Here is a 49518-nt window from a genome sequence, read left to right on the forward strand (position 1 = left end):
CTTACCTAAGTTGCAGACTAGAGCACCGGAACGGAGACGTCCAGCGTGAACCACCCCAGGCCCAAGGCCCGGCTCTCCCGCGCCCTCGGCATCCCGCTGACCCGCAAGTGCGTGCGGTACTTCGAGCGGCGGCCCTTCCCGCCGGGCGTGCACGGCCGGCAGCGCCGCAAGACCTCGGACTACCAGGTGCGGCTGCTGGAGAAGCAGCGCCTGCGCCACCAGTACAACGTCAGCGAGTCGCAGCTGCGCCGCACCTTCGACGAGGCGGCCCGCGGCGCCGGCAAGACCGGCGAGACCCTGGTCGCGCTGCTGGAGCGGCGGCTCGACGCGGTGGTGCACCGGGCCGGGCTGGCCCGCAGCATCTACCAGGCCCGGCAGCTCGTCGCGCACGGGCACTTCACGGTCGACGGCCGCAAGGTCGACCGGCCCTCCTACCGGCTGCGCCCCGGCCAGGTGGTGGCCGTCCGCAAGCGCAGCCGCGCCGCGCTGCCGTTCCAGCTCGCCGCCAGCGGCGCCAACGCCGGCGACGGGCCGGGCCGGCCGTACCTGTCGGTCGCGCTGACCGAGCTGCGCGCCACCCTGCTGCGCGAGCCCGCCCGGCACGAGGTGCCGGTGATCTGCGACGAGCAGCTGGTGGTGGAGTTCTACTCGCGGTGACCCGCGCGCCGGGCCCGGCGCGCAGGCGCCGGCCCGGGCCCGGCCGGGCTCAGCGGGTCTGCTCCAGCCAGGAGGCGTAGAGCAGGCCGTAGACCGACTCCGGGTCGCGGGCCAGCTCCTCGTGCGGGCCGCGCTGCACGATCCGCCCCCGGTCCACCACGATCACCTCGTCGGCGGCCTGAGCGGTGGAGAGCCGGTGCGCGATGGCGAGGGTGGTCCGGCCCCGGGTCACCGCGTCCAGGGTGCGTTGCAGCCGCACCTCGGTGGCCGGGTCGACCGCGCTGGTCGCCTCGTCGAGCACCAGCAGGTCCGGGTCCGCCACGTACGCCCGGGCCAGCGCGACCAGCTGCCGCTCCCCCACGCTCAGCGCCTCGCCGCGCTCGCCCACCGGGGTGTGCAGCCCGGACGGCAGGCCGTCCAGCCAGTCAGCCAGCCCCAGCTCGGTGAAGGCCGCGGCGAGCTCGGCGTCGGTCAGCTCCGGCCGGGCGAACCGGACGTTGTCGGCCACCGTGGCGTCGAACAGGAAGCCGTCCTGCGGGACCATCACCACCCGCGACCGCAGCGAGGCGAACCGGACCTGGTCCAGCGGCACGCCGGAGAGAAGCACCGCGCCGGCGGTCGGGTCCATCAGCCGGGTGAGCAGCTTGGCGAAGGTGGTCTTGCCGCTGCCGGTCTCGCCGACCACCGCCACCCGGCTCTTCGCCGGGATCTCCACGTCGATGTCGTGCAGCACCGGCGGGCCGCCCGGGTAGGCGAAACCCACCCCGGCGAACCGGATGTCCAGCGGGCCCGGCGGCAGCTCCCGGCCCTGCTCCCCCGGGTCGGCCACGTCCGGCGCGACGTCCAGCACGTCGAGCACCCGGCGCCAGCCGGCGATCGCGTTCTGCGCCTCGTTGAGCACCTCGGTGGCGATCTGCACGGGCTGGATGAAGAGGGTCACCAGGAACAGGAACGCGGTCACCTCGCCGATGCTCAGCGTGCGGTCCGCGCCCAGGGTCACCCCGAGCACCACCACGCCGGCCAGCGCCACCCCGGCGGCCAGTTCGCCGACCGAGCTGCCCAGGATGCTGATCCGGATCGCTCGCTGCTGCGCCCGGCGCTGGCTGTCGATCGCCTCGTCCAGCCGGCGCGCGGTCCGCCCGGCGATCCCGTACGCCCGGATCACCGGCGCGCCCACCACGCTCTCCCCGATCGCGCCGAGCAGCGCGCCGGTGCGCTGCCGGACCACCCCGTAGGCGGTGCCGAGGCGGCGTTGCAGCACCCGGATCACGAACACCGCGGGCAGGAAGGCGGCGAAGACCACCAGAGTCAGCTGCCAGGAGTACGCGAGCATCACCAGCGTGGTGACCACCAGCTGACCCAGGTTGATCACCAGGATCACGCCGCCCCACTGGACGAACTGGGTGATCTGGTCGACGTCGCTGGTCACCCGGGAGACCAGCGAGCCCCGGCGCTCGGACTGCTGGTGCAGCATCGACAGGTCGTGCACGTGCCGGAACGCCCGGATCCGCACGTTGGCCAGCGCCGTCTCGCTGACCGTGAACAGCCGGCGCATCATCAGGTAGCCGCAGAGCGTGGTCACCACCAGCACCCCGGCGGTGATCAGAACCACGGTCCAGACCACCCCGAAATCGAGGCCGCCGACGATGCCCCGGTCGATGCCCTGCTGTACGGCCACCGGCACGGCCGCCCGCCCCACCATGTAGACCAGCGCCAGGGCCAGGGTGCCGGCCAGGCCGACCCGCAGCTCCGGGGAGAGCGCCAGCCCGCGGCGCAGGGTCCGCCACGTCGTCTCGGTCGGCTCGGGCTGCTCGGCCCTCTCCGCCCGCTGCTCGGACGCCGTAACACTCACCGGTCCACCTCGATCTCCAGGCCCGAGGTCAGCGGCGGCGTGACCTCGTCGTCGTACGGCCGTTCCTGCGCGCGGTCGACCTCGGCCTGCTCGTAGGCGGTGACCAGGTCGGCGTAGCCGGGCACGGTGGCGAGCAGCTCGGTGTGCGTGCCCCGGGCCACCACCCGCCCCTGCTCCAGGTAGATCACCTCGTCGGCCAGCGCGATGGTGGCCCGGCGGTAGGCGACCACCAGGATCGACGCGGCCGGCGTCGACCCGTCGGCCGCCGAGGAGCGCAGCCCGGCCAGGATGGCCGCCTCCACCCGGGGGTCGACCGCGCTGGTCGCGTCGTCGAGCACCAGCAGGCGGGGCCGGCCGGCCAGCGCCCGGGCCAGGGTGAGCCGCTGCCGCTGCCCACCGGAGAGCGAGGTGCCCCGCTCGCCGACCCGGGTGTCCAGCCCGTCGGGCAGCGCCGCGACGAACCCGTCCGCCTCGGCCAGCCGCAGCGCGGCCCAGACGTCCTCGTCGCCGATGCCCGGCCGGTCCAGCGCGATGTTGGCCCGGACGGTGTCGTCGAAGATGAACGGCACCTGGGCCACCAGCGCGGCGGTGCCGGCCAGCGAGGCGGCGGTGAGCCGGCGGACGTCCACCCCGTCCAGCGCGACCGTGCCGGCGCGCGGGTCGACCAGCCGGACGGCCAGCGAGGCGATCGTCGACTTGCCCGCCCCGGTCGGCCCGACCAGGGCGACGGTCTTCCCGGCCGGCACGGTGAAGGTGACCTCGCCGAGCACCTCGGCGCCGGGCAGGTGCGCCTCGGCCGGCTCGTAGCCGAAACAGACGTCGGTGAAGGCGAGCGTGGCCGGCCGCGGGTCGGCCGGGTCGAGCACGATGTCGCCGTACGGCATCTCGCCGGCGGCATCCAGCACCCGGCGCACCCGGTCCCAGCCGGCGACGCTGCGCGGCAGCTCGGCCAGCACCCAGCCGATGGCCCGCACCGGGAACGCCAGCACGGTGAACAGGAAGGCCACGCTGACCAGCTCGGCGACGCTGATCGCGCCCTGGCGCAGCCGGAACGTGCCGACCACCAGCACGGCGAGCGTGCCGAGGCTGGGCAGCGTCTCCAGCATCGGGTCGAAGACCCCGCGCAGCCGGCCCACCGCGACCAGCGCGTCGCGCAGTTCCCCGGCCCGGTCGGCGAACCGGCGGGTCTCCTGCGCCTCCCGGCCCATCGTCTTGACCACCAGGGCGCCGTCGAAGCTCTCGTGGGCGATGCCGCTCACCTCGGCCCGCAGCCGCTGGGCCCGGGCCTGGCGCGGGGCCATCCGGCGGGAGTAGACCACGTTCAGCGCGAACAGCGCCGGGAAGACGGCCAGCCCGACCAGGGCCAACGCCCAGTCGGTGAAGAAGAGCGAGGCCACGGCGCCGACCAGCATCACCAGGGTGCCGACCGCGAAGGGCAGCGGCGCGATCGGGTACCAGGCGGCCTCCACGTCGGAGTTCGCGTTGGACAGCAGGGTGCCGGTGGCGTTGCGGTGGTGCCAGGACAGCGGCAGCTCCAGGTAGCGGCGGGTGACCCGGCGGCGGTACGCGGCCTGGAGGCGGTACTGCATGTAGCCGGCGCCGAGCCGGCGGCCGAAGATGCCGGCAACCCGCAGCACGCTGATCCCGAACAGCGCGGCGGCGGCGAGCGCGAGCGTGCCCACCCCCACCGAGCCGCGGGCGATCGCCGGCACCACCACGTCGCCGACCACCGCGCCGACCACGTACGCGCTGGCGATCACCATGCCGCCGAAGAGCACGCTGCCGGCCACCGCGACCGAAAAGATGCGCGGCTGCTCCCGGATCGCCCGACCGAGGACGGCCAGCCCCCGACCGAGCACGTCCCGACTTGTCCTGCTCGCCACGCTCTCCCCCGCCGTAAGCCGCAATTATCTCCCTCATCCTTACCGGTCGGGGCGAGCTCCGCCGACCCGGACCGGTATGGCCACCGTCACGCGCGCGCCCGCCGAGCGGGCGCCCCGCCGGCGCCGGAGCGGCGCGGCCGGACGGGGTTCGGCCTAGGATCGATCCATGTCGCGGTACGCCCGATCGGAGCGCGAGGCGCTCGCCGACCTGATGTTGACGCTGGGACCGGACGCACCGACGGTCAACGAGGGGTGGACCACCCGCGACCTGGCCGCGCACCTGGTGGTGCGGGAGCGGCGGCCGGACGCCGCGGGCGGGATCGTGCTCGCGCCGCTGCGCGGGTACGCCGAACGGGTCCGCCGGCGGATCGCCGCCCGCCCCTGGGCGCAGTTGGTCGGGCAGGTGCGCCGCCCGCCGGTGTGGAGCCCGGTGAGCAATCCGGTGACCGACGAGCTCGCCAACATCCTGGAGTTCTTCATCCACCACGAGGACGTGCGCCGGGCCGGGGAGCGGTGGCAGCCGCGCGACCTGCCGGCCGGCCTCTCCACGGCGCTGTGGCGGCGCTGCTCCCCGCTGGCCCGGCTGGCGCTGCGCCGGTTCCCGGCCGACCTGTTCGTCCAGGCCCCAGGGCACGGCGAGGTATCGGTGGGGCGCGGCGGCGAGCCGGTGCGGATGGTGGGGGCGCCGGGCGAACTGGCGCTGTTCCTGTCCGGCCGGCAGCGGGTCGCCCGGGTGCAGATCGACGGCCCGCCGCAGCTGGCCGTCCGGCTCCGCGGTGCCCACCTGAACATGTGACCCACTGTGCACAATCGGTCACACACAGACGCGAAAGTCGTCCACCCGATGGATCTGTACCGATCCCTGCTCCCGTAGGCTGTCCGGCGTCGTCCCGTGGGGGGCGGCGCGACAGGGGGCACCATGCGGACCTTCGCGGTCTCGGCGCTGCGGGAACCCCCCTTTCCCGCCGGGCGCCATGACAGCACGGACCAGGTGGCTCGGCAGAGCATCGAGTGGGCACGCAGTCTCGGGCTGATCGATAGCGGGCAGCGACTGCGCCGGGCCGATGTGGCCGGGCTGGCCGGACGGGCCTGCCCACACGGGCCGGTCGAGCGGCTGCGGCTCCTCTCCGACCTGGTCGCCTGGCTGTTCGTGGTCGACGACGCCTGCGACGAGGACGGCCTGGGCGACGCGCCGACCCGGCTCGCCCCGACCGTCGCCGCCCTGCTCGACGTGCTGGACCGGCACGGCGACCCGGAAGCGCCGTTGCCGACCACCGCCGGCCCGCTCGGCGACGCGCTGGACGACCTCTGCCGGCGGATCCGGGCGGCCGGGCCGCCGGCGGCGCTGCTGCGCTTCACCGGCCAGGTGCGCGACTACCTGCTGGCACTGCTCTGGGAGGCGGCGAACCGGGAACAGGACCGGGTCCCGCACCTGGCGGAGTACGTGCAGATGCGCCGGCACACCGGCGCGGTCGGCCCCAGCCTCACGCTGACCGAACTGGCCCTCGGCGGGCACCCGCGGGCGGCGCAGCGGGCCGATCCGGCGCTGGTCGCGCTGGACCTGCTCGCCGTCGACCTGATCTGCTGGTGCAACGACGTCTTCTCCTACGGCAAGGAGCGGCGCTCCGCGCCGGACGGGCACAACCTGGTCACCGTGATCGCCCGGGAGACCGGCGGCGACGAGGCGGCTGCGCTGCGGGCCGCCGCCGACCGGTTCAACGACACCCTGGCGGCCTACCTGGCGGCGGAGGCGGCCCTGCTGCCCGACGCGGACGCCGGGCTGCGCCCGGCGCTGGTCGCCCGGCGTAACTGGATCCGGGCCACCTACGACTGGTCGCTGGTGGCCGCCCGGTACGCCTGAATCCGCGCCCACCTCGCGGGACGGCGCCGGCCGGTGATCGCCGGGACTAGCCGACGCCCGGCGGCAGGCAATACTCTTCGGTAACGAACACCGACGTGACGACCGTCACGCCTCCACCCCCGAAGGCGGCTACAGCGATGGCTCTCGATGTACCGTACCGTTCCATCCCCGAAATGTTCCTCAAGCGCGTCGCGGCGACCCCCGACCGTGACGCCTTTGCCCATCCGGCCCCGGACGACTCCGGCCCGGTCTGGTTGTCCTGGGCCCAGGTGGCCACGCGCGCCAAGGCCGTCGCCGCCGGCCTGCACGACCTCGGCGTCGGCCAGGAGGACCCGGTGGCCATCCTGGCCAACACCCGGCTCGACTGGGTGATCGCCGACCTGGGCATCATGTGCGCCGGCGGCGCGACCACCACCGTCTACCCGACCACCGAGCCCGAGGACGCGACCTACATCATCGCCGACTCCGGCTCCCGGGTGCTGTTCGCCGAGAACCCGGCCCAGGCGGCGAAGGTCTCCGGGGCCCACTTGCCGGCGCTGACCCACGTGGTGCTCTTCGACGGGACCCCCGACCCGGCCGCCGCGGTACCCCAGCTCACCCTGGCCCAGCTGGAGGAGCGGGGCGCGGCCCGGCTCGCCGCCGAGCCGGAGCTGATCGAGAACATCGTCGCCGGCCTCGGCCCGGACCACCTGGCCACGCTCATCTACACCTCCGGCACCACCGGCCGCCCGAAGGGCGTCGAGCTGCTGCACGGCGGCTGGTGCTGGGAGGGCGTCGCGCAGGCCGAGCTCGGCCTGCTCCGCGACGACGACCTGCAGTACCTCTGGCTGCCGCTGTCCCACTCGTTCGGCAAGACCCTGCTCTGCGGCGCGATCCACGTGGGCCTGCCGACGTACGTTGACGGGCGGGTGGACAAGCTGGTCGACCTGCTGTCCGTGGTGCGGCCGACGCTGATGTGCGGCGCGCCGCGGGTCTTCGAGAAGGTCTACAACAAGGCCGTCACCACGGCGCAGGACGCCGGCGGCGCGAAGGCGAAGATCTTCGCCTGGGGCGTCCGGGTGGGCAAGGAGAAGGTCGCCCTCGAGCAGGCGGGCCGGCCGGTCCCGGCCGGGCTGAAGCTGAAGTACGCGGTCGCGGAGAAGCTGGTGTTCAGCAAGCTCCAGGCCCGCCTCGGCGGGCGGATCCGGGTGCTCGTCTCCGGCGCCGCCCCGCTCAGCCCGGACATCGCCACCTTCTTCGCTGCGGCCAACCTGCCGATCTCCGAGGGCTACGGCCTTACCGAGACCAGCGCCGGCAACTTCGTCAACCCGCCGGAGGGGCTGCGCATCGGCACCGTCGGCAAGGCGATGGGCGACCTCGAATGCAAGATCGACACCGACGGCGAGATCCTGGTCCGCGGCCGGCCGGTGATGCGCGGCTACCACAACCTGCCGGAGGAGACCGCGGCCGCGTTCACCGAGGACGGCTTCTTCCGCACCGGTGACATCGGCACGCTGGACGCCGACGGCTACCTGAAGATCACCGACCGGAAGAAGGACCTGGTCAAGACCTCCGGCGGCAAGTACATCGCGCCGTCGCACATCGAGGGCATGTTCAAGGCCACCTGCCCGTACACCTCGCAGGCGGTGGTCATCGGCCAGGCGCGCAACTACTGCACCATGCTGGTCACCCTCGACCCGGACGCGATCAAGGGCTGGGCCGCCGGCACCGCGCTGGAGGGCCGCAGCTACGCCGAGATCGTCGCCTCGCCCGAGGCGAAGGCCATGGTCGAGGAGTACGTCGCCCAGCTCAACAGCAAGCTCAACCGCTGGGAGACGATCAAGAAGGTGACCATCCTGCCGCGCGACCTGACCATCGAGGACGGCGAGATCACCCCGTCGTTGAAGATCAAGCGCCGGGGCGTGGAGAGCAACTTCGCCACCGAGATCGAGAAGATGTACGCCGGCACGCTCGCCGAGATCTGAGCGGTCCGCGGTCCGCGCCCGGCTCCCCGGCCGGGCGCGGACCGCTTCCGTCACAGGTGGTGGCCCCGCCATCTGGTCTGCTCCGCCTCGGCGGCGAGCTGCTCCTCCAGCGCCACCTGGCGGACCTGCCGCCGCCGCGGCGCGTCGACGGCGGTCTGCACCCCCACGATCGCCACCGCGGCCGCGGCGAGCACGGCCAGCGCGACCAGCTCGGGCAGCCGCCCGACCACCGGCACCAGCGCGACAGCAGGAGCGCGCCGCGGTCCCGGCACGGGCTCCGGTCGGCGCGGGGTCGGGCCGGCGCCTTCGGCACGACACCCCGGCCGGTGCCGGCGGGTCAGGCGATGACGGCCGGCTCCCGCCACCGGGGCCGGCCGCCGCGGTCCAGGTCGTAGCGGACCGCCGCGATCCGACCGACCGCCTCCACCAGGTCGGCGGCGGGCAGCGTGAACGGCAGCCGCAGGAAGCGTTCCAGCGTCCCGTCCAGCCCGAACCGGGGTCCGGGGGCCAGCCGTACGCCGACCTCCTCGGCGGCCCGGGCGAGCGCGCTGGAGATCGGCCCGTCCAGTTCGGCCCAGAGGGTGACGCCGCCGCGCGGCACGGTGACCCGCCAGTCCGGCAGCCGCTGCGCCAGCGCGCCGAGCAGGGCGTCCCGCTGGGCGGCGAGCTGGGCCCGCCGGGCCGCGACGATGGCCGGCGCGTCGGCCAGCAGGTGCACCGCGACCAGCTGGTCCAGCACCGGGCTGGCCATGTCCACCCCGACCCGGGTCGCGGCCAGCCGCTGCACCTGCGGCGCGGACGCGCGGACCCAGCCGATCCGCAGGCCGCCCCAGAACGGCTTGCTCATCCCGCCGATGGTGACCACCCGGGAGTGCCGGTCGAACACGGCGGTCGGCGGCGGCACGGTCGTGCCGTCCAGCGGCAGGTCCACGAAGGACTCGTCGACGACCAGGTCGGTGCCGACCGCGTGCGCCGTGGCGACCAGCCGCTCGCGCAGGTCGGCGGGCATCAGGTGGCCGGTGGGGTTCTGGAAGTCCGGGATCAGGTAGGCCAGCTTCGGTCGGGTCTGCCGCAGACTGCCGAGCAGCAGGTCGGCGTCCCAGCCGGCCTCGGCGCCCAGCCCGTGGGTGGTGATCCGGGCCCGCCGCGCCGCGAGCGCGGCCAGCGCGTTCGGGTAGCTCGGCGACTCGACCAGCACGCCGGCGCCGGGCGCGAGCGCCAGCCGGAGCACCAGGTCCAGGGCGTGCTGGGTGCCGTTGGTGACCATGATCTGGTCAGCCGAGGTGGGCAACCCCCGCTCGGCGTACGCCTGCGCCACCGCCTCGCGCAACTCGACGATCCCGGTCGGGTGGTAGCCGGCGCCGCCCAGGTAGCGGGGCAGGTCCTCGGCGGCGGCCCGGGCGGCCGGCACCAGCTCGGCCGGGGCGGCCAGCGCGGCCACGCCCAGGTCGATCATGTCGTGGTCGTCCTGCGGGGTCCACAGGCCGGTGCTGGCCACCCGGTGGGTGCGGGGCAGCATGGTCCAGCTGCCGGCGCCGCGCCGGCTGGCCAGGTGGCCGCTCTCGCGCAGCTCCCGGTAGGCGGCGCTGACCGTGGTACGGCTGATCCGCAGCGCCTGGGCCAGCTCCCGTTCGGCCGGCAGGCGGACGCCCAGCGGCAGCCGGCCGTCGGCGAGCAGGCCGCGCACCGCGCCGGCCAGGGCGGCGTAGTCGGGGCTGCGCCGGCGGCCCGGAAGGGCATGCCACTGGCCGAGCAGCCGGGCCAATTGGACTCCCCGCACCTGGCTAGTCATGCCACTCCTCCGATATTGGCTCTTCAGCGCTCCGGATTGGCCCCTAGGGTGGCATGCATGGCAACGGTTGGCAATCTGCGGTACCGCCCCCTCCGGCGGCTGACCCAGCTCTACGCGGGCCTCGCCCTCTACGGGATCAGCATGGCCCTCATGATCCGGTCGGGGCTGGGCCTGAACCCGTGGGACGTCTTCCACCAGGGGCTCGCCCGCGGCACCGGGTTGTCCTTCGGCACCGTGACCATCGCGGTCGGCGCGCTCGTCCTGCTGCTCTGGATCCCGTTGCGGCAGCGCCCCGGCATCGGCACGGTGAGCAACGTGGTGGTCATCGGCCTGGTGGTGGACGCCACGCTGGCGGTGCTGCCGGCCGGCGGGCCGCTCGCCGTCCGGATCTGCCTGCTGGTCACCGGCATCGTGGCCAACGGCGCGGCCACCGGCCTCTACATCGGCGCCCGGCTGGGCCCCGGCCCCCGCGACGGGCTGATGACCGGCCTGGTCGCCCGCCGGCCCGGCTGGTCGATCCGGGTGGTCCGCACCGCCATCGAGGTGGCCGTGCTGGCGGTGGGCTGGCTGCTCGGCGGCACCGTCGGCGTCGGCACGGTGGCGTACGCGCTCGCCATCGGGCCGTTGACCCAGCTGTTCCTGCCCCGGTTCACCGTCGCCGAGCCGCCGCTGCCCACCTCGGGCCGGGCCGCGCCGGTGCCGGCCGGCTGAGCGGCGTACACACGTCGTCGCCCAGGGTGCGGGGGGCGGGCCGGGTGTTCCCTTTTGGCCGCGGTGCCCGGCAGAATCTGCGCATGGGGGAGAGCGGATGGCGCTGGAGCGACGCCTGGATCTTCGTCTCGTTGGTGATCGCCAGCGGTGCCGGACGGCACCGCCGGTCCCCGTCCAGCCGGCGGCCCGAGGGGGTGCGGCTGGCCGACGTGCTCTCCACCGCCGACCACCTGAACCAGGCGATCCCGGAGCGGCACGAGGTGGAGGAGGCGGTCCGCCGGCTGGTCGGCGCCGGCCTGGTCGACGTCGCCGACGGCTGGTTCCGGATCACCCCCGACGGTGAGCGGCTGTGGCGCACCCGTCCCAACGCCGGGCTGGCCACCACGGTCGACACCGTGCAGGGCGTGCTGAGCCGCCGGCAGCCGCCGGTCCACGCGGAGTGGCGGCTCGACGAGGCCGACCACGCCGCCGCGGTGCAGGAATATCTGGTGCGCTCGATCCCGGCGCCCCGCCGCTCCCCGGAGAACCGGGCGCACCGGGACTGACGCCCGGCCGCCGCCGCCGGCTCAGCGGACGGGGTGGCCCGCCCCGCGCAGCACGTCCTTGACCTCGGCCACGGTGAGCTCACCGAAATGGAAGACGCTCGCGGCGAGCACCGCGTCCGCGCCGGCGCCGACCGCCGGCGGAAAGTGCGCCACCTCGCCGGCGCCGCCACTGGCCACCACCGGGACGTCCACCACCCGGCGCACCGCCCCGATCAGCTCCAGGTCGAACCCGGCCTTGGTGCCGTCGGCGTCCATCGAGTTGAGCAGGATCTCGCCGGCGCCCAGCTCGGCGCCCCGGCGGGCCCACTCGACCGCGTCCAGCCCGGTGCCCCGCCGGCCGCCGTGGGTGGTGACCTCGAAGCCGCTGGGCGTGGTGCCGGCCGGCGCGCGCCGCACGTCCAGCGAGAGCACCAGCACCTGCCGGCCGAACCGGTCGGCGATCTCGGCGATCAGCTCCGGCCGGGCGATCGCCGCGGTGTTCACCCCGACCTTGTCGGCGCCGGCCCGCAGCAGCGTGTCGACGTCGGCGACCTGCCGGATGCCGCCGCCGACGGTCAGCGGGATGAAGACCGACTCGGCGGTGCGCCGGACCACGTCGAGCATGGTGCCCCGGTCGCTGGAGGAGGCGGTGACGTCGAGGAAGGTCAGCTCGTCCGCGCCGGCCCGGTCGTACGCCGCGGCCAGCTCGACCGGGTCACCGGCGTCGCGCAGGTCCAGGAAGTTGACCCCCTTGACCACCCGTCCGGCGTCCACGTCCAGACAGGGGATCACCCGTACCGCCACCGTCATGCGGCGAGCCTATCCCGTCGGCGGGCCGCGGCGGCCGACCCGGACGGGCTGGCCGCCGCCGACGAGGCCCGGGTCACACCCGGACGAGCATCTTGCCGAAGTTCTCGCCGCGCAGCAGGCCGAGGAACGCCTCGGGGGCGTTCTCGATCCCGTCGACGACCGTCTCGTCGTAGCGAACGCTGCCGTCGCGCAGCCAGCCGGACATCTCCCGGACGAACTGCCCGCGCAGCGCGCCGTGGTCGCCGACCAGGAAGCCGCGCAGGGTCAGCCGCTTGCCGATGACCAGCGCCAGGTTGCGCGGCGCGGCCGGCGGCTCGGTGTCGTTGTACTGCGCGATCATGCCGCAGATCGCGGCCCGGCCGTGCGGGCGCATGGCGGAGATGGCCGCCTCCAGGTGGTCGCCGCCGACGTTGTCGAAGTAGACGTCGATGCCCTCGGGCGCGGCCGCCTTCAGCGACCGGCGGACCGGCCCGTCGTGGTAGTCGAACGCCACATCGAAGCCGAGCGCGGTCAGCCGCTCCACCTTGGCCGCCGAGCCGGCGCTGCCGACCACCCGGGACGCCCCCTTGAGCTTGGCGATCTGCCCGACCAGGCTGCCCACCGCGCCGGCCGCGGCGGAGACGAAGACCGTCTCGCCCGGCCGCATCCCGGCCACCTCGAGCAGCCCGGCGTACGCGGTCAGCCCGGTCATCCCGAGCACGTGCAGGTACGTGGTCACCGGCGCCAGGTCGGGGTCGACGGTACGCGCGGAGCCGGCGTCGACCAGCGCGTACTCCCGCCAGCCGAGGCCGTGCAGCACCCAGTCGCCGGGCGCGAAGCCCTCCGCCTCGGCGGCCACCACCTCGCCGACCGCGCCACCGTCGAGCGGCGCGTCGAGCCGGAACGGCGGCAGGTAGGACTTCACGTCGTTCATCCGCCCGCGCATGTACGGGTCGACCGACAGGTACCGGTTGCGTACCAGGAGCTGGCCCGGCCCGGGCCTCGGCACCTCCGTCTCGACCAGCCGGAAGTTCTCCGCGGTCGGCCAGCCCTCGGGGCGGGACGCCAGGTGGATCTCCCGGTTCACCGGCCCGCTCACGCCGCCGCCCGGACGGTGAGCGCGACGTCGATGTTGCCCCGGGTGGCGTTGGAGTACGGGCAGACCTGATGCGCCTGCGCCACCAGCTGCTCGGCGGCGGCCCGCTCGACGGCGGGCAGGTCGACCAGGAGCGTGACGGTCAGCCCGAAGCCGCCGGCGCCGTTCGGGCCGATGCCCACCTCCGCCTCGACGACCGAGCCGGTCACGTCCGCCTTGGCCCGGCGGCCGACCAGCCGCAGCGCGGAGTGGAAGCAGGCCGCGTAGCCGGCGGCGAAGAGCTGCTCGGGGTTGGCGGCCCCGCCGGCCCCACCCATCTCCTCCGGCACCGCGAGGTCGAGCGCGAGCGTGCCGTCGGAGGTCTGGACGTGGCCGTCGCGGCCGTCACCGGTGGCCCGGGCGGACGCGGTGTAGAGCACCTGCATGAGGGGTCACTGCTCCTTCTGTCGGTGGATGGTCTCGGTGACCCGGGTGAGGGTGTCCCGGATGGCGACCAGCTCCGCCGCGGTGAGCCCGGTGGCCCGGGCCACCCGCAGCGGGACGTCCGCCATCCGCTCGCGCAGCGCCCGACCCTCGGGGGTCAGGCCCACCTCGACCCGCCGCTCGTCGCGCGCCGAGCGCCGCCGGACCACCAGGCCCGCCCCCTCCAGCCGCTTGAGCAGCGGAGAGAGCGTGCCGGAATCCAACCGCAGACGCGCGCCGAGCTCGGAGACCGTGGGCGCGGAGTCGTCGTGCTCCCAGAGCACCAGCAGCACCAGGTACTGCGGGTAGGTCAGCCCGAACCGGTCGAGGATCGGGCGGTAGACGTCGGTCAGCGCGCGCGACGCCGCGTAGAGCGCGAAGCACACCTGCCGGCCCAGCACCAGATCATCGGTCACCCGAAAACCGTAGCGCACAATTGAGTTGTGCACAATCTGTCGGCCGGTCACCCGACGCAGAGCGGCACGTCCGGCGGGACGGTCTCGGACCGCTTCACCACCACGCTCTCGTCGCCGAGTTCGCCCCGCTGCCTGATCGGCTTGGTCTTGAACACCCTGAGGAAGAAATTGACCACGTCGGCCACCACCTTCGGGATCGAGTAGCTGATCCCGTAGCGCATGGTGACGCTGAGCCCGGCGCCCCGGCAGACGATCAGGCCCGCCCCCGAGCCGAGGCTCGCCCCGACCGTGGCGCGCAGGCCGGCATACACCCCGGCGGTGAACCCGAGCGCCCCGATTCCCACGGTGAACTTCACGTCGTACGCGACGAGCAGCCCGCTGGCTCCGATCGAGACGCCGGTGATCGAGTTCGTCAGGCTGTTGCGGACGGCGAAGCCGCTCGGCATGACCGGGCCCCAGTACGGCCGGTGGTACCCGTAGCCGAGAGCGCCGGTCAGCGCGTACTCGCCGGCGGCGTCCAGCCGGCCGTCCTTGGCGCTGAACGCCGTCTTCACCTCCAGCAACTGGTCCACGGTGGCCGAGAAGGGCACCCCGAGCAGCGTCCCGATCGGGACGCTGAACTGCGTCGGCACCACCACCGACCTGGCCAGGTTACGGACGTTGCCGACCGTGGTCGCCGCCTTGACCGCCACCCGGAGGCCGGCGCCGCCGGTGATGCTGAACTCCGCCCGGGTGACCGTGCCGCCGGAGATGGCGAGATCGAACGTGGCCGTCGGCCGGTTCATCAGCAGGGTCACCGAACCGGTCATCCGGATCTCGCCGTCGTCGTGCTCGAACCGCGCGGTGACCCCGTCGGAGCAGCACTCCGTCGTCAGCCGGAGAGGACCCGCCTGTGCCGACTGCTGGTTGGCGACCCGGGCCGGTGGCGCCGCCGGGCGCGGCGCCGGCGCACGGACCGGGCGCGACCGGCCGAGCGGCGCCCCGCCGCCCGCTGCGACCCGGACCTGCCCGCCGCCGACCTCGCCCGGCCCGCCGCCACCGGCGCCGCCGGTGCCCTCACCCGGCTCGCCGCCGCCCGGCACGCCGGTGTCCGCGCCTGGCACGCCACCGCCGGTGCCGCCGCCCGGCGGGGCGTCGGGCGGCAGGTCCGCGGCGACCCAGGCCGGCGTGCCGGCGGAGTAGGCGATCGGCCGGTCCAGCGGCACCGGGGCGTCGGTGCGGAAGGTGCCGTCCCGGATCACCTCGGTCAGCTCGACCGGACCGATGGTCACCGCCAGGTCGCCGCCGTCGCGGCGGGCGTCCACCACCCGGCCGACCGCCCGGGAGGTCAGGAACATGACCTTGCCCGGGGCCAGTTCGTCCGCCCGGTCGGCGTCCGGGTCGATCCGCCAGGTCAGCCCGTCGTCGGTCACCGACCGCACCGCGGCGCCGCCGCCGCCGACCAGGACCACGTCCGGCTGGTACGTGACGTCGGGGTGCGGCCGCGGCGCGAGCCCGTACCGGATCGCGTCCGCGTGGTACGGGTCCATCCGCTCGCCGCCCGGCGGCCGGTCGCCCTGGCAGGCCCCGGTCACCACCAGTACGGCCAGCGCCGTCAGCACGGCGAGCCAGCGGGCGGAGCGGTTCGTCCTCATCGCCGCCGCGCCCCGCTCAGAGTCGTCCGGCCACGGTACGCGCCACCTTCTCCAGCGGCGCGCGGTTCTCCGCCGGGTCGTTGAGCCGGACCAGGCGCACCGACACCCAGACCCCCGAGCCGTTCACGAAGACCGCCTCGTGGCTGGCGTACGCCTCGTCACCGACCCCGGCCAGCGGCCGCAGCTCGTGGCCGAGGTCGCGCTCGATGTCCAGGAACTTCTTCGCCCCGCCGCCGACGAAGACCTCGACCTGGGCGGTCGGCCCGCTGACCGGCCCGTTGTAGGTGCAGGTCTCCCGCACCGGCCGGGCGTCCTCCAGTGGCGTGCCGGCGAGCTGTTCGGCCTCCCGCCTGGACAGCAGCGCGCACGGGTCCGGCGCCGACGCCGCCGGCGTCGGGGACGGCTCGGCGGCCGCGGTCGCGGTGGCCACCACCTCCGGCGGCGGCGCGCCGCCGGCCGCGGGCGGGGTGTCCTCCGTGCCGCCGCAGCCGGCCAGCGGCCCGGCCAGTCCGAGCAGCCCGGCCAGCAGCAGCACGGACGGCCGGTGACGACGAATCTGCTTCACCTCGACGTCCCTCCTTCGTGGATCGATGGCCGGAGCTCCCCGGCGGAACGGTCATGACGGGTCTGCTCCGGCCCGGGGCGCCGCGCCCTCCGGCGCGACGATCCACTCGGCCGGCCCGATCCGGTCCACCCGCCAACCGGCGGCGGCGGCCACCGCCGCCACCGTCTCCGCGTCGGGCCCCTCGACCAGTGCCAGCACCACGTCGTCGGCGGGGATCCGCAGAGCGCCCCGCAACCGGGTGGTGCCGGTGGTCAACCCGTCGACGGGCTCGCCGGTGCCCTCTCCCGGGCCCCGGTCGTAGCGTTCGAGCACGAACAGTCGAGCGGCCATGCGTCGACGCTAGGTCGGCGCGGCGCCGGGGTAATCGGGTGTTTCCCTATCCTTCGACGTCGGCGCGGGCCATCACCGCGCCCAGCTCCGCCCGGCTGGCGACGCCCAGCTTCCGGTAGACCCGGGCGAGGTTCGCCTCGACGGTCTTCGGGCTGATGAACAGTGTGTCGGCGATGACCCGGTTGGTGCGGCCGGCGGCGGCCAGCCGGGCCACCTCCAGCTCGGTGCCGGTCAGCTGGCGGGGCGCCGGCGGCCGGCCGCCGGTACGCTCCGCCTCGGCGCGGGCCCGGCCGCCAGGGCTTCCGCGCCGAGCGCGTCGAACTCGGCGGCGGCGGCGGTCAACGCGTCCCGCGCCTCGCGCCGACGCCGCAGGCGCCGGTACGCGATTCCGGCCACCATCAGGCAGCGGGCCCGGTCCAGGGGCAGTACGTCGACCGGCACCGCGGCCCGGGCGGCGGCCAGTTCAGCCAGCGCGTCCGACGGGTCCCGGCCCAGCGCGCCGACGAGCAGCACCCGGCTGCGGGCCAACCCCAGCGTGGTCCACGGTCGCGGCAGCCGCCGGTGCCGGACGGCCAGCCGGTCCAGCACCGCCTCGGCGGTGGTCAGGTCACCGGCGCCGACGCAGGCCTCCAGCCAGTCCGGTTCGAACCGCTGGGCGATCGGCTCGACCAGGCCCAGCTCGTCGACGGTCACCGCCAGCTCGCCGTAGTGCCCGGCGGCCACCGGCATCCGCCCCGCGCTCAGCGCGACGAAGCCGGCGAGCTGGGCGTAGATCCGCCGCCGCCAGCGGTCGTCCAGCTCGGCGGCCCGGCGCAGCCCCTCCGCGGCGATCCGGTCCGCCTCGGGCAGTCGCCCCCGGTGGGCCAGCAGCAGCCCGTCCAGCCAGTGCTCGCCGGCCGAGTCGGTGCCGTACTGCTCACCCAGCTCGCGGGCGGCGGCGATGTGCGTGGCGGCGTCCGCCCACCGGCCGGCGAGCAGTTCGGTCTCGCCCAGTTGGCAGAGCAGGTCGTGCTGGGACGGCTCGTCGCCACGGGCGACCGCCCGGTCCAGCATCCGGTGGAACCGGTCGCGGGCCCGCCCGTGCTCGTCCACCGACCGCCACCAGATCGCCGGCACCGTGCCGGCCAGCCAGGACGGCTCCTCCCCCTCCAGCTCCAGGCCCCGCGCCAGCAGTTCGGCCCGCGCCGGCAGGCCGGCCCGCACCTCGTTGAAGAAGAGCAGCAACAGGGCGGCGGCGTGCACGGCCCGGTGGCGCGGGCTGTCGGCCAGCAGGGCGACCGCCGCCTCCGCGTGCCGCCGGGCCGTCTCCGGGGCGTCCCGGAAGAGGCTGAGGTGGGCGTGGATCCGGCCGGCCAGCGTCGATCCGGCCGGCGCGGACGCCAGGGCCGTTTCGGCCGCGGTCCAGGCCGCTTCCGCCGGCTCGTCGGAACTCCAGGCGACGACCGCCCGCAACAGCAGTGCCTCCGCGCGCGCCGGACCGGTCAGCTCCTCGGCCGCGCGGTCGGCGGCCGCTCGGGCGGCGGAGTAGTCGCCGCAGTCGTTGCGGCACTCCACGGCGGCCAGCCGCCACCTCGCGTGCTCGACGCCGGGCGACGCGAGCCGGGCCGCGCTGTCGTACAGGCCGGCGGCCGTCTCCGGCGCGCCCCGGCTGCGCTGCCGGGCGGCGGCCGCGGCGATCTCGGCCGCCGCCGCCGGATCCGGCCCGGTGACGCAGCGGGCCAGCTGCCGGGCCCGCTCGTCGGGGTCGAGCGCGGTGTCGGCGAGCAGCCGGTGCAGCCGGCCGCGCACTCCGGGCGGCACGTCGCCGCGGACCGCCGCGGCGTACACCGGGTGGGCGAACCCGACGACCTCGCCGCGCACCACCACCAGGCCGGCCTCCTCGGCCGCGTCGAAGGCGGCCGGCGGCACCCCGGCGCGGGCCATCCCGGCCAGCGTGGGAACTCCGGAGAGGGCGGCGAGGCGCACCGCGTGCCGGGTGTCCGGCGGCAGCGCGGCCACCCGGTCGGCGACCAGCTGCCGCAGCGACGGTGCGGCCGGCAGGTCGGCGCCCGGGGCCGGCAGCTGCGGCAGGCGGAGCACCGCCCGGGCCAGCTCGATGGCGAGCAGCGGGTTGCCGCCGGCCTCGGCGGCGATCCGCACCAGCAACGGCCGGGGCAGCGCCGTCCCGGTCTCGGTACGCAGCACGTGGTGCAGCGCCCCCACACCGAGCGGGCCGAGCGCGATCCGGTCCGGCCGGGCGCCGGTGGCGCCGTGGTCGAGCCCGAGCGGGGCCGGGTCCGTGCCGGCCCGTTCACTGCGCGCGGTGACCAGCACGGCGATCCGCGGCACCAGCCGGCGCACCGCGAACCGGAGCGCGCGCTCGCTCGGCGGATCGAGCCAGGGGGCGTCGTCGACGGCCACCAGCAGCCGCGGCACCGCCGAGTCGGCGGCGGCGAGGCCCAGCAACGACCGGATGGCCACGCCCACCGTCCGCTCGTCGACCGGCTGCCCCGGCTCGTCCCCGGTGAGCAGCACCCCGGCCAGCGCGGCGCGCTGCGGCACCGGCAGCTCGGGCACCCGGGCGGCCAGCGGGGCCAGCAGGTCGGCCAGCGCCGCGAACGGCAGCGCGGCCTCCGTCTCGGTCGGCGCGCAGGCCAGCACCAGCCAGCCGGCCCGCTCCGCTGCGGCCAGCAGCGCCCGGTGCACGACCGTCTTGCCGATCCCGGCCGGCCCCTCCACCAACACCGGGCGGCCCTCGTCCAGCGACCGCCGGGCGCGGCCGACCACCACGTCCCGACCGACGGCCGCCCCGCTCACCGGGTCAGTCTTCCACCGACCGGCGGCCCCGGTCGAGCACCGGACGGCGGGACGCGCCGCGCCGTCCGGGCCGGCTCAGCGGTCGCCGAGGTACGCCTCGAGCTCCACCTCGACCAGGTGCTCCGGGTCCAGCAGGCCGGCCACCACCACCATGGTGGCGGCCGGGCGGACCGCGCCGAAGACGGCGTTGTGCGCCCGGCCGACCTCGTCGGCGTACGCCCGGTCGGTGACGTACATCCGGGTCCGCACCACGTCGGCCGGCTGCGCCCCCACCTCGGCGAGCGCGTCCAGCGCGATCCGCAGCGCCTGCGCGGTCTGCGCGGCGGCGTCCCCGACGTGGGTCACCACGCCGTCCACCGTGGACGTGCAGCCGGCCGTCCAGGCGAGGTCGCCGGCGCGGACCACCCGGGAGTAGCCGTAGGTGGCCTCCCACGGCCCGCCGGAGCCGAGCCGGGTGACCGTCACGCCGCTGTCGCCGATCGTGCGCCCGGTCACGCCGCCGCCAGCGTTTCCAGCGCCTCGGCGACCGTGAAGGCCCCCGCGTAGAGCGCCTTGCCGGCGATGACGCCCTCCACGCCCAACGGCTCCAGGGTGGCCAGCGCCCGCAGGTCGTCCAGGGTGGAGACGCCGCCGGAGGCGATCACCGGGGCGTCCGTGCGGGCGCAGACCTCGCGCAGCAGGTCCAGGTTCGGCCCGCGCATGGTGCCGTCCTTGGTGATGTCGGTGACCACGTACCGGGCCGCGCCGGCCTTGTCCAGCCGCTCCAGCACCTCGTACAGGTCACCGCCGTCGCGCGTCCAGCCCCGGGCGGAGAGGGTACGGCCGCGCACGTCCAGCCCGATCGCCACCCGGTCGCCGAACTCGCCGACCACCCGGTCGCACCAGGTCGGGTCCTCCAGCGCGGCGGTGCCGATGTTCACCCGGGCGGCGCCGGTGCCCAGCGCGGCGGCGAGCGACTCGTCGTCCCGGATGCCGCCGGAGAGCTCCACGTGCACGTCCAACTGCCGCACCACCTCGGCGAGCAGGTGGGCGTTGGAGCCACGGCCGAACGCGGCGTCCAGGTCGACCAGGTGGATCCACTCGGCGCCGTCCCGCTGCCAGGCCAGCGCGGCCTCCAGCGGGTCGCCGTAGCTGGTCTCGCTGCCGGCGGCGCCCTGCACGAGCCGGACGGCCCGGCCGTCGGCGACGTCCACGGCGGGCAACAGGGTCAGGCTCAAGGTTCTTCTCCTCGACTCAGGTACGACGGTCCAGGGCGATCACGACGATCGCCGGCAGTACGAGCAGCAGCAGCACGACCAGCGCGAGACGCAGCGCCAGGTCGTCCACCAGCGACCAGATCAGCATGATCGACGCCAGGGTGAGCAGCACGATCGCGGCGCGCTCGCCGCGGCTGTGCCGCGGCAGCCGGCCGGTACGCCCGCGCCGCCAGGCGGGCGTCATCCGCCGCAGCAGCGCCCGCCGCCGGGCCCGCCGGGCCGACCGCCGCTGCCGGACGGCCCGCTCGCGGGCCTGCTCGGCCTCCCGCTCCGCCCGCCGGCGGGCCCGCTCCTTGCTCACCGGGCACCCCGCCGGCGCACCCCGCCGGCCCGCCGCGCGGGACCTCGCCGGCGGGATCGGTGGCGGACCCGCTCAGCCACGGGTGCCCAGCGCGCCGAGCCAGTTGCGCAGCAGCGTGGCGCCGGTGTCGGCGGACTTCTCCGGGTGGAACTGGGCGGCCGACAGCGCGCCCCGCTCCACCGCCGCGACGAAGTCCACCCCGTGGTGCGCAGTGGTCACCGCGGCGCCCGCCGCGGCCAGCCCGCCCGGATCGCCGGCCGCGTACGAGTGGACGAAGTAGAACCGGCTGTCGGCGGGCAGCCCGGCGAAGAGCACCGAGCCGGCCGGCGCCCGGACCGTGTTCCAGCCCATGTGCGGCAGCCGGGGGGCGGGCAGTTTCGTCACCCCGCCGGGGAGCAGGCCGAGCCCCTTGGTGACCACGCCGTGCTCGTCGCCGTGCTCGAAGAGCACCTGCATGCCGACGCAGATGCCCAGCACCGGACGGCCGGCGGCGACCCGCTCGGCGATCACCGGCCCGGCGCCGAGCGCCTCGATCCCGGCCATGCACGCGGCGAACGCGCCCACCCCCGGCACCACCAGACCGTCCGCCTCGGCGGCGGCGGTCAGGTCGTCGGTCACCGTCACCTCGGCGCCGGCCGCGGCCAGCGCCCGCTCCGCCGAGCGCAGGTTGCCCGACCCGTAGTCGAGCACCACCACGTTGCTCATGCCGGCACTCCGCTTCGCTCCGTACCGCCCTGAGGCACCACAGCGCTGCACCGATGATTCGCTCGCTGACGCTCGCTCATGCCGGCACTCCGCTTCGCTCCGTACCGCCCTGAGGCACCACAGCGCTGCACCGATGATTCGCTCGCTGACGCTCGCTCATGCCGGCACTCCGCTTCGCTCCGTACCGCCCTGAGGCACCACAGCGCTGCACCGATGATTCGCTCGCTGACGCTCGCTCATGAACCCTCCCCCGGCAGCAGCCAGAGCACTCCACCCACGGTGGCCAGCACGGCGAGCAGCGCGGTGATCAGCAACGCGGCCCGCGGCGCGCCCTGCCGGTACAGCGAGAAGACCCCACCCACCAGCACGCCGGCCAGGACCAGCAGCAGGATCGGCAGCGCCGCGCCCATCAGAGCGCCCCCTTCGTGCTGGGGATCGCGCCGGCCGCCCGCGGGTCGATCGCGGTGGCCTCGCGCAGCGCCCGGGAGACCGCCTTGAACTGGGCCTCGACCACGTGGTGCGCGTCCGGGTGGCCACCCGGCCGGGCCGCCCGCAGCACGTCCACGTGCAGGGTGATCCGGGCCGCCTGGCCGAAGGACTCCCAGATGTGCCGGGTCATGCTGGTCGGGTAGACCGGCCCGATGTAGGGCGCCAGCGCCGGCTCGTCGTGCACCACGTACGGCCGGCCGGACAGGTCCACCGCCGCCCGGACCAGCACCTCGTCCATCGGGACGGTGGCCGAGCCGTACCGCCGGATGCCGGCCTTGTCGCCCAGCGCCTGGTCGAACGCGGCGCCCAGGGCGAGCGCGGTGTCCTCCATGGTGTGGTGCGCGTCGATCTCCAGGTCGCCGACCGTGCGGACGGTCAGGTCGAAGCCGCCGTGCCGGGCGATCTGGTGCAGCATGTGGTCGTAGAAGCCGACGCCGGTGCTGATCTCGGCCCGGCCCGCGCCGTCGAGGTCGATCTCGACGAGGACCTTCGTCTCCTTGGTGATCCGCTCCACCCGGGCGGTCCGGCTCATTGCTCGCCTCTCGATCGCGGGGCTTGCGCGCCCATCTACAGCTTCTCCACGGCGGTGAGGAAGGCGTCCGTCTCGGCGGGAGTGCCGGCGGTGACGCGCAGCCAGCCGGGCAGCCCGACGTCGCGGACCAGCACGCCCTGCTCCAGCAGGGCCCGCCAGGCCGTGCTCTGGTCGCCGCCGACGGAGAAGAGCACGAAGTTGGCATCGCTGTCGGCGACCCGCAGGCCCCGGCCGCGCAGCTCGGCGACGATCCGGTCGCGCTGCGCCTTGATCGCGGCGACCGTGCCGAGCAGGGCGTCCCGGTGGGCCAGCGCCGCGCGGGCGGCGGCCTGGGTGAGCGCCGAGAGGTGGTACGGCAGCCGGACCAGCTGCACCGCCGCCACCACCGCCGGGTCGGCGGCGAGGTAGCCCAGCCGGCCGCCGGCGAACCCGAAGGCCTTGCTCATCGTCCGGGTCACCACCAGGCGCGGGTGGCCGGGCAGCACGGCGAGCGCGCTCACCGTGCCGGGCCGGGCGAACTCGGCGTACGCCTCGTCGACCACCACCATGCCGGGGGCCGCGTCGAGCACAGCGGTGACCACCGCCGGGTCGAGGGCGGTGCCGGTGGGGTTGTTCGGCGAGCAGAGGAAGACCACGTCCGGGGCGTGCTCGCGGACCTGGGCCACCGCCTCGTCGGCGGTCAGGCCGAAGTCGACCCCGCGGCGGGCCGGCACCCACCGGGTGCCGGTGCCCAGCGCCAGCAGCGGGTGCATCGAGTACGCCGGGGTGAAGCCGAGCGCGCTGCGCCCCGGGCCACCGAACGCCTGGAGCAGCTGCTGCTGGATCTCATTGGAGCCGTTGGCCGCCCAGACCTGCTCGACGGTGAGCCCGTGGCCGAGGTAGCCGGCCAGGTCGGCGCGGAGCGCCACCGCGTCCCGGTCCGGATAGCGGTTGAGGTCGCGCAGCTCGGCCGCGAGCGCCTTGCCGATCGCCTCGACCACCGGCTCGGGCACCGGGTAGGAGTTCTCGTTGGTGTTCAGCCGCACCGGCACGTCCAGCTGCGGCGCCCCGTACGGGCTCAGCCCGCGCAGGTCGTCCCGGATCGGCAGGTCGTCCAGCGTGGTCACGACCCGGCCCCCGGGAACCGGGCGCGCACCGCCTGGCCGTGCGCGGGCAGGTCCTCCACGTTGGCCAGGGTGACCACGTGCGGGGCCACCTCGCGCAGCGCCTGCTCGGAGTATTCGACCAGGTGGATGCCGCGCAGGAAGGACTGCACGGACAGCCCCGAGGAGTGCCGCGCGCAGCCGCCGGTGGGCAGCACGTGGTTGGAGCCGGCGCAGTAGTCGCCGAGCGACACCGGCGACCAGGCGCCGACGAAGATCGCCCCGGCGTTGCGCACCCGCAGCGCCCACTCGCGGGCGTCCCGGGTCTGGATCTCCAGGTGCTCGGCCGCGTACGCGTCGACCACCCGCAGCCCGGCGTCGAGGTCGTCGACCAGCACCACGCCGCTCTGCTCGCCGGTGAGCGCGGTGCCGACCCGCTCGGCGTGCTTGGTCGCCGGCACCTGCCGGGCCAGCTCCCGCTCGACCGCCTCGACCAGCTCGACCGACGGGGTGACCAGCACGCTCGCCGCGAGCGGGTCGTGCTCGGCCTGGCTGATCAGGTCGGCCGCGACGTGCGCCGGGTCGGCGGTGTCGTCGGCCAGGATCGCGATCTCGGTCGGGCCGGCCTCGGCGTCGATGCCGACCACCCCGCGCAGCAGCCGCTTGGCGGCGGTCACCCAGATGTTGCCCGGCCCGGTGATCATGTCGACCGGTTCGCAGTGCGTGCTGCCCTCGGCGTCCACGGCGGCGCCGTAGGCCAGCATCGCCACCGCCTGGGCGCCGCCGACCGCGTAGACCTCGTCGACGCCGAGCAGCGCGCAGGCGGCGAGCACCCGCGGGTCGGGCAGGCCGTCGTTGTCCTTCTGCGGCGGGCTGACCACCACCAGCGAGCGGACCCCGGCCGCCTGCGCCGGCACCACGTTCATCACCACGGTCGACGGGTACATCGCCAGGCCGCCGGGGACGTAGAGGCCGACCCGGTCGACCGGCACCCAGCGCTCGGTCACCGTGCCGCCCGGCACGACCTGGGTCGTGTGGTCGGCGCGGCGCTGGTCGGCGTGCACCTTCCGGGCCCGCGTGATCGACTCCAGCAGCGCGGCGCGGACCTCCGGGTCGAGGGTGCCCTCCGCCGCGGCGATCGCCTCGGGGGGCACCCGCAGCCGGTCGGGGGCGACCCCGTCGAACCGCTCGCTCGCCGCCCGGATCGCCGGGTACCCATGCTCCCGGACCGCCTCCACGACGGGGCGGATCCGCTCGACGGCCACCGACACGTCGAGCTGGGCACGGGGCAGCAGGCGGCGGGGGTCGCGCACGCCGCCGCGCAGGTCGATCCGATTCAACACCCTTGCGAGTCTAGGCGGCCGGCCGCCGGGGCGACCGGCACCGCCCGTACGCCGGGACGGTGAGCCGGGACACGCCGCCGGGGCGGGGCCCGGCTAGGCTCGACGGCGTGACTGCGCGGCTGCCGGTGTTTCCGCTCGGGACGGTGCTCTTTCCCGGTCTGGTGCTGCCGTTGCACATCTTCGAGGAGCGCTACCGGGCGCTGGTGCGGCACCTGGTCGGGCTGCCCGACGGGGCCCCGCGCGAGTTCGGCGTGGTGGCCATCCGGAAGGGTTGGGAGGTCGCCCCGACCGGGCCGGACGGCCGGCCCACCCCGGGCGGCGGCGAGGTCACGCTGCACGAGGTCGGCTGCACCGCCGAGCTGCGCCAGGTCACCGAGCTGGCCGACGGGGGCTTCGACATCGTCACCGTCGGTCGGCGCCGGTTTCGCATCGCCGACGTCGACGCCCGTTCCGCGCCCTACCTGACCGCCGAGGTGGAGTGGCTGCCCGAGCCGGGTGGGCCGGACGAGACCGCCGAGCTGCTCGCCGCCCGGGTGATCTCGGTCTTCCGGCAGTACCTGGGCCTGGTCCGCGCCGACCCGGACGAGATCTCCGAGCAGCTGCCGGAGGACCCAACCGTGCTGTCGCATCTGGTGGCCGCGACGGCCGCGCTGACCGTGGCCGACCGGCAACGACTGCTCGCCATCGACGACACCGCGGCCCGGCTCCGCGCCGAGCTGCGGCTGCTCAATCGCGAGGCGGCCCTGCTGCGCCAGGTGCGGGCGGTTCCGGTGCCGCTGGCGGAGCTGGCCGCACCACCGACACCGAACTGAGCCCGGCCCCGCCGAGCTCCGGCTCCGGCCGCAGCGACGGCCACCGCGACCAGCCGGCCAGCAGGGTGTACGTCACGGCGGCGCCGAACGCGGGCAGCAGCAGGTTGCCGTGCGGGACGACGAACCACTCCAGTCCGCCTGCCCGCAGGTCGGCCGGCTTGGTGAAGGCCTGCCCGTCCGGGGCGGTCTCCAGCAGCCGCTCGAACGTTGCCAGCCCGATCCGGCGCCCGACCTGCCAGGCGACCAGCGCCGCGCCCAGGGCGCCGAGCGTGGCGGCGAGCAGCCCGACCGGCCCCCGGACCCGGCGCAGCACGAACCAGAGCGCGACCGCGGCGAGCACCCCGAAGCCGAGCCCAAGCAGGCTGAACCAGCCGTCGGCGGCGATCGGCTGCTCGGGCTGCGGCTGGGCGTAGACGGCTCCGCCGGGTGCCTTGACCACCGGGGTGTCCGGGGCGAACGCCGCCCAGAGCAGCCCGAGCGGCGCCCCGAGCAGGGTCAGCGCGAGGACGGCGAGCGCACCGAGCCGCACCGCCCGCCGGCGGGGCAGGTCCGGCTCGTCCGGCTGCCCGGCACCGGGCCACCCCTGCGGTTCGGCGTGCCACGCCACCTCCGCCTCGCCGGAGTCCACGTACCGCGGCCGGTCAGCACCGGCGGGGCCCGGGTGGCGGGGCCCGTCCGCCGCGTCGGAACCCGGCTGGCGGGGCCCTCCCGCCGGGTCGGGGCCCGGGTGGCGGGACACGTCCGCGCCGGCCGGGGCCGGTGCCGTGGGCCGGTCGGTGGCGGCCTGGTCCGGGGCGGACGGCGGCGCGGCGGCGTCGGCCGGTGTGGTCGGGGCCGGCTCGTCGTGGCGGGTGCCGGGCCGGTCGTGGTCGGGGGTGTCCGGGCTCACCCGGTGATCCTCTCAGGCGGCGCGGCGCGGCGGGTCGCCGGTGGCGACACACCCGCTCACCGGGCGAACGGCTCCAGCATCACCCCGGCCGCCCGCAGCCATGCCTGCCGGGTCGGCGGCTGGAGCTGGTGGTACTCGATCGAGGAGCCGGTCTCCAGCGCCGGGTCGTACGGGACCACGGCGACCGCGCGGGTGCGGCTGGCGAAATGCTTCTCCAGGTCGTCCTGCAACGGCGAGCGGCCCGGCGTCGGGCAGGAGATCAGCGTCACCGCGTTCTCCGCCAGCTCCCCCATGCCCACCTCGTGCAGCAGGTCGAGCATCCAGTCGGCGCTGAACGCGGCGTCCTCGCGGGGCACGGTGGTGACCACCAGCTGGTCGGCCGCCTGCATCACGGTGCGCCAGTTGGGGCTCTCCACGTTGTTGCCGGTGTCCACGCAGACCACCTCGTGGGTACGCCGGAGCAGCTCCAGCACCCGCCGGACGGTGAACTGGTCGAGCCGCTGGGCGAACCGGGGGCTCTCCTCGCCGGCCAGCACGTCGTACGAGCCGTCGGAGGCGTGCCGCAGGTAGTCGTCGAGGGTCTCCAGCAGGTCGCTGCCCTCACGGATCTCGATCTGGGCGAGGTCGGTGACCAGGTGCCGGATCGTCCGGGCGTGCCGGGCGCTGCCGGCGCGCAGCCCGAGCGTGCCGCGCAGTTCGTTGTCGTCCCAGGCCAGCACGCCCCGCCCGCGTACGCTGCCGACGGTCGCCGCGGCGAGCACGGTGGCGGTGGTCTTGTGCACGCCGCCCTTGGGGTTGGCGAAGGCGAGCACCCGCGGGGTGCCCAGGTCGCGGCGGAGCACCGCGGTGGCCCGCTCCAGCTCCGGGTCGGCGGCCGGCGGGCGCCACTCGACCCGCGCCGGGGGGTAGCCCCGGTCGGCGACCGCCGGCGGCGGCGCGACCGCCGGCGGCGGGGCGAGCGCCGGCGGCGCGGGGGCCGGGGGCGGCGCGGCGGGATAGCCGGTCTCCGGGCGGTAGCCGTTCTCCAGCAGGGCGTAGCGCGACTCGGCCGGCGGCGGCTCGGGCCGGTAGCCGCTCTCCAGCAGCGCGTACCTCGACTCGGGCGGCTCGGGTCGGCGCTGCTCCGGCACCCGGTACGCCGGCTCGCCCGGGTATCCCGGCTCGGGCCGGTACGCCGGCTCCGCCCGGTACGCCGGGTCCACCCGGTAGGTCGCCTCCGCCCGGTAACCGGGATCCGCGCCGTACGACCGCTCGCCGGGCTGGTTGACGGCCGGCGCCCGCCCGGCGTAGCCGTTGCGGGCCGAACGCCGGGGCAGCGCCTCCGGCGGGGCCGGCGCCTCGGGCGGGGACAGCGGCCCGGGCGGTGGCAGCGGCTCCTCGAGCCGGCCGTCGGGCTCGGGCTGCTCGGCGCCCCGGCCGGCATGGCGGGCGCGGTCGAGCAGCGCGCGCCACCGGGGCGCTGGTTCGGCCGGCCGACCCCAGCCGGTCTCGCTGCCGTCCAAGGCTCGTCCTCCCCAGCACCGTCGAACTCCGCCTGACAGGCTACGAACCAAACCCTATTCGGGCCACACCCGTCCGCGCACCCTCCCCCCGTGGGGGGTTGTCACACCGACGGTGCCGAGGGGCTACCGTCGGTCGCGTCCATAGAGGTCGGCGGGGTGTGCGACGGGGTCGGCGCCGACGGCGAGGTCGGGAGTGACGGATCCGTCACTGCCGGTGCGGGTTCGGACGATTCGCCCACCGACGGGGCGGGCGCCGGGCTGCGCGTGCCCGGCCGGCTCGGCTCGCCGGTCGGCGCCGAGGGGGCGAGGCCGCCGTCGGCCGGCGGCCGGGCCACGTCCTGCTGCTCGGGCAGCGGCGGGGTGAAGACCGTCCGGTCGAGCCGGCGCACCTCGGGGGCCGGGTCGACCACCCGGACGTCGGGCCGGGCGGCCACGCCGCGCAACGCCGCCGGTTCGGCCCGGACCACCGCCGCGTAGACGCAGGCGCACCCCGACCGGTACGCGGCTGCCTCCGCCGCCGCCACCTCGGCCCCGCTGGCGTACACCTGGCGCAGCCCGGGGTCGGCGGTGCCGGCGGCCCGGGACCGGTAGTCGGCCGCCTCCCGGTCCTTGCGCGCGGCGAGGTCGGCCATCGCGGCGACCACGTCCTCCGGCAGCCGCTGGGCGGGGATGCGGACGATCTCGGTCTGCCGGTCGGGCAGCGGCACCCGGCCGAAGACCTCGGCGACCGACACGTCGCCGAGGACCGCCGCCAGCTGCTGCGGGGGCAGGTAGGACGAGAGCGAGACCAGCGCGTAGGTGCCGTCGCCCGGCGCGGCGGTGGCCGGCAGGGTCGCCAGGTCGGCCCCGGCGGCCCGGACGTAGCCGGGGATGGACTCGCCGTTGGCCACCCCGACCCGGGTCACCTCGCCGACGGTGCGGTCGCCGACCGGCCGGTCGTCGGTGGCGAGGGCGGCGGTGAGCAGCACGGCGGCGCAGGACAGCAGCGCCACCGACGGCAGCAGCCGGGGCCGGGCCCGGCCGTGGCCCAGCCGGGCCACCGCCGTGGCCAGCCGCGGCAGCAGCCGCTGGTCCAACTGCCGCAGCAGGTCGGCGGCGCGCACGGAGGTCTCCTCGTCGGATCGTTTCGGGCGGGCGGGCGCCGCGCTAGTCGCGGAGGATCTCGAGCGCGCGCTCCAGGTCGTCAGGGTAGTCGCTGACGAAGCTGACCTCGTCCCCCGTTCGGGGGTGCAGGAAGGTCAACGCGCGGGCGTGCAGCCACTGTCTGGTCAGGCCGAGCCGGGCCGCGAGGGTGGGGTCGGCGCCGTAGGTGAGGTCGCCCACACACGGGTGGCGCAGGGTGGAGAAGTGCACCCGGATCTGGTGGGTGCGCCCGGTCTCCAGCCGCACGTCGACCAGGCTCGCCGCCGGGAACGCCTCGACGGTGTCGTAGTGGGTGATGCTCGGCTTGCCGCCGGAGACCACCGCCCAGCGGTAGTCGTGGGTGGGGTGCCGGTCGATCGGGGCGTCGATGGTGCCGCGCAGCGGGTCGAGGTGGCCCTGCACCACGGCGTGGTAGCGCTTGTCCACCTCGCGGTACTTGAACGCCCGCTTCAACGCGCTGTACGCCTGCTCACTCTTGGCCACCACCATGATCCCGGTGGTGCCCACGTCGAGCCGGTGCACCACGCCCTGCCGCTCGGCCGCCCCGCTGGTGGCGATCGTATGCCCGATCGCGGCCAGCCCACCGATCACGGTCGGGCCGGTCCAGCCGGGGCTGGGGTGGGCGGCGACGCCGACCGGCTTGTCCACCACCACGATGTCGTCGTCGGCGTAGACCACCCGCAGCCCGGGCACCGCCTGCGGCACCACGGTGGGCGGGGCGGCCGGCGCGGGGAGCGTGACCTCCAGCCAGGCGCCGGCCTTCACCCTGTGCGAGTTGGGCCGCACGGCGCCGTCGACCAGCGCGTCGCCGGCGTCAACCAGGGCCGCGGCGGCCGTCCGGGAGAGCCCGAAGAGCCGGGCCACGGCCTGGTCCAGCCGCATCCCGTCGAGACCGTCGGGCACCGGCAGCGATCGGTGGTCGCCGCCCGCGGCGAACACCGAGGTCACGCCCGCTCCCGCTGCTCGGCGCCGGCCGCCGCGGCGGGGGCGCCGGCGGCGGCGTCCGTGCCCGCCCGGCTCCCGTCGCGCTGCCGGCCGGTGAGCTCCAGCAGCACGGCCAGGACCACACCGCAGACCAGGGAGCTGTCGGCGAGGTTGAACACCGGCCAGACCCGGCCGTACGGGTCGAAGAGGCTGACCATGTCCACCACGTGCCCGACGAAGTGGCCGGGGGCCCGGAAGATCCGGTCGGTGAGGTTGCCCAGCGCCCCGCCGAGCACCAGGCCGAGCGAGACCGCCCAGGGCAGCGACCGCAGCCGCAGCGCCATGAACAGGATCCAGCCGACCACCCCGATGGTGATCAACGGGAAGATCCAGGTGTGGTCGGCGCCGATGCTCCACGCCGCCCCGCTGTTGCGGGTCAGGTTGAGGTAGACGGCGCCGCCGAGCAGGCGTACCGGCTCCCGGTCCTCCAGGTTCACCAGGGCCAGGTGCTTGGTGGTCAGGTCGGCCGCCAGCGAGGCCAGCGCGATGCCGAGGAGGATCGTGACGGCCTTGCGCCGGGGCGTGCGGCCGCCCGGCTCAGCGGGGCCGGCTCCGGCGGGCGGTGCTGCGCTCATCTGCTCCCCATCGACACTCGCGGCGGTGCCCGGGCACCGCCTCCTCAGGGCCGCCGGGGAGCGGGCGTCAGCGCCGCTCCTCCAGCTGCTTGCAGGTCACGCAGAGGGTCGCCGACGGGAAGGCGGCGAGCCGCTCCACCGGGATCGGGTTGCCGCACCGCTCGCACCAACCGTAGCCACCCTCGTCGAGCCGCTCCAGCGCGCGCTCGACCTGCGTGATCCGTTCCAGGATGCTGTTGGCGAGAGAGATCTCCTGCTCCCGCTCGAACGTCTTGGTGCCGGTGTCGGCCTGGTCGTCCCCGGCCGAGTCGGTCAGCCGATCGCGCTGCAGCTCGGTGATCTCGCTCAGCGTCTGATCGTACTCGGCGCGCAACTCGTCGCGCCGCGCCGCCAGGGCCGCCCGGATCTTCTCGGTCTCCGCCGCGCTGCGGGTGGCCTTGGCCACCGGCTTGCGGCCGGCGGTCCTGGTCTCGGCTGGCTTCGCCATCGTCGCTCCCTCGGCCGCGGAACCGCGGTGGTCCGCGGCACCTGGACAGGGGTCGCCGACATCGGCGCCCCCAGGTACAAAACGGGCGCGCGGCGACGGGGCCGCGCACTCCGGAGGTTGGCAAGAATACGGAACGTACAGGCGTCCGACAACGCGCCGCACCGTCGCTCCGCTTTTCAGCCCCGAGTCATGCCGTATCGGGACAAAAGGAACGCTAGCAGATCAACCGTCGCGATCCTCGCCGTACTCGCCAAACCAGCGGGCCAGCCGGCCCCGCCGGCTGACCGCCCGCAATCGGCGCTCCGTCTCGTCGCGCACCCCGTGGGTGGCCACGATCAACAGGCTGTCGCCGGTCTTGAGCCGGAAGTCCAGGCCGGGCACGAAGCCCACCCCGTCGCGCAGCACCAGGGTCACCGCGGCGCCCAGCGGCAGTCGCAGCTCGTCGATGTGCACCCCGGCCAACCGGGACCCCGGCGGCACCTCCAGCTGGAGCAGGTCGGCGCGCATCCGCTCCAGCGGCGCGGTCTCCACCCGGATCTCGGTCGCCTCGGCCGGCGCCGTCACCCGCAACCAGCGGGCGACCGGAGCGAGCGTCCCGGTCTGCAGCAGCGTGAAGATCACCACCAGCACGAAGACCGCGTCGAAGAGCCGGTCGGCGCCCGGCACCCGCTCGGACAGCGGGATGGTGGCGAGCACGATCGGCACCGCGCCGCGCAGCCCGGCCCAGGACAGGAACGCCTGCTCGCGCAGGCCGAACCGGAACGGCAGCGCGGACGCCGCCACCGACAGCGGCCGGGCGAGCAGCACCAGCGCCAGCCCGGCGACCACCGCCGGCAGCACCGCCGCGTCCAGCCGGCTCGGCGTGGCCAGCAGGCCGAGCAGCACGAAGAGCCCGATCTGGGCCAGCCAGGCCAGCCCGTCGGCGAAGCCGAGGATCGCCTGCCGGTGCGGCAGCCGGGCGTTGCCGAGCAGCACCCCGGCGACGTAGACGGCGAGGAAGCCGGAGGCGTGCAGCACCGCGCCGGCCGCGTACGCGAGCACGGTCAGCCCGACCGCCGCGATCGGATAGAGCCCCGCCGAGGGGAGCGCGGCCCGGCGCAGCGCCCACCGCCCGCCGAACCCGGCGGCGAAGCCGACCAGCGCGCCGAGGGCCAGCTCATAGCCGACCAGGCCGACCTCGTACCACCAGGGGTGGGCGGCCGCGGCCTCCCGGGAGAGCAGCACCACCAGCAGCACCACCGGGGCGTCGTTCATCCCGGACTCGGCCTCCAGGGTGGCCACCAGCCGGGGCGGCAGCCGTAGCCGGCGCAGGGTGGCGAAGACCGCCGCGGCGTCGGTGGAGGAGAGCACCGCGCCGTAGAGCAGGGCGAGCCGCCAGTCCAGCCCGAGCAGCAGGTGTACGGCGAGCCCGACGACCAGGATGCTGACCACCACGCCCACCGTGGAGAGCGCGGCGGCCAGCCCGAGCACCGGGCGCACCGTGCTCCACCGGGCGGAGAGACCGCCCTCGGCGATGATCACGATGAGCGCGCAGAAGCCGAGGGTGCGGGTCAGCTCGGCGTCGTCGAACCGGATGCCCAGCCCGGCCTCGCCGATCGCCACGCCGAGCGCCAGGTAGACCAGCAGGCTTGGCACCCCGAGCCGGGTGGACAGCCGCACCGCCCCGACCGCGACCAGCAGGACGGCCGCCCCCAGCAGGAGCGCGAGGTCCAGCCCGGGGGTCACGGTCGCCTGGCCCGGGCTTGGTTCACCCGGCGGACCCGTCGCGCAGCCGTCCGAGCCGCTCGGTCAGCCCCGGGTCGGGGCGCTCGATCAGGAAGAGCTTGTCCCGGCTGGCCGCCCCGGCGCGCAGCGAGACCACCGCCGGCCGGACGCCGAGCGCCTCGGCCAGGGCCCGCCGGGCCGCCTCGGTGGCCCGGCCGTCGACCGCCGGCGCGTTCACCGCGACCACCAGCGCGGGCCCGTGCGGCCCGTCGAAGCGGCCGCCGACCCGGGCCCGGGCGGAGCCGGGTTTCACCCGCACGGCGACGGTGAGCGTGTCGTCCATGGTCACCCGGCGCCCGGGTCAGATCCGGTGCGCGTCGGCGAGCAGGGCGGTGGCCGGCGCGCAGTGGGCGCACGGGGAGAAGTCCAGCTCGACGGCCTCGGCGACGGGCAGCGGCTCGTGGACCCGGCCGACCAGGTGTGCGCAGCCGGCCAGGTGGTAGCGGGGACGGCCGTCGACCACCCGCACCTCGCTGGTCAGTCCGGCGAGCCGGGCGACCTGCTCCGGGGTGACGTCCTGCGCGGCCGGCTCGTCGTCGTAGGCCTCGACGCCCGGCGTCGCCGCCGGGGGGCCGGCGTCGGTCACCGGCGGCTCGGGTGGTTGCCGCCACCCGGTGCCGCCGGCGTCGACCGTCGGAGGAACGTGCTGGACGGGGATGTCCGGGTCCGCCAGTGGCGGCCCGTACGCGAACTCGGCCGGGGTGGCCGGAGGGGTGCCCGTCCGCACCCGCTGCGCGGACCCGTCCCGGTGCGCCGTCGCCCGGTCGGCGGCCGCCTGGCGGGCGCCGGCGACCAGTGCGACGGCGGCCAGCAGACTGGCCGCGATGGAGATGATCAGGAGCAGGCTGGAGCCGCCGGCCAGACCGAGCACCAGCAGCACCACCGCGACGAGGATGAGCAGAAGACTGGCGACTATCACGGCTCACCCCCGCCGCGTCCGTACCGATGAGGCGAGGCCGGCGACCGCCACCGTAAGGACGGCCGCCGACCGGTGATCAGCGACCGGCTTCCAGCGCGCCGGAGCGACCGCCGCCGTAGGAGCCGGCGAGCCCCGCGGTGGCCAGGCCGTTGCCGCCGGCTGCCCGGGTGCCCTCGCCACGGGTCATCTCGGCCTCCAGGCCCTGGCCGCGGCCGTCGAGGTCGCGCAGCTGGCTCTCCAGGTAGGCCTTGAGGCGGGTGCGGTACTCCCGCTCGAACTGCTTGAGCTCCTCGATGTGCTTCTGCAGCGCGGTGCGCTTGGCGTCGAGGCCGCCCATGGCCTCCTGGTGCCGCTGCCGGGCGTCGCGCTCGAGCGCGTCGGCCTTGGCGCGCGCCTCGCGGGTGACCTCCTCGGCCTTGGACCGGGCCTCGGAGAGCAGCTGGTCGGCCTCGCGGCGGGCGTCGGAGACGTGGTCGTCGGCCGTCCGCTGGGCCATCATCAGCACCCGCAGCGCCTGCTGCTCGCCGTCGCCGCCGCCGACCGCCGGGCCGCCGGCCGCGCGGACCTGCTCCAGCTCCGCCTGCATCGCGCGCGCGGCCTGCTCGGCCGCCGCCTTGTCGCGCTGCACCCGGTCGAGCTGGGCCTTGACGTCGTTGAGCTCCGCCGCGAGTCGGGCGTCGCCGCCGGGGCCGGCCGGAACGCCGCCACGACCGCCGCGCTCCACCTGGGCGCGCAGCTCGTTGTTCTCCTCGATGAGACGGGCGAGTTCGCGCTCGACCTCGTCCAGGAAGGCGTCGACCTCCTCCTCGTCATAGCCCCGCTTGCCAATCGGCGGCTTCTTGAAGGCGACGTTGTGCACGTCGGCCGGGGTCAGCGGCATCGAAACTCCTCGGGTCAGTTGCGGCCGCGATAGCGCGTCGGTCATCAGGCGGTCCTGATGATCGCCGGCTCTAACACAAACCTCATCAGCACGAACAGGATAACCAGGAGCACAAGGGAGGCCAGGTCGATGCTCACGGTACCAATTCGCAGCGGAGGGATCACACGCCTCAACGCGCTGAGAGGGGGATCAGTGACGCTCCACACGGATTCCAGTCCCGCCGATGCCCCGCGCCCCGGTTGCCACCGGCGGCCGTACTGAAGAACGGCGCTCAGGACAAACCGGGACAGAAGAAGGAGCAGGAAGACATAGAGGATCAGGTACAGGACCTGCAACAGGATCGACAACACGACAGGCGACGTCCCTCGGTCGGCCGGGGTCAACTCAGACTGAAAAAGCCGCCCTCAGCGATCTTGGCCTTGTCCTCCGCGGTGACCTGGACGTTGGCCGGTGAGAGCAGGAACACCCGGTTGGTCACGCGCTCGATCGTACCGCGCAGGCCGAAGGCCAACCCGGCGGCGAAGTCCACCAGACGGCGGGCATCGGCCTCGTCCATCTCGGTGAGGTTGATGATCACGGGAACGCCGTCGCGGAAGTGCTCGCCGATGGTGCGCGCCTCCCGGTAGGTGGTCGGGTGCAGCGTGGTGATCTGGTAACGCTGCTCCTCCTCGGCCACCACCGCCCGCTCCCGGGGCTGCGCCTGCGGCGCCAGGGCGAGGTTGTCCCGGGTGTGGTAGGTCAGCGCACCGGAGGTCTCGCCGCCCGTCGACCGGGTGATGGACCGGACGCTGGACCGCTCCGCCCGCTCCGACTCGGCGCGCTCGGACTCGCCGCCGCGCCCGGTGGACCGCTCCGCGAGCCGGCCACGGTCACCCAGCCGGGGCCGGGGCGCCGGCGGCTCCTCGGCGTCGTCCTCCTCCTCGTCGGCGAACTCCTCGGCGTACCGGCTCTGCCGGTAACGCGAGTCGCGGTAGCCACCCTTGTCGTAGCCACCGTCGTCGTAGGCCCGCTCGTCGTCCTCTTCGACCAGACCGAGCCAGACCCCCGCCTTGCGCAGTGCACCCATCCCGCGCCCTTCCGTCCGCCGTGCGGCACACGCCCCCGTGCCGTGTCGCCTTGTCGCGAGTGGACCATTCCTGCCCACTGGACCGGAACGGCAATCCCCTGGCACGCGATTCGCGTCGCGCGCCACGACCCCCGGTAAAGGGACGCCGTTTCCGAAACAACACAGATGTAATTTCTTCTTCCGCGGTCAGGCTACCGCAGCGTGGGGCGCATTCCGAGCAACGCGCTACCCACACGGACATGTGTCGCGCCGTATCCGATCGCGACTTCCAGGTCGCCACTCATTCCGGCGGACAGGGCGGTGGCTCCCGGATGGACGGCCCGGAACGCGGCGGCCACCTCGGCCAGCCGGGCGAACGCCCGTTCCGGTTCCCAGCCCAGCGGCGCCACCGCCATCAGACCGGTCAGCCGCAGCGCGTCCGCGCCGGCCACCGCCTCGGCCACCGGGTCGAGCCCGGCGTCCGGATCGGCCGAGCCCGGCAGGGCGCCGCCCCGGGCCGCGTCCCCGTCGATGCTGACCTGGACCAGCACGTCCAGCGGCCGGTCCCGGCCGGCGGCCGACGCCGCATCCAGCGCCCGGGCCAGCCGGACGCTGTCCACCGACTGCACCACGTCGGCGTAGCGGACCACCGAGCGCGCCTTGTTCCGCTGCAACCGGCCGATGAAGTGCCAGCGCGGGGTCACCCCGGCGGCGGCCACCTCGGCGGCCTTGGCGGCCGCCTCCTGGTCGCGGTTCTCCCCCACGTCGGTGACGCCGAGCCCGGCCAGCGCCACCACGTCACCGGCCGGGTAGGTCTTGGTCACCGCGATCATGGTGACCTCGGCCCGGTCCCGGCCCGCGGCGGCGCAGGCGTCCGCGATCCGGGACCGTACCCGGGCCAGGCCGGCCGCGAGTTCGGCACGCCGGTCGGGGCGTACCGAGGTTGGACTGTCGGTCATGCCGGCACTCCGCTGCGCTGCGTGCCGCCATGAGGAATCTTCACACTGAGCCTGATGATTCGCTCGCTGCGCTCGCTCATCGGCGCGGCTCAGGACCCGTTCTTGAGGAAGTCGGGGACGTCGACGTCGTCGAAGAGCACCCGACGCGGCGACTGCGGCGGCGCCGGCATGGTGGCCGGCGGCGCGACCGGCGCGCTCTGCTGCGCCGGCTGGTTCTGGTTGGTCTTGCGGGCCGGCTCGGCCGCCTTGTACGAGGGCGCACCCCCGTCGAAGCCGGCCGCGATGACGGTGACCCGCACCTCGTCGCCGAGGGCGTCGTCGATGACCGCGCCGAAGATGATGTTGGCGTCCGGGTGGGCCGCGTCGGTGACCAGCTGGGCGGCGTCGTTGATCTCGAACAGCCCCAGGTCGGAGCCGCCCGCGATGGAGAGCAGCACGCCGCGCGCGCCGTCCATGCTCTGCTCCAGCAGCGGGCTGGAGATGGCCGCCTCGGCCGCCTCCACCGCGCGGTTCTCGCCCCGGGCGCTGCCGATGCCCATCAGCGCGCTGCCCGCTCCGCTCATCACGCTCTTGACGTCGGCGAAGTCCAGGTTGATCAGACCCGGGGTGGTGATCAGGTCGGTGATGCCCTGGACACCGGAGAGGAGCACCTGGTCGGCGGTGCGGAAGGCGTCCATCATGCTGATGTTGCGGTCGCCGAGCGCCAGCAGCCGGTCGTTCGGGATGACGATCAGCGTGTCGCACTGGTTGCGTAGCTCGTCGATCCCGGACTCGGCCTGCACCTGGCGGCGCTTGCCCTCGAAGGAGAACGGCCGGGTCACCACGCCGATGGTCAGCGCGCCGAGCTTGCGGGCGATGTTCGCCACCACGGGCGCCCCGCCGGTGCCGGTGCCGCCGCCCTCGCCGCAGGTGACGAAGACCATGTCGGCGCCCTTGAGCACCTCCTCGATCTCGTCCCGGTGGTCCTCGGCGGCGTTCTTGCCGACGTCCGGGTTCGCGCCAGCGCCCAGGCCACGGGTCAGCTCGCGGCCGACGTCGAGCTTGACGTCGGCGTCGCTCATCAGCAGCGCCTGCGCGTCGGTGTTGATCGCGATGAACTCGACGCCCTTGAGCCCAACCTCGATCATCCGGTTGACGGCGTTGACGCCGCCGCCCCCGATGCCGACGACCTTGATGACCGCCAGGTAGTTGTGCGGAGGTGTCATCTCCGGTCCTTTCCCTTCGAGATTGGCTTCGCCCCGACCCGGTACGGCGTGGCCAGACCAACGGTCGACGACAGCTGTCACCAGCGAGGATCAGGGGTGAACCCTCACCCTCTACTAGAGGCTCACAGTTATGTCAACCACTGATCCTCTTCGGGGCAACGTAAGCGCCCCCGCGCGATGAGCCAAGGACCTGCCCGGCGTGTCGCCCCCTGGAGCGGAACGGGTCACGTCGGACGGACCGGGCCCGGCCGCCGCGCTGACCGGCGGCTCACCGGAAGGTCACCACGTCCGGCGCGCTGACGTCGATGGTGTCGGCTTTGCGACCCAGCAGCGCGGTGGCCACCCGGGCCTTGTCCGCGCCCCGGGTGGCGTCCCCCCAGACCACCGTCCGGTCGTCGCGCAGCCGCAGGCTGATCCGGGCCAGGCTCTCCACGGTCACGTCGACCAACTCGGTGCGCAGCTGCGGGGTGAGCGCGGCGACCACGTCCAGCGCGGCCCGGGTGCCCGGGTCCGCCGGCCCCGGATCGGCGACCCGGACCAGGGGCAGCTCCGCCGGGCGCCGCGGCAGCGTCCGGAACACCACGCCGGCCGCGTCGACCACCACGAACTCCTCGCCCCTCGGCACCACCGCCACGCCGGTGCGTTCGGTCACCCGGACCACCAGCGCGTCCGGCCAGTCCCGGGACACGGTCACCCGCTCCACCGGCGGCAGCGCGCCGATCCGCCGCTGCACGACGGCCAGGTCCACGGTGGCCAGCGGGACGTCGTCGGGCACCCCCGCCGCGTCCCGGACCTGCACCGGGGTCACCAGGTCGGCGCCCTCGACGCGGACCTCGCGCACCCCGAACAACCCCGTGCCGAGCAGGGTCCAGGCGACCAGCCCGGCCAGCGCGAGCACTCCGGCGGCCACCGCCCAGGGCAGCGCCGCACGCATCCGCCGTTGCCGGGCCCGGGCCATGAACCGGCGGGTCGACGCGGGCACCGCGTCGCTGCCGGCCCGGACCAGCTGCCAGCGGCGGACCGGGCCGCGCCGGCCCGCCCCGCCGTCCGCGCCGCTGGTCCGCCCCCGGGCCGGGCCGGGGCTCATCCGCCGGCGGGCGCCGTGCCGTCCGGGACGACGCCACCGATCGCCGGGCTGTCCACGGCCGGGCCGGTACGCCGGGCCGACAGCGCGTCCAGCAGCTGGTCGCCCATCAGCGAGATCGGCGGGGCGCCCATGGTCACCACGACGTCACCCGGCCGGGCCCGCCGGGCCACCTCCGCCGGCGCCGCCTCCCAGGAGTCGACGAAGACCTTCCGCTCGGCCGGCAGCGGCACCGCCTCGATCAGCGCCGCCGACCCCTCGCCCGGTTGGCGCAGCTCGCCGGGGCCGAAGACCTCCAGCAGCACCAGCTCGTCGGCGATCGCCAGCGCCTCGGCGATCTCCGCCTGCAGGTCGCGGGTGCGGTAGAGCCGGTACGGCTGGAACACCACGATCAGCCGGCCGTCCCCGGCCACCTCGCGCAGCGTCTGCAGCGCCAGCGTCATCGAGGTGGGGTGGTAGGCGTACTCGTCGTAGACCAGCACGTCGTCCGCGACGCCCTTGCGCTCGAAGCGCCGCCGCACGCCCGGGAAGACCGCCAGCGCGGCCTCCGCCGCCTCCAGCGGCAGCTCCAGCAGGTACGCGGCCAGCACCGCCGAGGCGCTGTTGAGCCCCATGTGCCGGCCCGGCACCGGCAGCCGGAACTCGCCCAGCGACCGCCCGTCGATGCCGGCCAGGTAGCGCACGCCGCGGGCCGACGAGGTCATGTCGGTCAGCCGCAGGTCGGCGTCGGCCGCCTCGCCGTAGGTGTGCACCCGGCGCCCCTCGGCGCGCAGCGTCTCGGCCAGCCGCCGCCCGCCCGGGTCGTCGGCGCAGGTGATGATGAACCCGTCCGGGTCGGTGAGCCGGGCGAACTCGGCGAAGGTGGCCTCCAGGTTGGCCAGGTCGCCGTAGGTGTTCAGGTGGTCGGCCTCGACGTTGGTGATGATCGAGACGTACGGGCGGTAGATCAGGAACGACCGGTCGCTCTCGTCCGCCTCGACCACGAAGTACTCGCCGGTGCCGTGGTGGGCGCCGGAGCCGACCTCGGAGATCTCGCCGCCGATCACGAAGGACGGATCCTGCCCGGCCTGCTGGAGCACCATGGTGACCATCGAGGTGGTGGTGGTCTTGCCGTGGGTGCCGGCCACCGCCACCGTGCGGCGGCCGGTCATCGCCGCGGCGAGCGCCTCGGAGCGGTGCAGCACCCGCAGCCCGCGCCGGCGCGCCTCGACCAGTTCCAGATGGTCCTGCGGGATGGCCGACGAGTAGACCACGGTGTCCACGCCGTCGAGGTTGCTCGCCTCGTGGCTCATGTGGATGGTGCCGCCGAGCGCGCGCAGGCCGGCCAGCGACGGCCACTCCCGCAGCTCGCTGCCGGAGACCGGGATGCCCCGGGTGAGGAAGAGCCGGGCCAGTCCGCTCATGCCAACGCCGCCCACCCCGATCAGGTGGATGGTGCCCAGGTCCTCCGCGGTGAGCGTACCGGCCGGGGTGAACTGCGCGGTGTTCATGACAGCTGCCTTCCAGTCGCGGCGCGCCCGCTCACCGGGAGACCGCCTCGTAGACGAAGTCGAGCAGCGCCTCGTCGCCGTCCCGCCGCCCGTAGCCGGCCGCGGCGGCGCCCATCGCGGCGAGCCGGTGCGGGTCGCGGATCAACGGGATCACCGTGCGCTCCAGCCAGTCCGGGGTCAGCTCGGCGTCGTCGACGAGCAGCCCGCCGCCGGCCTCCACCACGGGCAGCGCGTTGCGCTTCTGCTCCTGGTTGCTGTGCGGGTAGGGCACGTAGATGGCGGGCAGGCCGATCGCGGCCACCTCGGCGCAGGTCATCGCCCCGCCCCGGCCCAGCATCAGGTCGGCCGCGGCGTAGCCGAGCTCCATCTCGGACAGGTAGGGCAGGGTGACGTACGGCACCGGCAGGTCGGTGGGGATCGGCACCGGCTCGTTGCGGGCGCCCATCACGTGCAGCACCTGCACCCCGTGCCGGGCCAGCTCCTTGGCCGCGCCGGAGACCGCGAGGTTGATCGACCGGGCGCCCTGCGAGCCGCCGGCGACGAAGAGCACCGGCAGGTCGGGGCGGAGCCCGAAGTGCGCGCGGGCGGCGTCGCGCAGCGCGGCCCGGTCCAGCCCGGCGATGCGCTGGCGCAGCGGAACGCCGACCACCCGCGCGTCGCGCAGCGACTCGGCCTGCGCCGGCTGGTGCGGGAAGCCGACCGCGACGTGCTTGGTGAACTTCATCCCGAGCCGGTTGGCCACGCCCGGGGGGACGTTCACCTCGTGGATCACGATCGGCAGCTCGCGCCGCCAGGCGGCCAGGTAGGCCGGCACCGAGACGTACCCGCCGAAGCCCACCACCACGTCGGCGCGCACCTCGTCGATCACCTTGCCCGCGGCGCGGGCCGCGGTCCACATCCGGCCCGGCGTCTTCACCAGGTTCATGTTGACCGACCGGGGCAGCTGGTAGGCGGGAATCTGGCGCAGGTCGTAGCCCTGCGGCGGGATCAGTTCGTTCTCCAGGCCCTTGGGTGTGCCGAGGCAGGTGATCCGGACGCCGGGGTCGTGCCGACGCAGGCAGTCGGCGAAGGCGAGCAGCGGGTAGATGTGTCCCCCGGTGCCACCTCCCGCGAGCACCACCGAACGCAGCGGACCCATCACCGTCTCCTCTCGTCCGCCGACCGGCCGCGGCCCCGGGTGGACCGGACACCGCGCGGTTCGGCCTGGTCGTCCTGCCGCCGCTCCCGCGCCCGGGGCACGGACCCTCGGGCGGCCGGCGGCGTCGCCGTCCGGCGGCGCCGCGCGGGAAGCGGTGGCAACGGGGCCCACACTAGTCGGACCCATCGGGCCGGCGGACGGGCATGCAGTGCTCTGGCCGCATCGGGCTCGGCGCGGGCGAAGGAGGCCAGCATCCCGACCGCGGCGAGCGTGACGACCAGGGCGCTGCCGCCGTCGGAGATGAACGGCAGCGGCAGGCCGGTGATCGGCAGCAGCCCGACCACCCCACCCACGTTGATCACCGCCTGGCTGACCAGCCAGGTGGTCACCGCGGTGGCGGCCAGCCGGCGGAACGGGTCGTCGACCCGGCGGGCGATGCGCAGCCCGGTGTACGCCAGCACGGCGAACAGGGTGAGCACCACCGCGCAGCCGACCACGCCGAGTTCCTCGGCGATGATCGCGAAGATGAAGTCGTTGTGCGCCTCGGGGAGCCAGTCCCACTTGAGGCTGCTCTTGCCGAGCCCAACGCCGAACCAGCCGCCGTGCTCGATGGCCAGCCGCCCCTGGAAGATCTGGTAGCAGCCCTCGAGCTTGCAGTCCTCCGGGGCGGGCGGGTTGAAGAAGGACATCAGCCGGGCGAACCGGTAGTTCTCCTCGCCCTGCTCACCGGAGCCGGCGCCGAGCGAGGCGACCGCGATCAGCAGGCCGACGCCGATCAGCCCGAACACCGACAGCCCGCCGAAGACCCGCAGCCGGACCCCGGCGGCCCAGAGCAGGCCGACCACCAGCGCGAGCAGGCAGAGCATGGTGCCCAGGTCGTTGTACCCGACCAGCACGAAGAGCAGCCCGACCACCGGGAAGAGCGGGGTGGCCAGCTCGCGCCACCAGCCCAGCGCGGCGCCCTTGCGGGCGATCACGTGCGCGCCCCAGAGCACCAGGGCGAACTTGGCCAGCTCGGAGGGTTGCACCTGGATGCCGCCGATGAACAGCCAGAGCAGCCGGGCCTCGATCGGGCCGATCCGGGCGGAGTCCTGGCCGGTCAGCCGGGCGTAGGCGAGCAGCAGGTTGAGCACCAGCAGCAGCCCGACGGCGGTGAAGAGCAGCGGCCGGCCCAGCGACCGGTAGGTCGTCGCCGGCAGCCGCTGGCAGGCCCAGAACGCGCCGATGCCGATCACCGCGAAGATCGCCTGCTTGGTGAGCGAGGCGGAGGCGTTGCCGTTCTCGGCGTAGTCGCGCACGCTGGTGGCCGAGAAGACCATGGTCAGGCCGATCAGCAGCAGCAGCCCGGCGCTGGAGAGCAGCAGGTAGTAGGAGGCCAGCGGACGGTCCAGCAGGCCGCGCAGCGCGGCCAGCCCGCCCGCGGCGTCGAGGCCGCGCAGCGCCGCCGCACCGCCCGGCTCGTCCGGCCGGCGCGGCGCACCGGCCGCCTCGGCGGTACGCGTCCCGCCCGGCGACGTGCGTGCCCCGGCCCGGGTCGTGCCCTCGGTTCCTCGTGCCTCCCCCACCCCGACATCATCGCGGTTTCCGGGGCCGGCCACCCGCGCAACCGCCCCCTCGGCGTGTCGAACCCGCTCCCTCCGGAGGGTCAGGTGACGGCGGCGAGGAACTCGCTGTAGAAGAGGCCGAGGGCGATGGCCACGCCGATGCCGGCGATGATCCAGAATCGCACCACGATGTTGACCTCGCTCCAGCCGGCGAGTTCGAAGTGGTGCTGCAGCGGGGACATCCGGAACACCCGCTTGCCGGTGGTCCGGAACGAGATGATCTGGATCACCACCGACATCGTGATGATCACGAAGAGGCCGCCGATGATCGGCAGCAGCAGGATCGTCCGGGTGGACATCGCCATCCCGGCGATCAGCCCGCCGAGGCCCAGCGCGCCGGTGTCACCCATGAAGATCCGCGCCGGCGAGGTGTTCCACCACAGGAAGCCCACACAGGCGCCGGCCGCGGCGCCGGCGATCAGGGCGATCTCCAGCGGGTCGCGGACGGTGTAGCAGTAGTCCTGGGTGTAGTTCGGGTCGGCGCACCAGTGCCGGTACTGCCAGAACGCGATCAGCGCGTACGCCGCGAGGACCATCACCGAGGCGCCGGTGGCCAGGCCGTCGAGGCCGTCGGTGAGGTTCACCCCGTTGGTCGCGGCCATCACCACGAAGATGAAGATGACCACCGCGCCGATCTTGGTGACGTCCAGCGCCGGGATGTCCCGGATGAAGCTCAGCGTGGTGCTGCCGACGGTCTCGGTGTTGGTCACCGCGCCCGAGGCGTCGGTCATGGTGCTCGGAAAGTAGAGCGCGACCACCCCGAAGACCGCGCCGACCAGGATCTGGCCGAGCAGCTTGCCGCGCTTGTTCAACCCGCCGCTGTGCCGCTTGCGCACCTTCAGGAAGTCGTCGATGAACCCGACCGCGCCGGAGAAGACCATCAGCCCCAGCAGCACCAGGGCGGTGATGGTCGGCTCGACCTGGGCGATCTGCTGGTCCGGCAGGGTGGTCAGGGCGAGGTGACCGGCGACGTACGCGATGACCGTGGCGATGATGAACACCACGCCGCCCATCGTCGGCGTGCCCTTCTTGCCCTGGTGCATCGCCGGGCCCTCGGCACGGATCGGCTGGCCGGCCTTGAGCCGGGTGAAGACCTTGATCGCGATCGGGGTGCAGAAGAGCGAGATCAGGAAGGCGACCCCGACGGCGACGATCACCGCCCTCATGCGGCGGTCTCCCCGGTCGCGTCCGCGGCGTCCGCGCGCAGCGCGTCGGCCACCTCCCAGGTGCGGTACCGGGAGCCCTTCACCAGGACGACGTCGCCCGGCCGTAACTCGCTCCGCAGCACCTCGACGGCCGCCGCCTGATCGGTGAGCAGCACCGACTCTCCTCCCCAGTCACTTACCGATGTCGCGCCCTCGTGGATCGGCGCCGCCGGCTCGCCCACCACGAGCAGCCGGTCGACGCCCAGTTCGGCCGCGAGCCGGCCCACCCCGGCGTGCCCGTCGTGCTCGAACGGGCCCAGCTCGGCCATGTAGCCGAGCACCGCGAGGGTACGCCGGTCCCGTCCGATGCCGGCCAGCGCACGCAGCGCGACCGCCATCGAGGCGGGGTTGGCGTTGTACGAGTCGTCGATCACGGTCACCCCGTCGGGACGCTCGAAGACGTCCATCCGGCGGGTGGAGACCAGCCCCAGCTCGCCCAGGGCGATCGCCAGCTCGGTCAGCGGCATGCCCAGCTCCCGGGCCACCGCGGCCGCGGCGAGGGTGTTCGAGACCTGGTGCCGCCCGGTCAGCCCGAGCCGCACCGGGGCGTCCCCCTCCGGGGTCACCAGGGTGTACGCCGGCCGGCCCCGCTCGTCCAGCGTCACGTCGACGGCCCGCACGTCCGCGTCCGCCGCCTCGCCGTACCGGACCACCCGGGCGACGGTACGCGCGGACATCGCGTCCACCAACGGGTCGTCGGCGTTGAGCACCGCCAGCCCGTCCGCCGGCAGCGCCTCGACCAGTTCTCCCTTGGCCAGCGCGATGGTCTCCCGGGAACCGAACTCACCGATGTGCGCCACCCCGACGTTGAGCACCACGGAGATCCGCGGCGGCACCACGTCGCACAGGTAGCGCACGTGCCCCACCCCGCGGGCGCCCTTCTCCATCACCAGGTAGCGGGTGTCCGGTCCGGCCTGCAACGCCGTGTACGGGTGCCCCAGCTCGTTGTTGAACGAGCCGGGCGGCGCGACCGTCGGCCCCAGCCGCGCGGCGAGCTGGGCGATCAGATCCTTGGTGGTGGTCTTGCCGGACGAGCCGGTGAGCCCGATCACGGTCAGCCCGGGCAGCCGGTCCACCACCGCGCGGGCCAGCCGGCCCATCGCGGTGAGCGCGTCGCCGACCAGCACCATCGGCACCCCCGGCACCTCCCGGGTGCCGAGCACCGCGACCGCCCCAGCCTCCAGCGCCGCCGCGGCGTAGTCGTGCCCGTCCACCTTCTCGCCCGGGAAGGCGACGAAGAGCGCACCCGGGGACACCTTGCGCGAGTCGAACTCGACCGGGCCGGTGACCCGCACGGCCGGGTCGGCGGCCACCAGCCGGCCGTCGACCGCCGAGGCGACCTCGGCCAGGCTCAGCGCGATCACCGGTGACCCGCCAGGTCCCCGAACCGGGCGCGCAGCGCGTCGGCCAGCTCGGTGCGGTCGTCGAACGGGAGCACCTCGCCGCCGACCTCCTGCCCGCGTTCGTGGCCCTTGCCGAGCAGCGCGACCACGTCGCCGGGCTCGGCCAGCCGGACCGCCTCGTCGATGGCCGCCCGGCGGTCGGCCACCTCCTCGATCCTGGCCGCCGTGCCGGCCCGCCGGGCACCGGCGAGCACCTCGGCGCGGATCGCCGCCGGGTCCTCGGTGCGCGGGTTGTCGTCGGTCACCAGCACCACGTCGGCTCCCTCCGCCGCGGCGGCGCCCATCACCGGCCGCTTGCCCCGATCCCGATCGCCGCCAGCGCCGATCACGCAGATCAACCGGCCGGCGCTGAGCTCCCGGAGGGCGGCCAGCGCGGCCACGATCGCGTCCGCCTTGTGCGCGTAGTCGACCACGCCGCGCACCGGGCCGTCGGCCACCAGCTCCAGCCGCCCGGGCACCCCGCCGCAGGCGGCCACCCCGGCGGCGGCGGTGGCCGGGTCCACCCCGGCGGCGACCAGCGCGGCGATGGCCAGCAGCGCGTTGGCCACGTTGTGCCGGCCGGGCAGCGCCACGCCGGTGGGCAGCACCAGGCCGTCCGGTCCGTGCGCGGTGAAGTGCTGCGCGTACCCCTCGCCGCCGACGCCGTCGGCCCACCAGGACGCGGTGCGGTCGCCGGCCGCCGAGTAGCTCACCGTGGCCGGCTTGAACAGCGGCCGCAGCGCCGGGTCGTCGTGGTTGAGCACCTCCACCGCGCACCGGCCGTCGAAGAGCTGCGCCTTGGCGGCGAAGTAGTCCGCCGTGTCGGCGTGGAAGTCCAGGTGGTCGGAGCCGAAGTTGGTGTAGCCGCCGACGGTGAACCGGACCCCACCGACACGGCCCATGGCGAGCGCGTGGCTGGACACCTCCATGACCACGGCGGTGACCCCGCGCTCGCGCGCCGCGGCGAGCATGGCGTGCAGGTCGGTGGCCTCCGGCGTGGTGCGCACGCTGTCGATGCGCAGGTCGCCGAGGCGGGTCTCCACGGTGCCGATCAGCCCGGTGGTGTGGCCGGCCGCGCGCAGCCCGGACTCGACCAGGTAGGCGGTGGAGGTCTTGCCGGCGGTGCCGGTCACCCCGATCACGGTCAGCGCCGCGGTCGGATCGCCGTAGACGGCGGAGGCCAGGGTGCCGAGCACGGCGCGCGGGTCGGGCACCACCAGCGCCGGCAGGCCGGCCTCGGCCGCCGCGGCCGCGCCCGCCGGGTCGGTCAGCACGGCCACCGCGCCGGCCGCCGCGGCGCCGGCGGTGAACTCCGCGCCGTGCCGGCGGGCGCCGGGCAGCGCCGCGTACAGGTCGCCGGTGCGGACCTCCTGGCTGGCGTGGGTCACACCGGTCACCACCGGGTCGGCGGCGCCCGCCGGGGCCTGGACGGCGAGCCGGGCGGCGAGGTCGCCGAGCCGGACGCCGGGCACGGTACGGGGACGAGGATTGCCGGGCACGGCGTCAGACCCTACCCGGTCGTCCGGTTCCGGCCGCACAGCCGCCCCGGTGGTTCGTCCGCACTCACCGATGATGTCCCGCCATGCCTGGTCAGCGCGGATAGACCACGAACTTGGGCGCCTTGCCGGGGGCGGACGGCGGCACCCGGTGGTGGTGCAGGGTGAACTGCATCATCTCGCGGAACGCCGGGGCGGCGATGTCCCCGCCCCCGCCGCCCGGGGTGTGCGCGAAGACCGCGATCACGTACCGCGGCTGCTCGGCCGGGGCCATCCCGATGAACGACGCCACCTCGCCGGGCTGCTTCTGCCCGTCGACCAGCCGCCAGCCGGTGCCGGTCTTGCCGGCGACCCGGTAGCCGGGCACCGCCGCCGCCGTGCCGGTGGCGCCGTCGACGGTGGTCACCGCCTCCAGGACGGTGCGCAGCGCGGCCGCGTTCTCCGGGCTGAGCACCGACCGGGTGACCGGCGCCTTGCCCGGCGTGCGCTTGCCGTCCGGCCCGATCACCTCCTTGATGAGGTGGGGCTGGACGTACGTGCCGTCGTTGGCGATCGTCGCGTAGGCGGCGGCCATCTGCAGCGGCGTGGCGTCCACGCTGTGCCCGATCGGCACCGACCCGTACGACGACCCGCTCCACTCGTCGGCGGGCAGCAGCCGGCCGGTGGCCTCGCCGGGCATGCCCACCCCGGTGGGCTGGCCGAGCCCGAACCGGCGCTGGTAGTCGATGAGCCGGTCCCGGCCGAGCTTGTCGGCGATCTCGATGGTGCCGACGTTGGACGAGTACGCCATCATCCCGGCCAGGCTCATCCGCCGGCCGTTGGCCGGGTGGGTGTCGGAGAACCAGGTGTCGCCCATGCGGATGCTGTTCGGGATCGGCAGCGTGGTGTCCGGGGCGATCACCCCCTCCTGCAGCGCCGCGCCGAAGGTGATCGCCTTGTGCACCGAGCCCGGGTCCACCACGAAGCTGGTGGCCGCGTCCTCCCGGTCGGTGGGGTCGCTGGGCACCGGCTTGGCCGCGTTGTAGGTCGGGTGGCTGGCCTGGGCCAGCACCTCCCCGGTGGCCACCTCGATCACCACCGCCGCGCCGGTGCTTCCCTTGCTCTGCGCCATCGCCTCGCTGAGCACCCGCTGCACCTTGAACTGCAGGTCGCGGTCGATGGTGAGCTGCAGGGAACTGCCCGGCTTGGGCGGGGTGGTGCGGCTGTAGCCGCCGGGGATGGGGGCGGCCAGGTCACCCAGGCCGACCTCGTAGACCCGCTTGCCGTCCTCGCCGTGCAGCAGGTCGTCGTAGCGGGCCTCCAGCCCCTCCAGCCCGTTCATGTCCTGGCTGGTGAAGCCGAGCAGGTTGGCGGCCAGGTCGCCGCCGGGCACCTCGCGCCGCTCGTCCCGGTGGGTGTTGATGCCGGGCAGCTTCAGCTCCATGATCTGCCGGGCCCGCTCGATCTCGACCCCGCGGGCCAGGTACTCGAACTGCGACCAGACGCCGTCCGGGCGCTTGCGCTGGGCCATCCGCCCGGCCAGGTCGGAGGCGGGGATGCCGAGCAGCGGCGAGAGCGCCTTCGCGGTGGCCTGCGGGTCCTTGATCTGGGTCGGGTCGGCGTAGACGTACCGGGCCTCGACGCTGTGCGCCAGCGGGGCGCCGGACCGGTCATAGATCGCGCCCCGCGGCGCGGGCAGGGTGACCGTGCGGGTCCGGTCGGCGACCCCGCCGCCCGCGTACGCCGGGGTCTCCACGGCCTGCAGGTAGACCAGCCGGATGCCGATGGTGGCGAAGAGCGCCAGGGTGAGCACGGTGCCCAGCCGCAGCCGGCGGCCCGGGTCGGCCAGCTTCGGCGGCCGGCGCGGCTTGCGGACCGGCCGCCGGCCGGCCGTGCGGTCCGGCCGGCGCGGGGTGCGCGGCGCGGGGCGGCGGCG

50 protein-coding genes are annotated in these 49518 nt (G+C 75.0%); 7 read left to right on the forward strand and 43 right to left on the reverse strand.

All coding sequences use genetic code 11. The features are described from left to right. Positions 1-45: 45 nt before the first annotated feature. Positions 46-657 (forward strand): 30S ribosomal protein S4, encoded by a 612-nt coding sequence (gene rpsD / locus ACVCAH_RS12100; protein WP_447136174.1) that lies wholly within the window; start codon positions 46-48, stop codon positions 655-657. 49 nt (positions 658-706) lie between these two features. On the opposite strand, the gene ACVCAH_RS12105 is transcribed toward rpsD, so the two are convergent. Together ACVCAH_RS12105 and ACVCAH_RS12110 are read right to left on the reverse strand one after the other, a co-directional pair. Continuing rightward, a complete protein-coding gene (locus tag ACVCAH_RS12105) occupies positions 707-2509 on the reverse strand; it encodes an ABC transporter ATP-binding protein (protein WP_447136175.1) in 1803 nt (600 codons plus the stop codon). Continuing rightward, positions 2506-4392, reverse strand: coding sequence for an ABC transporter ATP-binding protein (locus ACVCAH_RS12110; RefSeq protein ID WP_447136229.1), 1887 nt, complete (start codon positions 4390-4392; stop codon positions 2506-2508). The genes ACVCAH_RS12105 and ACVCAH_RS12110 overlap by 4 nt, the downstream gene beginning before the upstream one ends. Before the next feature lie 166 nt (positions 4393-4558). Here ACVCAH_RS12110 and ACVCAH_RS12115 point away from each other — a divergent pair, with 166 nt between their 5' ends. The 3 genes from ACVCAH_RS12115 to ACVCAH_RS12125 all read left to right on the forward strand — a co-directional run bounded on the left by ACVCAH_RS12115 (position 4559) and on the right by ACVCAH_RS12125 (position 8217). Then, positions 4559-5188, forward strand: coding sequence for a TIGR03085 family metal-binding protein (locus tag ACVCAH_RS12115; RefSeq protein WP_447136176.1), 630 nt, complete (start codon positions 4559-4561; stop codon positions 5186-5188). Between the two features lie 123 nt (positions 5189-5311). Beyond that, the gene (locus ACVCAH_RS12120) at positions 5312-6253 is read left to right on the forward strand and encodes a terpene synthase family protein (RefSeq protein ID WP_447136177.1); all 942 of its coding nucleotides are present in this window, start codon (positions 5312-5314) and stop codon (positions 6251-6253) included. Between the two features lie 137 nt (positions 6254-6390). Continuing rightward, the gene (locus tag ACVCAH_RS12125; RefSeq protein ID WP_447136178.1) at positions 6391-8217 is read left to right on the forward strand and encodes an AMP-dependent synthetase/ligase; all 1827 of its coding nucleotides are present in this window, start codon (positions 6391-6393) and stop codon (positions 8215-8217) included. 50 nt (positions 8218-8267) lie between these two features. Here ACVCAH_RS12125 and ACVCAH_RS12130 read toward each other — a convergent pair whose 3' ends face one another. Both ACVCAH_RS12130 and yczR read right to left on the reverse strand, forming a co-directional pair. Further along, positions 8268-8489 (reverse strand): hypothetical protein, encoded by a 222-nt coding sequence (locus ACVCAH_RS12130; protein WP_447136179.1) that lies wholly within the window; start codon positions 8487-8489, stop codon positions 8268-8270. 65 nt (positions 8490-8554) lie between these two features. Next, positions 8555-10009, reverse strand: coding sequence for a MocR-like transcription factor YczR (gene yczR / locus ACVCAH_RS12135; protein WP_447136180.1), 1455 nt, complete (start codon positions 10007-10009; stop codon positions 8555-8557). Between the two features lie 57 nt (positions 10010-10066). On the opposite strand from yczR, the gene yczE reads away from it, so the two are divergent. Then, positions 10067-10720, forward strand: a complete 654-nt coding sequence (gene yczE, locus ACVCAH_RS12140) for a membrane protein YczE (RefSeq protein ID WP_447136181.1) — start codon at positions 10067-10069, stop codon at positions 10718-10720. Positions 10721-10803: 83 nt separating this feature from the next. Next, positions 10804-11265: a hypothetical protein gene (locus ACVCAH_RS12145; RefSeq protein ID WP_447136182.1), complete on the forward strand. Its 462-nt coding sequence runs from the start codon at positions 10804-10806 to the stop codon at positions 11263-11265. 21 nt (positions 11266-11286) lie between these two features. On the opposite strand, the gene hisF is transcribed toward ACVCAH_RS12145, so the two are convergent. From hisF to hisD, 17 genes are all read right to left on the reverse strand, one after another. Beyond that, positions 11287-12054, reverse strand: a complete 768-nt coding sequence (gene hisF / locus ACVCAH_RS12150; protein ID WP_447136183.1) for an imidazole glycerol phosphate synthase subunit HisF — start codon at positions 12052-12054, stop codon at positions 11287-11289. 73 nt (positions 12055-12127) lie between these two features. Next, complete coding sequence (locus ACVCAH_RS12155) at positions 12128-13132, reverse strand: NADP-dependent oxidoreductase (protein ID WP_447136184.1); 1005 nt, start codon at positions 13130-13132, stop codon at positions 12128-12130. Next, positions 13129-13554 (reverse strand): organic hydroperoxide resistance protein, encoded by a 426-nt coding sequence (locus ACVCAH_RS12160; RefSeq protein ID WP_447136185.1) that lies wholly within the window; start codon positions 13552-13554, stop codon positions 13129-13131. Before ACVCAH_RS12160 ends, ACVCAH_RS12155 begins: the two co-directional genes overlap by 4 nt. Positions 13555-13560: 6 nt before the next feature. Then, positions 13561-14007: a MarR family winged helix-turn-helix transcriptional regulator gene (locus ACVCAH_RS12165; protein ID WP_447136186.1), complete on the reverse strand. Its 447-nt coding sequence runs from the start codon at positions 14005-14007 to the stop codon at positions 13561-13563. A 47-nt stretch (positions 14008-14054) separates the two neighbouring features. Next, complete coding sequence (locus tag ACVCAH_RS12170; RefSeq protein ID WP_447136187.1) at positions 14055-15641, reverse strand: hypothetical protein; 1587 nt, start codon at positions 15639-15641, stop codon at positions 14055-14057. A gap of 16 nt (positions 15642-15657) precedes the next feature. Beyond that, entirely contained in the window at positions 15658-16206 is a 549-nt protein-coding gene (locus tag ACVCAH_RS12175; protein WP_447136188.1) for a hypothetical protein, read from the reverse strand. 51 nt (positions 16207-16257) lie between these two features. Further along, positions 16258-16536 (reverse strand): hypothetical protein, encoded by a 279-nt coding sequence (locus ACVCAH_RS12180; protein WP_447136189.1) that lies wholly within the window; start codon positions 16534-16536, stop codon positions 16258-16260. A gap of 46 nt (positions 16537-16582) precedes the next feature. Beyond that, entirely contained in the window at positions 16583-16750 is a 168-nt protein-coding gene (locus ACVCAH_RS12185; RefSeq protein WP_447136190.1) for a helix-turn-helix domain-containing protein, read from the reverse strand. 17 nt (positions 16751-16767) lie between these two features. Beyond that, positions 16768-19332: an AAA family ATPase gene (locus ACVCAH_RS12190; protein WP_447136191.1), complete on the reverse strand. Its 2565-nt coding sequence runs from the start codon at positions 19330-19332 to the stop codon at positions 16768-16770. A 75-nt stretch (positions 19333-19407) separates the two neighbouring features. Further along, complete coding sequence (locus ACVCAH_RS12195; protein ID WP_447136192.1) at positions 19408-19827, reverse strand: RidA family protein; 420 nt, start codon at positions 19825-19827, stop codon at positions 19408-19410. Continuing rightward, positions 19824-20549 (reverse strand): bifunctional 1-(5-phosphoribosyl)-5-((5-phosphoribosylamino)methylideneamino)imidazole-4-carboxamide isomerase/phosphoribosylanthranilate isomerase PriA, encoded by a 726-nt coding sequence (gene priA, locus ACVCAH_RS12200; protein ID WP_447136193.1) that lies wholly within the window; start codon positions 20547-20549, stop codon positions 19824-19826. Before priA ends, ACVCAH_RS12195 begins: the two co-directional genes overlap by 4 nt. Positions 20550-20565: 16 nt before the next feature. Next, positions 20566-20889, reverse strand: a complete 324-nt coding sequence (locus tag ACVCAH_RS12205; RefSeq protein WP_447136194.1) for a hypothetical protein — start codon at positions 20887-20889, stop codon at positions 20566-20568. A 72-nt stretch (positions 20890-20961) separates the two neighbouring features. Continuing rightward, positions 20962-21594, reverse strand: a complete 633-nt coding sequence (gene hisH, locus ACVCAH_RS12210; protein WP_447136195.1) for an imidazole glycerol phosphate synthase subunit HisH — start codon at positions 21592-21594, stop codon at positions 20962-20964. Between the two features lie 236 nt (positions 21595-21830). Then, positions 21831-22004, reverse strand: a complete 174-nt coding sequence (locus tag ACVCAH_RS12215) for a hypothetical protein (protein ID WP_447136196.1) — start codon at positions 22002-22004, stop codon at positions 21831-21833. Then, positions 22004-22615 carry an imidazoleglycerol-phosphate dehydratase HisB gene (gene hisB, locus ACVCAH_RS12220; protein WP_447136197.1) on the reverse strand — a complete coding sequence of 204 codons (612 nt, stop codon included), beginning with the start codon at positions 22613-22615 and terminating at the stop codon, positions 22004-22006. Before hisB ends, ACVCAH_RS12215 begins: the two co-directional genes overlap by 1 nt. A gap of 35 nt (positions 22616-22650) precedes the next feature. Beyond that, positions 22651-23721, reverse strand: coding sequence for a histidinol-phosphate transaminase (locus ACVCAH_RS12225; protein ID WP_447136198.1), 1071 nt, complete (start codon positions 23719-23721; stop codon positions 22651-22653). Beyond that, positions 23718-25040 carry a histidinol dehydrogenase gene (gene hisD / locus ACVCAH_RS12230; protein ID WP_447136199.1) on the reverse strand — a complete coding sequence of 441 codons (1323 nt, stop codon included), beginning with the start codon at positions 25038-25040 and terminating at the stop codon, positions 23718-23720. Before hisD ends, ACVCAH_RS12225 begins: the two co-directional genes overlap by 4 nt. A gap of 107 nt (positions 25041-25147) precedes the next feature. Between hisD and ACVCAH_RS12235 the strand changes: the two genes are divergently transcribed. Continuing rightward, positions 25148-25852: an LON peptidase substrate-binding domain-containing protein gene (locus ACVCAH_RS12235; protein ID WP_447136200.1), complete on the forward strand. Its 705-nt coding sequence runs from the start codon at positions 25148-25150 to the stop codon at positions 25850-25852. Here the strand turns inward: ACVCAH_RS12235 and ACVCAH_RS12240 are convergent. The 22 genes from ACVCAH_RS12240 to ACVCAH_RS12345 form a co-directional block, all read right to left on the reverse strand. Further along, complete coding sequence (locus ACVCAH_RS12240; RefSeq protein WP_447136201.1) at positions 25767-26741, reverse strand: DUF2567 domain-containing protein; 975 nt, start codon at positions 26739-26741, stop codon at positions 25767-25769. The genes ACVCAH_RS12235 and ACVCAH_RS12240 overlap by 86 nt on opposite strands. Positions 26742-26797: 56 nt before the next feature. Next, positions 26798-28243, reverse strand: a complete 1446-nt coding sequence (locus ACVCAH_RS12245; protein ID WP_447136202.1) for a MinD/ParA family ATP-binding protein — start codon at positions 28241-28243, stop codon at positions 26798-26800. Positions 28244-28344: 101 nt separating this feature from the next. Beyond that, complete coding sequence (locus tag ACVCAH_RS12250) at positions 28345-29346, reverse strand: hypothetical protein (protein WP_447136203.1); 1002 nt, start codon at positions 29344-29346, stop codon at positions 28345-28347. A 43-nt stretch (positions 29347-29389) separates the two neighbouring features. After that, positions 29390-30334, reverse strand: a complete 945-nt coding sequence (locus ACVCAH_RS12255; protein WP_447136204.1) for an RluA family pseudouridine synthase — start codon at positions 30332-30334, stop codon at positions 29390-29392. Then, on the reverse strand, positions 30331-30993 hold the full coding sequence (gene lspA / locus ACVCAH_RS12260) for a signal peptidase II (protein WP_447136230.1): 663 nt from the start codon (positions 30991-30993) through the stop codon (positions 30331-30333). Before lspA ends, ACVCAH_RS12255 begins: the two co-directional genes overlap by 4 nt. Before the next feature lie 19 nt (positions 30994-31012). Then, the gene (locus tag ACVCAH_RS12265) at positions 31013-31432 is read right to left on the reverse strand and encodes a TraR/DksA family transcriptional regulator (protein ID WP_088992775.1); all 420 of its coding nucleotides are present in this window, start codon (positions 31430-31432) and stop codon (positions 31013-31015) included. Positions 31433-31654: 222 nt separating this feature from the next. Then, on the reverse strand, positions 31655-33157 hold the full coding sequence (locus ACVCAH_RS12270) for a potassium/proton antiporter (protein WP_447136205.1): 1503 nt from the start codon (positions 33155-33157) through the stop codon (positions 31655-31657). A 22-nt stretch (positions 33158-33179) separates the two neighbouring features. Next, positions 33180-33479 carry a DUF167 domain-containing protein gene (locus tag ACVCAH_RS12275; protein ID WP_447136206.1) on the reverse strand — a complete coding sequence of 100 codons (300 nt, stop codon included), beginning with the start codon at positions 33477-33479 and terminating at the stop codon, positions 33180-33182. 18 nt (positions 33480-33497) lie between these two features. Then, positions 33498-34115, reverse strand: coding sequence for a hypothetical protein (locus tag ACVCAH_RS12280; RefSeq protein ID WP_447136207.1), 618 nt, complete (start codon positions 34113-34115; stop codon positions 33498-33500). Positions 34116-34191: 76 nt separating this feature from the next. Next, complete coding sequence (locus tag ACVCAH_RS12285) at positions 34192-34995, reverse strand: DivIVA domain-containing protein (RefSeq protein WP_447136208.1); 804 nt, start codon at positions 34993-34995, stop codon at positions 34192-34194. Between the two features lie 44 nt (positions 34996-35039). Beyond that, positions 35040-35345, reverse strand: coding sequence for a YggT family protein (locus ACVCAH_RS12290; protein ID WP_447136209.1), 306 nt, complete (start codon positions 35343-35345; stop codon positions 35040-35042). 29 nt (positions 35346-35374) lie between these two features. Beyond that, the gene (locus ACVCAH_RS12295; protein WP_447136210.1) at positions 35375-36061 is read right to left on the reverse strand and encodes a cell division protein SepF; all 687 of its coding nucleotides are present in this window, start codon (positions 36059-36061) and stop codon (positions 35375-35377) included. 191 nt (positions 36062-36252) lie between these two features. Then, complete coding sequence (locus ACVCAH_RS12300; protein WP_447136211.1) at positions 36253-36999, reverse strand: YggS family pyridoxal phosphate-dependent enzyme; 747 nt, start codon at positions 36997-36999, stop codon at positions 36253-36255. Positions 37000-37088: 89 nt separating this feature from the next. Next, complete coding sequence (gene ftsZ, locus ACVCAH_RS12305) at positions 37089-38204, reverse strand: cell division protein FtsZ (RefSeq protein WP_447136212.1); 1116 nt, start codon at positions 38202-38204, stop codon at positions 37089-37091. A 268-nt stretch (positions 38205-38472) separates the two neighbouring features. Then, complete coding sequence (locus tag ACVCAH_RS12310) at positions 38473-39291, reverse strand: cell division protein FtsQ/DivIB (protein ID WP_447136213.1); 819 nt, start codon at positions 39289-39291, stop codon at positions 38473-38475. After that, positions 39288-40778, reverse strand: coding sequence for a UDP-N-acetylmuramate--L-alanine ligase (gene murC / locus ACVCAH_RS12315; RefSeq protein WP_447136214.1), 1491 nt, complete (start codon positions 40776-40778; stop codon positions 39288-39290). The genes ACVCAH_RS12310 and murC overlap by 4 nt, the downstream gene beginning before the upstream one ends. 31 nt (positions 40779-40809) lie before the next feature. Next, positions 40810-41916: an undecaprenyldiphospho-muramoylpentapeptide beta-N-acetylglucosaminyltransferase gene (gene murG / locus ACVCAH_RS12320; RefSeq protein WP_447136215.1), complete on the reverse strand. Its 1107-nt coding sequence runs from the start codon at positions 41914-41916 to the stop codon at positions 40810-40812. After that, positions 41916-43355: an FtsW/RodA/SpoVE family cell cycle protein gene (locus tag ACVCAH_RS12325; RefSeq protein ID WP_447136231.1), complete on the reverse strand. Its 1440-nt coding sequence runs from the start codon at positions 43353-43355 to the stop codon at positions 41916-41918. The genes murG and ACVCAH_RS12325 overlap by 1 nt, the downstream gene beginning before the upstream one ends. A gap of 206 nt (positions 43356-43561) precedes the next feature. Then, on the reverse strand, positions 43562-44686 hold the full coding sequence (gene mraY, locus ACVCAH_RS12330) for a phospho-N-acetylmuramoyl-pentapeptide-transferase (RefSeq protein ID WP_447136216.1): 1125 nt from the start codon (positions 44684-44686) through the stop codon (positions 43562-43564). Beyond that, complete coding sequence (locus ACVCAH_RS12335) at positions 44683-46089, reverse strand: UDP-N-acetylmuramoyl-tripeptide--D-alanyl-D-alanine ligase (RefSeq protein ID WP_447136217.1); 1407 nt, start codon at positions 46087-46089, stop codon at positions 44683-44685. The genes mraY and ACVCAH_RS12335 overlap by 4 nt, the downstream gene beginning before the upstream one ends. After that, positions 46086-47645 carry a UDP-N-acetylmuramoyl-L-alanyl-D-glutamate--2,6-diaminopimelate ligase gene (locus tag ACVCAH_RS12340; RefSeq protein ID WP_447136218.1) on the reverse strand — a complete coding sequence of 520 codons (1560 nt, stop codon included), beginning with the start codon at positions 47643-47645 and terminating at the stop codon, positions 46086-46088. Before ACVCAH_RS12340 ends, ACVCAH_RS12335 begins: the two co-directional genes overlap by 4 nt. Positions 47646-47697: 52 nt before the next feature. Further along, positions 47698-49518 (reverse strand): peptidoglycan D,D-transpeptidase FtsI family protein (locus ACVCAH_RS12345; protein WP_447136219.1); only part of this gene is annotated, 1821 nt, incomplete at its 5' end.

Source organism: Micromonospora sp. LZ34, assembly GCF_052981855.1.

Coding starts and splice junctions, on each gene's coding strand:
- ACVCAH_RS12115 (WP_447136176.1), top strand. CDS start 4,559: ATGTCGCGGTACGCCCGATCGGAGCGCGAGGCGCTCGCCGACCTGATG.
- ACVCAH_RS12120 (WP_447136177.1), top strand. CDS start 5,312: ATGCGGACCTTCGCGGTCTCGGCGCTGCGGGAACCCCCCTTTCCCGCC.
- ACVCAH_RS12125 (WP_447136178.1), top strand. CDS start 6,391: ATGGCTCTCGATGTACCGTACCGTTCCATCCCCGAAATGTTCCTCAAG.
- yczR (WP_447136180.1), bottom strand. CDS start 10,009: ATGACTAGCCAGGTGCGGGGAGTCCAATTGGCCCGGCTGCTCGGCCAG.
- yczE (WP_447136181.1), top strand. CDS start 10,067: ATGGCAACGGTTGGCAATCTGCGGTACCGCCCCCTCCGGCGGCTGACC.
- ACVCAH_RS12145 (WP_447136182.1), top strand. CDS start 10,804: ATGGGGGAGAGCGGATGGCGCTGGAGCGACGCCTGGATCTTCGTCTCG.
- hisF (WP_447136183.1), bottom strand. CDS start 12,054: ATGACGGTGGCGGTACGGGTGATCCCCTGTCTGGACGTGGACGCCGGA.
- ACVCAH_RS12160 (WP_447136185.1), bottom strand. CDS start 13,554: ATGCAGGTGCTCTACACCGCGTCCGCCCGGGCCACCGGTGACGGCCGC.
- ACVCAH_RS12170 (WP_447136187.1), bottom strand. CDS start 15,641: ATGAGGACGAACCGCTCCGCCCGCTGGCTCGCCGTGCTGACGGCGCTG.
- ACVCAH_RS12180 (WP_447136189.1), bottom strand. CDS start 16,536: ATGGCCGCTCGACTGTTCGTGCTCGAACGCTACGACCGGGGCCCGGGA.
- hisH (WP_447136195.1), bottom strand. CDS start 21,594: ATGAGCAACGTGGTGGTGCTCGACTACGGGTCGGGCAACCTGCGCTCG.
- ACVCAH_RS12215 (WP_447136196.1), bottom strand. CDS start 22,004: ATGGGCGCGGCGCTGCCGATCCTGCTGCTGGTCCTGGCCGGCGTGCTG.
- hisB (WP_447136197.1), bottom strand. CDS start 22,615: ATGAGCCGGACCGCCCGGGTGGAGCGGATCACCAAGGAGACGAAGGTC.
- ACVCAH_RS12265 (WP_088992775.1), bottom strand. CDS start 31,432: ATGGCGAAGCCAGCCGAGACCAGGACCGCCGGCCGCAAGCCGGTGGCC.
- ACVCAH_RS12275 (WP_447136206.1), bottom strand. CDS start 33,479: ATGGACGACACGCTCACCGTCGCCGTGCGGGTGAAACCCGGCTCCGCC.
- ACVCAH_RS12285 (WP_447136208.1), bottom strand. CDS start 34,995: ATGCCGCTGACCCCGGCCGACGTGCACAACGTCGCCTTCAAGAAGCCG.
- ACVCAH_RS12295 (WP_447136210.1), bottom strand. CDS start 36,061: ATGGGTGCACTGCGCAAGGCGGGGGTCTGGCTCGGTCTGGTCGAAGAG.
- ACVCAH_RS12300 (WP_447136211.1), bottom strand. CDS start 36,999: ATGACCGACAGTCCAACCTCGGTACGCCCCGACCGGCGTGCCGAACTC.
- ftsZ (WP_447136212.1), bottom strand. CDS start 38,204: ATGACACCTCCGCACAACTACCTGGCGGTCATCAAGGTCGTCGGCATC.
- ACVCAH_RS12310 (WP_447136213.1), bottom strand. CDS start 39,291: ATGAGCCCCGGCCCGGCCCGGGGGCGGACCAGCGGCGCGGACGGCGGG.
- murC (WP_447136214.1), bottom strand. CDS start 40,778: ATGAACACCGCGCAGTTCACCCCGGCCGGTACGCTCACCGCGGAGGAC.
- murG (WP_447136215.1), bottom strand. CDS start 41,916: ATGGGTCCGCTGCGTTCGGTGGTGCTCGCGGGAGGTGGCACCGGGGGA.
- mraY (WP_447136216.1), bottom strand. CDS start 44,686: ATGAGGGCGGTGATCGTCGCCGTCGGGGTCGCCTTCCTGATCTCGCTC.